This window comes from Sphaerisporangium siamense, from assembly GCF_014205275.1.
In the GTDB taxonomy this organism is placed as follows: domain Bacteria; phylum Actinomycetota; class Actinomycetes; order Streptosporangiales; family Streptosporangiaceae; genus Sphaerisporangium; species Sphaerisporangium siamense.
In genome coordinates, this window is sequence record NZ_JACHND010000001.1 from 8,220,951 (window position 1) to 8,278,621 (window position 57,671).

Below are 57,671 nucleotides of genomic sequence, written 5' to 3' on the forward strand. Positions count from 1 at the left end.
ACCGGCGACGACCTGCCGGACGGCAACCAGGCCGGGTTGTGGGGCTCCCTGCTGCCCTCGGTGTGGAGTTACATGCTGGCCGCGCGGGCGCGCGGGCTCGGCACCACGTGGACGACCGTCCACCTGCGGCACGAGCGGGCGATCGCCGACCTGCTCGGCATCCCGCCGGGTGTCCACCAGGCGGCTCTGATCCCGACCGCCTACCACCTCGGCGAGACCTTCCGCCCCGCGCTCCGCCCGCCCCTCCTCCCGACCGTCCACCACGACCGTTGGTGACCGTGGCCGCGTGACTTTACGCAAAGAGCACAGGCGCTATCGCTGCCCGTGGACCTGATCGGGTGACGATCTCGGGAGAGGAGACACCAAAAGGGACAGTCACCGTGGGGAGGGGGCCGGATGTCGTCACCCCCTCCCGTCGACCCGTCCGCGCGCGAGACGACCGCCCCGCCACGGCCCGGCACGGACGGCCACGCCCGAAGAGGGGCCGGCGGCCGCGCGGAGGGCGGGCGGCTCCTGCGCACGATGCGTTTCCTGCTGCCGGGAACGCCGTCGAAGGACTACTGGTCGCTGCACCGCTTCGACGGCCGCGAGGCCGAGGAGTTCTACCGGGAACGCTGGCGTCACGACAGGGTCGTCCGCTCGACGCACGGCGTGAACTGCACGGGCTCGTGCTCATGGAAGGTGTACGTCAAGGACGGCATCATCACCTGGGAGATCCAGCAGACCGACTACCCCTCGCTGGGCCCGGACTCCCCCGACCACGAGCCGCGCGGCTGCCCGCGCGGCGCGTCGTTCTCCTGGTACACCTACTCGCCGTCCCGCGTGCGGTACCCGTACGTGCGGGGCGTGCTGCTGGAGATGTGGCGGGAGGCCAGGGAGCGGCTCGGCGACCCGGTGGCCGCGTGGGCGGAGATCACCGGCGATCCTGAGCGCGCGGCCCGGTACAAGACCGCGCGCGGGATGGGCGGGTTCGTCCGCGCGCCGTGGCCCGAGGTGAGCGAGATGATCGCCGCCGCCCACGTGCACACCATCAAGGAGTACGGCCCGGACCGGGTGGCGGGCTTCTCCCCCATCCCGGCGATGTCGCTGGTCTCGTACGCGGCGGGCGCGCGGTTCCTGTCGATGATCGGCGGCACGATCCTGTCGTTCTACGACTGGTACGCCGACCTGCCGATCGCGTCCCCGCAGGTGTTCGGGGACCAGACGGACGTGCCGGAGTCGGCGGACTGGTGGAACGCGACGTACCTGATGATCTGGGGCACCAACCTGCCGATCACGCGGACACCGGACGCGCACTTCATGACCGAGGCCCGCTACCGGGGCCAGAAGGTCGTGGTGGTCTCCCCGGACTTCTCCGACCACACCAAGTTCGCCGACGACTGGCTGCCGATCGTCCCCGGCACGGACGGCGCCCTGGGCATGGCGATGGGCCACGTGATCCTCACGGAGTTCTTCCGCGACCGGCAGGTGCCGTACTTCGTCGACTACGTCAAGACCTACACCGACCTGCCGCTGCTGGTCACGCTGGAGGAACGCGACGGGGCCCGCGTCCCGGGCCGGTTCCTGACCGCCGCCGACCTCGGCGACGCGGGCGAGGGGGCCGCGCACAAGATGGTGCTGCTCGACGCGGACGGCGGCCGTCCCGTGGTGCCGAACGGGTCGCTCGGCTTCCGGTTCTCCGAGTCGGGCAAGGGCCGCTGGAACCTGGACCTGGGCGGCGTGGACCCGGTGCTGACGCTGTACGGCCGGCACGCCGAGGCCGTGGAGGTGGACCTGCCCCGGTTCGACACCGGCCCGACCGAGGGGGGCACGTCGGTCCGCAGGGGCGTCCCGGCGGTCCGGGTGGCAGGGCGCCTGGTGACCACGGTGTTCGACCTGCTGATGGCCCAGTACGCGGTGCGCCGCGACGGCCTGCCGGGCACGTGGCCGTCCGGCTACGAGGACCCGGCGCCGTACACCCCGGCCTGGCAGCAGCCGCTCACCACGGTGCCCGCCCAGGCCGCGATACGGATCGCCCGCGAGTTCGCCCGCAACGCCGAGGTGTCGCGCGGCCGGTCGATGATCTGCATGGGCGGCGGCACCAACCAGTGGACGCACTCCGACCAGGCGTACCGGACGTTCCTCACGCTGACCATGCTGTGCGGCACGCAGGGGGTGAACGGCGGCGGCTGGGCGCACTACGTCGGCCAGGAGAAGATCAGGCCGCTGACCGGCTGGGCGCAGACGTCGTTCGCGCTGGACTGGCAGCGTCCGGCCCGGCAGATGACCGGCACCACGTTCTGGTACCTGCACACCGACCAGTGGCGCTACGACGCGTTCGGCGCGGGCGAGCTGGCCAGCCCGCTCGGCCGGGGCCTGTTCCGGGGCCGGTCGTTCGCCGACTGCGTGGTCCAGGCGTCGCGCATGGGCTGGACGCCGTCGTACCCGACGTTCGACCGCAACCCGCTGGACCTGGCGGACGAGGCGGCGCGGGCGGGGCGCCCGGTCGCCGACCACGTCGTCGGCGAACTGCGCGCGGGCCGGCTGCGCTTCGCCGCCGAGGACCCGGACGATCCGCGCAACTTCCCCCGGGTGCTGACGGTGTGGCGGGCGAACCTGCTCGGCTCCTCGGGCAAGGGCATGGAGTACTTCATGCGCCACCTGCTCGGCGCGGGCGACGCGGTGCGGGCGGCGGAGACGCCGCCGGATCTGCGTCCGGCCGAGGTGACCTGGCGTGAGGAGGCGCCGCGCGGCAAGCTGGACCTTCTCGTCACCATGGACTTCCGGATGACGGGCACGTGCACGCACTCCGACGTCGTGCTCCCCGCCGCGACCTGGTACGAGAAGCACGATCTGTCCACGACGGACATGCACCCGTTCATCCACTCCTTCAACCCGGCGATCGCCCCGCCGTGGGAGTCGCGCACCGACTTCGACGCGTTCATGACGATCGCCGAGGACCTCTCGCGGCTCGCCGCCGTCCACCTCGGCACCCGCACCGACGTGATCCCGGCGCCGCTCGTGCACGACTCGCCGGACGAGCTGGCGCAGCCGGGCGGCCGTGCCCTGGACTGGAAGGCCGGCGAGTGCCCGCCGGTCCCCGGCGTGACGATGCCGAAGCTGGTCACGATCGAACGGGACTACACGGCCGTCGCGGCGAAGATGGGCGCGCTCGGCCCGCTGGTGGAGGGCCTCGGCATCGGGTCCAAGGGGCTGCACTGGGTGCCGGCGGGCGCGGTCGAAGGTCTGCTGCGCGCCAACGGCCCGGTGCGCGGCGGCCCGGGCGACGGGCGTCCCTCGCTGGCCAGGGACGTGCACCTGGCGGAGGCGATCCTCACGCTGTCGGGCACGACCAACGGGGCGATGGCGGCGCAGGCGTGGGAGAAGCTGCAGGAACGCACCGGGAGGAGCTTCGCCGACCTGGCCGGCGAGGTGCGCGGCGAGCGGATCACCTTCTACGACACCCAGGTGCAGCCGCGCGTCACGCTCAGCTCGCCGGAGTGGTCCGGGGTGCACGACCTGGCGCGCCGCTACGCGCCGTTCACGCTCAACGTGGAGCGCCGCGTGCCGTGGCGCACGCTCAGCGGGCGCATGCACTTCTTCCTCGACCACGACTGGATGGCCGAGTACGGCGAGACGCTGCCGAACTACCGGCCACCCCTGAACTACGCCCGGCTGTACGGCCCTCCGGCGTCGCCGGGCGAGGAGGTCCCCGAGGTGACCGTGCGGTACCTCACCCCGCATTCCAAGTGGTCCATCCACTCGGAGTTCCAGGACAACCTGCACATGCTGCGGCTGTTCCGGGGCGGGCCGGTGCTGTGGATGAGCGCGAAGGACACGGCGAAGATCGGCGTGGCCGACAACGAGTGGATCGAGGCGTACAACAGGAACGGCGTCGTGACGTGCCGGGTCGTGGTCTCCCACCGCATGCCCGAGGGCACGGCGTACATGTACCACGCCAAGGACCGCCAGATCATGACCCCGTACTCGGAGATCTCCGGCTGGCACGGCGGCTCGGACAACTCGCTCACCCGGCTGATCGTCAAGCCCACGCACCTCATCGGCGGGTACGGCCAGCTCTCGTTCGCGTTCAACTATTACGGCCCGGCGGGGTTCCAGCGCGACGAGCTCGCCGTGGTCCGCCGCCGGTCGCAGGAGGTGCGGTTCTAGATGCGCGTCATGGCCCAGGTCGCGATGGTGATGAACCTCGACAAGTGCATCGGCTGCCACACCTGCTCGGTGACCTGCAAGCAGACCTGGACCAACCGGCCCGGCGTCGAATACGTGTACTTCAACAACGTCGAGACCAAGCCGGGCGCGGGCTACCCCCGGCGGTACGAGGACCAGGAGGAGTGGAAGGGCGGCTGGACGCTGGACCGCAAGGGCAGGCTGGAGCTCAAGGCGGGCGGCCGGGTGCGGCGGCTGCTGTCGATGTACTACAACCCCCATCTGCCGCCGATCGACGACTACGGCGAGCCGTGGACCTACGACTACGAGACCGTCATCGCCGCCCCGCCGGGCACCCAGAACCCGAGCGCGCAGGCGATCTCCGCGCTGACCGGCCGCGGCATGTCGATCGAGTGGGGCAGCAACTTCGACGACGACCTCGCCGGGGCGCCCGACCACGCCGCCGCCGACCCGAACCTCGCCGGGCTGGAGGAACGGGTGCGCATGGAGTTCGAGCAGGTCTTCATGTTCTACCTGCCGCGGATCTGCGAGCACTGCCTCAACCCGTCCTGCGTCGCCTCCTGCCCCTCCGGCGCGCTCTACAAGCGCGAGGAGGACGGCATCGTGCTGGTCGACCAGAACCGCTGCCGGGGCTGGCGGTTCTGCGTGTCGGGCTGCCCGTACAAGAAGGTGTACTTCAACCACCGCACCGGCAAGGCGGAGAAGTGCACGTTCTGCTTCCCCCGGATCGAGGCGGGCGAGCCGACGATCTGCTCGGAAAGCTGCGTCGGCCGGCTGCGCTACCTCGGGGTGCTGCTGTACGACGCCGACGCGGTCCCGGCCGCCGCCGCGACCCCGGACCCGCGCGACCTGTACGAGGCCCAGCTCTCGGTGTTCCTCGACCCCGAGGACCCGCGCGTGCGCGCCGCGGCGGAACGCCAGGGCGTCCACGCCGACTGGGTGGACGCGGCCCGCCGCTCCCCCGTGCACGCGCTCGCCGTACGGCACCGGGTGGCGCTGCCCCTGCACCCGGAGTACCGGACGATGCCGATGGTCTGGTACATCCCGCCCCTGTCGCCGGTCGCCGACCTGGTACAGGCGACGGGGTACGACCACGCCGACCGGGTCTTCGCCACGATCGAGTCCCTGCGCGTCCCGATCGAGTACCTGGCGAACCTGTTCACCGCCGGGGACACCGAGGTCGTCCGGGGGGTGCTGCGCAAGCTGGCCGCCGTCCGCGCCTTCATGCGGGCCGTCCAGCTCGGGCAGGACCCGGGCGAGGACCTGCCCGGGTCCGTGGGGATGACGGCCGCCGACATCGACGACCTGTACCGGCTGCTGGCCATCGCCAAGTACGACGAGCGCTACGTCATCCCGCGGACGCACGCCGAGGACGCCGGGGAGCACACCGCCCAGCACATGCGGCTCGCGTGCAGCCTGGAGGGCGACGGCGGGCCGGGGATGGGCGGACACGGCCCGGAGGGGCGCCTGGCGGGCAGCACTCCCGGTCACGGCGCGGCGACGTTCCGGGGCGCCGACGGACGGCTGCACGCCAACCTGCTGGGCTGGGACGGCGCCGGGGAACCGCCGCCCCACCTGTTCCCCGGCGAGGACACCCCGTGACCGGCCCCGCGGCGGCCGGGCGGGACGGACGCACGGAGGCCGCCTCCGACGGGTACGCGGACGGCGCGAACGCCAGGGTCTTCCGCCTGGCCTCGGTCCTGCTGCCGTACCCGGAGCGGGAGCTGTTCGACGGGCTCGCCGAGCTGGAGGACGCCGTGCGCGACGTACCGAGGGGCGCGCGGACGCGGCTCGGCCGGTTCCTGGCCTGGCTGCGCGCCACCCCACCGCTGGACGCCGCCCGGCACTACGTAGAGACCTTCGACCTGGAGCGCCGCCGCTCCCTCTACCTCAGCTACTACCGGCACGGCGACACGCGCCGGCGGGGCGCGGCCCTGATCTCCTACAAGGCCGCCTACCGCGCGGCGGGCTTCTCGCCGCCGGACGACGAGCTGCCCGACTACCTGCCGATGCTGCTGGAGTTCGCCGCGGTGAGCCCCCGGGGCGAGGCCCTGCTGCGCCGCCGCCGGACCGACCTGGAGCCGCTGCGCCGCGCGCTCGACGAGGCCGGCACGCCGTACGCGGACGTGGTGGAGGCGGTCTGCGCGCGGCTGCCCCGGCTGCGCCGCCGGGAGGCGGAGGCGGCCCGCGCCATGGCCGACGGCCCGCCGTTCGAGGAGGTCGGCCTGGAGCCGTTCGCGCCGCCCGAGTACCTGGACCCGTACCCGCGCGGGGAGGGAGGCCCGTGACCGACGTGAGCACGCTCGACCTGTTCTGGTGGGTCGTCCTCCCTTATGTGGCGATGACGGTGTTCGTGGTCGGGCACGTCTGGCGGTGGCGGTACGACCGGTTCGGCTGGGACTGCTACTCGACCAACCTCCTGGAGCACCGGCTGCTCAAGTGGGGTGCCCCGCTGTTCCACTACGGCGCGTTCGCCGCGATCATCGGGCACGTCATGGGCCTGCTGGTCCCGATCTCGGTCACCCGCGCGATCGGCGTCCCCGAGGTGGTCTACCGCTGGTTCTCGGCGGTCGGCGGCGCGCTGGCGGCGATCGTCGTCATCGTCGGCATCGCCATCCTCGCGACCCGCCGCACGCTGGAACCCCGGGTGCGCGCCACGACCGCGGCCATCGACTGGGTCGCGCTGGTCCTGCTCCTGGCCATCGTGCTGACCGGCGTGATCCCGACGATCTTCTGGAACCTTCTCGGCCCCGGCTACAACTACCGTCTCACCGTCGCCCCGTGGTTCCGCGGCCTGTTCACCGGGACCCCGGAGGTTAGGGCGATGACCACCGCCCCGTACATCTACCAGTTGCACGCCACGGCGGCCTGGGCGATCTGGGCGGTATGGCCGTTCAGCAGGCTGGTGCACGCCTGGAGCTTCCCGCTGTGGTACCTCTGGCGGCCGTACCAGGTCTACCGCAGCCGGGGCGACATCCTTCCCCCCGAGCCCGGCACCACCGGCCGGAGGTGGCGCAAGATCGGCGCCCCCGAGTGAGCCGCGCCGCCGTCCGTGCCCTCTCCCCGTCCTACTTCGCGCTCGTCATGGCCACGGGCATCATCTCGATCGACCTGTTCGACGCGCGGCTGTCGTGGGCGTCCCTGACCCTGCTGTGGATCGCGGGCGTCGCCTACGCCGTGCTCATCGTCCTGAACGCCTGGCGGATGGCGGCGTACCGGCCGGAGATGTGGCGCGACCTGCGCGACCCCGGCCGCGCCTTCGGGTTCTTCACCTTCACCGCGGGCACGAACGTGCTCGGCACCCGGCTCGCGATCGACGGTTTCCTGCTCCCGGCGACGGCGCTGCTCGTGGTGGGCGTCGTGAGCTGGACGGTCCTCGGCTACCTGATCCCGTGGGCGGCGGTGCTGAGCCGCACCGGGGAGCGGACCGTCGCGGACGCCAACGGCACCTGGTTCATCTGGATCGTCGCCGGCCAGTCCGTCGCGGTGCTCGCCGCGACGCTGCAGCGCACGGCGGGCGCCGGCCGCGACGAACTGGCGCTCATCGCGGTGATCACCTGGGCGCAGGCCCTGTGCCTGTACGGAATCGTGGCGATCTACGTGGCGTACCGCCTGATGCTGTACGAGATCCGGCCGGACGACCTCACGCCGCCGTACTGGGTGGCGATGGGCGCCGCCTCGATCACCACCGTCGCCGGCACCCAGGTCGCCCGCATGTCCGGCGCCCCCGCAGCGGCGTTCGCCCACGACTTCGCCCCGCACGTCTCGCTGATCTTCTGGAGCCTGGCCACCTGGATCTTCCCCGCCCTGCTCCTCGTCGGCTGGTGGCGCCACGTCCTGCACCGCGTCCCCCTGCGCTACGGCCCGGGCTGGTGGAGCATGGTCTTCCCCCTCGGCATGTACGCCGCCGCCTCCCACGGCCTCGGCACCGCCGGCCGCGTCCCCCTGATCACCACGATCGGCGACTACGAGGTATGGATCGCCTACGCGGCCTGGCTGCTGGCGTTCGCCGCTCTGGTCACCCGCCTGCTGTTGTCCGGCCCTCGCACCCCCTCCATCCCCGCCTGACACACCCGGGCGGCGGCCACGCGGGGCCGTGCGGCGTGGCCAGGAACGGGGTGAAGGCCGCGTAAGTGCTGGGTAGGTTGGGTGTATCGGTCTGAGACGGGGGTGGTCGCATGCCGGAGCCGGCCAAGCGGGTGGACCTGTTCTTCGACGCGTGCAACGCTCACGACCTGGAGGCGGTGGCGCGCCACTACGCGCCCGGCGTGATCCTCGTGGCGCCCGGCGGGCCGGCCGAGGGCCTCGACGAGGTGCTCTCCTACCACGAGGTGGTCTGGACGGCCTTCCCCGACGAGCGTTTCACCGTCCTGCAGACCATCGCGCAGGGCGAGGAGGTCGCGACGACGGTGCTGCTCAGCGGCACGCACACCGGCCCGTTCCTGGTGGCCGGCGGCGAGGTCGTCGAGCCCACCGGCCGCCACGTCAGCGTCCGCTCCTGCTGGACCTTCACCCTCCAGGACACCTTGATCGCCGACCACCAACTCTTCCTGGACCAGTTGGAGCTCTACACCCGCCTCGGCGTCCCCCTCCCCGGCCCCCTCACCCCGGTCGCGACCGACGAACCCCTCCGGGCTCCCCGAAGTTCGTCATAGTGACGGTATTTCTTGCGCGGGCTATCTTGACGCCATGGAGCTGATCGAGGAACGCGAGTGGGATGCCACCGTGCACGGCGCCAAGAGTCCAGCTCGGCGACGTGAGTGCACATGGGCGGCACCATGCCCCGATCAAGCGACTCGGAGTGTGCTGGTCCGAGATGCGCAAGCCGAGAAGTGGTGGGCCGTTTGCGATCGCCACTATGCGGATTCGCCCGTTCTCGGACAGGCTTAGGAGGTTTCTCGGCCTGTAGCCGGGTCTGATTCGGCCTGTCTGCGACCTGCGAGACGATCTGCGGCGGGTGTTGTGGTCATCTCCTCGTCGGGCAGGCCCGTAACGCGATAGATGACCGCCGTTCCGGCCCGCTGCGACAGCTCACGGAACGGGGACGGAACAGCTCTCCTCTTAAGATCGTCGCGTAATGATGCGAACCCGGCCCGGCTGGTGCTTGTGGGCCGGGTTTTCGCTGTTCGGGGGGCTACTTCAGGAGCTGGCGGGCCATGACCATGCGCTGGATCTGGTTGGTGCCCTCGTAGATTTGGGTGATTTTGGCGTCGCGCATCATGCGTTCTACGGGGTAGTCGCGGGTGTAGCCGTAGCCGCCGAGGAGTTGGACGGCGTCGGTGGTGATTTCCATGGCGGCGTCGGAGGCGGCGGTCTTGGCGGCGCTGGAGAAGAAGGTGAGGTCGGGGACTCTTTCGCCGTGCATGGCCAGTTCGGACTTGGCGGCGGCGGCGTAGGTGAGCTGGCGGGCGGCCTCCAGCTTCATGGCCATGTCGGCGATCATGAACTGCAGGCCCTGGAACTCGGCGATGGGCCTGCCGAACTGCTTGCGCTCCTTGACGTACCCGATGGCGTAGTCGAGGGCGCCCTGGGCGATGCCGAGGGCCTGGGCGGCGATCGTCACGCGGGTGTGGTCGAGGGTGGCGAGGGCGGTCTTGAAGCCCGTGCCCTCCTCGCCGATGATCCGGTCGGCCGGAATGCGCACGTCCTCGAAAATCACCTGGCGGGTGGGCGAGCCCTTGATGCCGAGCTTGCGCTCCTTGGCGCCGAAGCTCACGCCCTCGTCGCCCTTCTCGACGACGAAGGCGGAGATGCCGCGGGCGCCGGCGGAGGGGTCGGTCACGGCCATGACCGTGTAGAACTCCGACACGCCCGCGTTGGTGATCCACATCTTGGTGCCGTTCAGCACGTAGTGGTCGCCGTCCCTGACGGCGCGGGTCTTCATCGCGGCGGCGTCGGAGCCGGCCTCCGGCTCGGACAGCGCGTAGGAGAACATGCCTTCGCCACGCGCCACGGCGGGGAGGTAGCGCTGTTTGAGGTCCTCCGAGGCGGAGAGCAGGAGGGGCACGGTGCCCAGCTTGTTGACGGCCGGGATGAGGGAGGACGACGCGCAGGCGCGCGCGACCTCCTCGATGACGATCACGGCGGCGAGCGCGTCGGCCCCCGCCCCGCCATACTGCTCGGGAACGTGGACGGCGTGCAGTTCGGCGGCCACGAGCGCCTTGTACGCCTCCCACGGGAACTCCGCGTTCTCGTCGACGGCGGCGGCGTACGGGGCGATCTTGTCGTCGGCGAGGGACCGTACGGTCTCACGCAGCATCTGGTGCTCTTCTGCGGGCGCGTACAGAGGGAAGCTCATAGACAAATAGTAGGACGTCCAACAATACGGGAGCTGAACCAGGGGTATATGGACAGCACGCTCTGGCGAAATGTCCGGTTTGTACTGTTGCGGTGGCCAGGGGGGCCGGTAACATGCCTCGGCAACGTAACGGTAAAGATGGGGTCGACACTGGAACATGGAAGGAGCACGCACGTGTCCTATCGCCTGACGGTCCTCGGGACCGGATACCTGGGTGCCACACACGCGGCGTGCATGGCCGCCCTGGGCTACGAGGTCCTCGCCCTGGACGTGGATCCCGGCAAGATAGCCCGCCTCTCCGCCGGAGAGCTCCCGATACACGAGCCCGGCCTGGAGGAACTGCTCCGGCAGGGCCTCGCGTCCGGGCGGCTCCGTTTCACCACCTCCTACCAGGAGGCCGCCGAGTTCGGCGACGTCCACTTCATCTGCGTCGGCACGCCGCAGAAGAAGGGCGAGTACGCGGCGGACGTCTCCTACCTGGACGCGGTCGCCGAGTCCCTGGCGCCGCACCTCACCCGCGAGTGCGTGGTCGTCGGCAAGTCGACCGTCCCCGTCGGCACGGCCCAGCGCCTGGCCGACAAGTTCGTCCGGCTCGCGCCCGCCGGGGAGCTGGTCGAGCTGGTCTGGAACCCCGAGTTCCTGCGCGAAGGATTCGCCGTGCAGGACACCATGCGCCCCGACCGCATCGTGCTCGGCGTCGTGTCCGACAAGGCGGAGAAGGTCATGCGGGACGTGTACGAGCCGATGCTGAGCGAGGGCACCCCGCTCGTCATCACCGACTTCCCCACCTCCGAGCTGGTCAAGGTCGCGGCGAACGCCTTCCTCGCCACCAAGATCTCCTTCATCAACGCCATGGCGGAGGTCTGCGAGGCCGCGCACGCCGACGTCAAGGACCTGTCGCTGGCGCTGTCCTTCGACGAGCGCATCGGCGGCCGGTTCCTCAACCCGGGGCTCGGGTTCGGCGGCGGCTGCCTGCCCAAGGACATCCGGGCGTTCATGGCTCGCGCGGGCGAGCTCGGCGCCGACCAGGCGCTGACGTTCCTGCGCGAGGTGGACGCCATCAACATGCGCCGCAGGGCCCGCATGGTGGACCTGGCCAGGGAGCTGGCCGGGGGGTCGTTCCGGGGCTGCTCGGTCGCGGTGCTCGGCGCGGCGTTCAAACCGAACTCCGACGACATCCGCGACTCGCCGGCGCTGGACGTCGCCGTCAAGATCCGCGAGCAGGGCGGGCAGGTCACGGTGTACGACCCGGTGGCCCTGGAGAACGCGCGCAGGGCCCATCCCGCCCTCGGGTTCGGTTCCTCGGCGCCGGACGCGGCGCGCGGCGCGCACGTCGTGCTGCTGCTGACCGAGTGGCAGGAGTTCATCGACCTCGACCCCGAGGAGCTCGGCGGGGTGGTGGCCGCGCGCAAGATCGTGGACGGCCGCAACGCCCTGGACGCCGAGACCTGGCGGGCCGCCGGCTGGCACTACCGCGCGCTCGGCCGCCCGTAGCCACGGGCATGGTGACGCCGTAGGGCCGCTCCGTTACGGAGTGGCCCTTTTCAACGTCATGCCGGAAATATCGCTACGCGCCCAGGTTCGACGCCTCGGCGCGCAGCCGCTCGCCCTTGGCGTACGCCTGCGCCTTGAGCGCGTCCTGGAACTCCGCCATCTTGCTCCGGAGCCCCTCGTCGGAGGCGGCCAGGACGCGCACGGCGAGCAGGCCCGCGTTGCGCGCGCCGCCGACCGCGACCGTGGCCACCGGCACCCCGGCCGGCATCTGGACGATCGACAGCAGGGAGTCCATTCCGTCCAGGTACTTCAGGGGCACGGGGACGCCGATCACCGGCAGCGGGGTGACCGAGGCGAGCATGCCCGGCAGGTGGGCGGCTCCCCCGGCCCCGGCGATGATCACCCGGAGCCCCCTCCCGGCGGCCCGCTCGCCGTAGTCGATCATCTCGCGCGGCATGCGGTGCGCCGAGACGACGTCCGCCTCGAAGGGCACGCCGAACTCGGCCAGGGCCTCGGCGGCGAGCCGCATGACCGGCCAGTCGGAATCACTGCCCATCACGATGCCGACCAGGGGGCCGGCCACAGGCGCGGCGCTCACACGTACTCCCCGGTGGCGAGGTGGACGGCGGCGTGCCGCGCCCGGGCGCGCACCTCGTCCAGGTCGGTGCCGAGCGCGGTGACGTGCCCGATCTTTCGGCCCGGACGGACCTCCTTGCCGTAGAAGTGGATCTTCACGCCGGGGTCGTGCGCCATGACGTGCTCGTAGCGGCGGAAGACGTCGGGGTCGGCGCCGCCGAGCAGGTTGGCCATGACCACGACGGGCGCGGCGGGCGCGGGCGAGCCGAGCGGGAGGTCGAGGACGGCGCGCAGGTGCTGCTCGAACTGCGAGGTGCGGGCGCCCTCGATCGTCCAGTGGCCGCTGTTGTGCGGGCGCATGGCCAGCTCGTTCACCACGAACCCGCCGCCGGGGAGCTGGAACATCTCGACGGCCAGCAGGCCGGTCACCCCCAGCTCGTTGGCGATCTTGAGGGCGACGTGCTGGGCGTGGGCCGCGTGCTCGGGGTCCAGGCCGGGGGCGGGGGCGATGACCTCGACGCAGATGCCGTCCCGCTGGACGGTCTCGACGACGGGGTAGCTGACGCCCTGGCCGTGCGGCGAGCGGGCGACCAGCACGGCGACCTCGCGCTCGAACGGCACGAACGCCTCGGCGATCAGTTCGGTGCCGGAGGCGAGCACCTCCGCGGCGTCGGCGGCCGACTCGCAGACCCACACGCCCCGGCCGTCGTACCCGCCGCGCGCGGCCTTGAGCACGACCGGCCAGCCGTGCTCCGCGCCGAAGCCCTCGACGTCCGCGGCGGAGGCCACGCGGGCCCAGGCCGGGCAGGGCGCGCCGATCGCGGTCAGGCGCTCGCGCATGACCGCCTTGTCCTGGGCGTGCACCAGGGCGGCCGCGCCCGGCCGTACGGCGACGCCGCCGGCGGCGAGCGCCTCGATGTGGCCGGTCGGCACGTGCTCGTGATCGAAGGTGATCACGTCGCAGCCCTCGGCGAAGGCGCGCAGCGCGCCGAGGTCGCGGTAGTCGCCGAGCCTGGTGTCCGCGATCACCCGCGCGGCGCTCTCGTCGAAGGAGTTGGCGAGCACGCGCAGGTCGACGCCGAGCGCGATGGCGGCCTGCTGCGTCATGCGGGCGAGCTGGCCCGCTCCCACCATGCCGACGACGGGCCCGGTGGGAGGTACCACCCTCCTGGTCACATCACTGGTCACAAGCCCAAACCCTACCGAGAGCTTTCAGGTGGCCGTGATGTCGGCCAGCGACCTGCGCATGCCGACGGTCCGCATCGTCCCGTCGCCGTCGGCCTCGGTGGCCAGGACGATCAGCTCGGTGGCGGTGAGGGTCTTCGCGTGGGCCTTTCCGGTGAAGTCGCGTACGGCGGCGGCGCCGAAGAGGGGGTGGTCCACCTCGCCGCCGCGGCCCCGCTGCCGGTAGGTGATCGTGAGGGCGTGGAAGACCAGCGCCCCGCCGCCCTCCAGGGCCAGGGCCCGGGTCTCGCCGGGCACGAGCCGGACGTCCACGTCCAGCCGGTCGGGCCGCACGCGCGCGGGTTTCTCCGCCAGCTCGTCGCGCAGCCGGGTGACCGCGTCCTTCGCGGCGAACCGGACGCCGCTCAGCCCGGCCGGGTCGGCCAGGTAGGCCAGGTGCTTCTGCGGCACGAGCCGGGCGCGCAGGCCGTCCTCCGGGTCGTCGGCGGGCACGGCGCGGACGGTCTCGGCGGCGTCCAGCCGGGGCGCGTCCCGGGTGAGGGGGATCGGGCCGTACGCCAGCCGCCAGGCGTCCTGCTCCTGGGCGAACAGGAAGTAGGCGGGGTCGGGCTCGTGGGCGAGGGCGGCGGCCCAGGGCGGGTCGCCGGGCCGGTCGGGGACGTAGTAGTCGGCGTCCTCGTAGGCGAAGGAGGCGGGAGCCGGACGGCCGTTCCGGGTCGCCCGGCAGGCACGGCCGGCCAGCTCGCTCTCCGCCGCGGCCGTCAGGGCGGCGACCTCGGCGCAGTCCCGCGAGGCCCAGGCGTCACGGAGCCGCGTGAGCAGGCCGAACGCCGCGGCCGCTTCGTCGACGCCGATCGTGGGCGGCGCCGGGCGGGCGAGGGTCGGCGCGCCGGTGGGCGGTCCGTCCCCCTGGGCGCCACAGCCGGTGAGGAGGAGGACGACGCCGATCGCCGGAGCGGCCATGCGACGCAGCACGCTGGGAGCCACCTTCCCGGGCACTCCATTGCCGTTCGCGGCGCAGCCTAGCGCATCACCCCGGTTACAGGCCGTTAAATCGGCATATTTCAGTAAATAGTCGCTATGGGGAGGTCTTGGGACCTCGCCCCCACCACGCCCCCGCACCGGTAACCTGAAGGGGTTTTCGACCCCAGAGAGGACCGTTGTGCAGCTCATCCGTCGCCTGTATGACAGGTTCTCCTCGCTGGTCCACGAGCTCGCCAAGTTCGGCGTGGTCGGCGCCGTCGCCTTCGTGATCGACCTCGGCGGCACCAACCTCATGCGGTACGGCGCCGAGCAGGGACCACTGGCCTCCAAGACCATCGCCACCGTCGTGGCGGCCACGTTCGCCTACCTCGCCAACCGGTTCTGGACCTGGCGGCACCGCGAGAAGTCCGGCCTGGCGCGCGAGTACTTCCTGTTCTTCGTGCTCAACGGCATCGGCCTGCTGATCTCGCTGCTGATCATCGGCTTCGTCGAGTACACGCTGAACTGGCGCGACCCGCTGAGCTACAACATCTCGCTCGTCATCGGCACGGCGCTCGGCACGCTGTTCCGCTTCTGGTCCTACAAGAAGTGGGTGTTCCTGCCGCCGGAGCTGCCCCCCGTGGACCCGCACACCGGCCTTCCCCAGGCCGGCGACGGCCCGCAGACCCCGTCCGCCCCCCGCCCCTCCAGGGTCAGCGCCCCGTTCCCGACCACGACGCTGCCGCCGCAGAGCCGCAACGGCTCGACACCCCACGGCACCACCCCGCGCAACAACCCCGGCGGAGCCGCGTTCTCGCCGACGTCCGCCCGCGACTGACGGCTCAGGCGGGCCCGCTCACCACGCGGTGGCGCGCCGGGTCGCCGGCGGGCCGCAGGAACAGCGCGAACACCGCGGGACGCGACCGGACCAGCTCCAGGCGCCCGCCGTCGGAGGCGGTCAGCGCCCGCGCCAGCGTCAGCCCTAGCCCCGTCCCCCCGGCCCCGCTCACGTTGCGGTCGAACACCCGGGCGCGCAGGCGCTCGGGAATGCCCTCCCCCTGGTCGGCGACCTCGATCACGATGGACCTTTCCGAGCTGCCCGTCGTGATCGTCACCGTCCCCGCGCCGTGCTCCAGGGAGTTCTCCAGCAGGGTCGAGACGACCTGGCTCAGGCCGCCCTTGCTGACCATGGCGCACAGGCCGCGGTCGCCGTCGAGGTGGAGCGCGCGCCTGGACCTGCGGAAGGCCGGCTCCCACTCGGTGATCTGCTGGCACAGCACCTCGTCGAGCGAGATCGCCTCCGCCTGGGCATGGCGCTGCCGGCGAGCGGCGGCCAGCAGCTCGTCGATCACGGCCGTGAGCCGCTCCGCCTGGACGATGGCCGCCTCCCCCTCCTCGCGGACGATCACCGGCTGGTCCGCCGCGGCCACGATCTCTTCGAGCCGCATGGTCAGGCCGGTCAGCGGCGTGCGGAGCTGATGGGACGCGTCCGTGGCGAACTCGCGTTCGCGGCTCAGCAGCTCGGCGAGCCGCGTGGCGCTGCGGTCCAGCACCTCGGCGACCCTGTCGAGCTCGGGGATGCCGTACCGGTGCCGGCTCGGCCTGGCCTCGCCGGACCCCAGCCGCTCCGCGATCCTCCCCAGGTCCAGGAGCGGCAGGGTGAGACGGCGCGACTGGACGACGGCCAGCGACACCGCGACCGCGAGGGCCAGCCCGGCCAGGGCCACGATGAGCATGAGCCATCCCCGGATGTTCCGCTCCACGTGCGCGCGGTCTCGGGATATCCGGACATAGACCCCGCTCTCCGAGTGGGCCTCCTCGGTCATCTGCCGGTCGGGCGGCGGCTCCGTTCCGACGACGACGGTCGGGCTGTTGCGGATGAAGATCTGGACGTACCTGTTCGGGTACTGCCGCTGCAGTTCCTCGGGATCGATCGGCCGATCCTCGATTCTGGCGTATTCCACCTGGCTGAGCAGCAGCGTCGCCTGTGCTCTGAGCTGCTGGACCGCCTCGTCGTCGATGAGGCGGGTGACCACCAGCCCGAGTGGGACGCCCAGGAGCAGGACCGCGATGGCCGCGACCATCAAGGTCGACGACAGCAACCTACGGCGCATCTAGCTGTGTGCTATTCGCGCTCGAATCGGAAGCCGACTCCTCGAACGGTGGTGATGTAGCGCGGCTTGGCGGCGTCGTCCCCCAGCTTGCGCCGCAGCCACGAGATGTGCATGTCGAGCGTCTTGGTCGAACCCCACCAGTTGGTGTCCCACACCTCGCGCATGATCTGCTCGCGGGTGACGACCTTGCCGGCGTCACGCACGAGCACACGCAGGAGGTCGAACTCCTTGGTGGTCAGGTGCAGCTCCTTGTCTCCCATCCAGGCGCGCCGCGAGTCGGCGTCGATGCGCACGCCCTGGACCACCGGGGTCTCGGACGTGCCGCGCCGCAGCAGCGCTCGCACGCGGGCGAGCAGCTCGGCGAGCCGGAAGGGCTTGGTGACATAATCATCGGCTCCCGCGTCGAGGCCGACAACGGTGTCGACCTCGTCGACGCGAGCCGTCAGGATGAGCACGGGCGTGCCGTGCCCTTCGGCGCGAATACGGCGGGCGACCTCAAGGCCGTCCATCTCCGGAAGTCCCAGATCGAGCACGATGAGATCGACGCCCCCGGACAGAGCCCTCTCCAGGGCCTGCGGGCCATCGGGGCTCACCTCCACCTGGTAGCCCTCTCGGCGCAAGGCACGCGCCAGGGGCTCGGAGATCGAGGTGTCATCCTCGGCGAGAAGTACGCAGGTCATAAAGCGATCGTAGGACCTTAGGCGATCGTTTCCCGGGTACAGCGCGCGGTTTGACTCGTCGTTGACCCACCAATTGACCTGGGCAAAGACGGCGAAACCTGGATGAGCCCGCCCGCAGCGACCTGACGTCCCCGCAGTCTCTTCAGTACCCTCCGCAACGGGTTCGACACGCCGGGGATTCACCCCGGCGGCCGACCGGGGGAGGACTAGTCGCTGGAGCTCGGCGGCTCGGCGAAGCGCTGGAGGTACAAACCTTCGCCCAGCGTGGCGAGCAGCTCCAGCTCGGTCTCCAGGTAGTCGATGTGGTGCTCCTCGTCCTCCAGGATCTTCTCGAAGATGCGGGCGGAGGTCGTGTCGCCCCGCTCGCGCATGAGCTGGATCCCCGGACGCAGGCGCGCGACCACGCCCAGCTCCAGCTGGAGGTCGGCTTCGAGCTGCTCCTTGACGGTCTGCCCGATGTGCAGCGTGCCGAGCTTCTGGTAGTTGGGCAGGCCTTCCAGGAAGAGGATGCGATCGGTCAGCACCTCGGCGTGGCGCATCTCGTCGATCGATTCCGAGCGCGTGAACGACGCCAGCTTCGTGTAGCCCCAGTTCTCCTGCATCTTGGCGTGCAGGAAGTACTGGTTGATGGCGGTGAGCTCGGAGGTGAGCTGCTCGTTCAGCAGGCCGATGATGTCCTTGTCCCCCTGCATGGGCGAATCCTCATTTCACGCGGTTACGGCGAGCTCCGTAGGACGGTTCAGGATCGCACAAATCTTACGGACGCACGTCGCGCAATCCTTGCCGGCGCCCGTGATGTCGCGGACCTGGCGAGCCGTCTTCGCACCTGCGGCTATGCAGGCGTGAACCTCGTTCTCCGTCACAGCCTGACAGATGCACACGTACATGAGCGAAACGCCTCTCGGGACGCAGGGGGAAGTAGGTAAGGCTCACCTTAACTCAGCAAGGTTAGGCTTGCCTATGTGACGTATCCCCTATTCGGGTCCCGTAAGGAGGGTCAGTGACCTCGGGCGATCCATTCCTCCAGGTCGGGCGCCTCGGCCCCGATGGTGGTCGTGTCGCCGTGCCCGGTGCGCACCACCGTCTCCGGCGGCAGGACCAGCAGCCGGTCCCGGATCGAGTCGATGATCGTCCCGAACGAGGAGTACGACCGCCCGGTCGCCCCCGGGCCGCCGGAGAACAGCGTGTCGCCGGTGAAGACCGTGCCGAGGCCGGGGGCGTACAGGCTGACCGCCCCCGGCGCGTGGCCCGGCGTGTGCAGGACGCGCAGCTCCACGCCCGCGACCTCGATCACCTGGCCGTCGTGCAACGGCTCGAACCTCCGCTCAGGGCCGTACACCATGCGCCACAGGACCTCGTCGCCCGGGTGCAGGAGGATCGGCGCGCCCGTGGCGTCGGACAGCTCCCCGGCGGCGTTGACGTGGTCGTTGTGCCCGTGCGTACAGACGATCGCCGTCAGGCGACGGTCCCCCACGGCCGCGGCGATGGCCCGCGCGTCGTGCGCCGCGTCGATCACGACCACCTCGCGCCCGTCGCCGACCAGCCACACGTTGTTGTCGACGTCCCAGCTCCCGCCGTCCAGCGTGAACGTCCCCGAGGTGACCAGGCGCTCGACCGTCACCGGGCCGTCGCTCACAGGACCACCACCGAGCGCAGCACCTCGCCGCGGTGCATCTTGCCGAAGGCCTCCTCGACCTGGTCCAGCTCGATGGTCTCGGAGACGAACCCGTCGAGGTTCAGCCGTCCCTGCAGGTAGAGGTCGATCAGCATCGGGAAGTCGCGGCTCGGCAGGCAGTCGCCGTACCAGGACGACTTGAGCGACCCGCCGCGGCCGAAGACGTCCAGCAGCGGGAGCTCCAGGGTCATGTCCGGGGTCGGCACGCCGACCAGCACGACCGTCCCGGCCAGGTCGCGCGCGTAGAACGCCTGCTTGTAGGTCTCCGGCCGGCCGACCGCGTCGATCACGACGTCGGCGCCGTGGCCGCCGGTCAGCTCGCGGATCGCCTCCACCGGGTCGGTGGTCTTGGAGTTGATCGTGTGCGTGGCGCCGAACTGGCCGGCCTGGCCGAGCTTGCGGTCGTCGATGTCCACCGCGATGACCTTCGAGGCGCCCGCCAGCGACGCGCCGAGGATCGCGGCGTCGCCCACGCCGCCGCAGCCGATCACCGCCACCGAGTCGCCGCGGGTCACGCCGCCGGTGTTGAGCGCGGCGCCGAGACCGGCCATCACGCCGCACCCGAGCAGCCCCGCCACCGCGGGGCGGGCGTCCGGATCCACCTTGGTGCACTGCCCGGCGGCCACCAGCGTCTTGGACGCGAACGCGCCGATGCCGAGCGCGGGGCTGAGCGGCGTGCCGTCCTCCAGGGTCATCTTCTGCGTGGCGTTGTGCGTGGCGAAGCAGTACCACGGACGGCCGCGCAGGCAGGCGCGGCAGTTTCCGCAGACGGCGCGCCAGTTGAGGATCACGTAGTCGCCCGGCGCGACCTGCGTGACACCTGGCCCCACCGCCGACACGACGCCCGCCGCCTCGTGCCCGAGCAGGAAGGGGAAGTCGTCGTTGATGCCGCCCTCGCGGTAGTGCAGGTCGGTGTGGCACACCCCGCACGCCTGCACGTCCACCACCGCCTCACCCGGCCCGGGGTCGGGGACGATCACCGTGCGCAGCGACACCGGCTCACCCTTGGCGGCGGCGACCACACCCTGGACTTCGTACGGCATTCCTGCTCCCTCTCTCGCACACTGCACCCACCCGCCGGTGGCGGACACGCCCTCACGGACCCGTGCGGGCACGCCGGTCTGACACGTTACGCCACCCCGGCGCCGCTCACTTCCCGTCGATCTCCCCGTCGGAGGCGTCCTCGACTAGCCGGAACAGCTCCGCGCGCACCGTCTGGATCCTCGGGATGTCCCTGAGCACGATCTCGCCCTTGTCGGAGGCCGACTCCACCACGAGCGTGCCGCAGCGGAGCAGCCGCTCGACGAACGTCTGGTCGGAGCTCACGCTGTTGACCTTGGCCAGCGGGATGTCGTCGGTGGACTTGTTCAGAATGCCGGTGCTGATGTTGAAGCGATGGGTGCTGAGCGTGTACGAGGTCGTCTTCCAGCGCAGGTACGGGATGAACGACCAGAGGATCAGCGCCACCACGGACACGACGGCGACCGCCAGCCACGCGAAACGGACGTACTCGTAGTCGGTCGGGATATAGAGGAACGCCAGGCTGGAGGCCGCCACGACGAGAAGCAGCGCGAGGAACGGGACGACGAGCCGCTTCCAGTGCGGGTGGAACGAGTGGATGACCCGCTCGCCGGTCGTCAGGTGGTGTTCAGGGAGACCCATGGGGCAAATCGTGGCACGACGATCAGCCCCGCGTCTGCCCCATGCCGGCACCCCGCCGATCTTGGCGTTCCTCTTGGCCGCGCCTTGACGCGCGGCCCGCGAAAGGTCAGGTGCGGCGCACGTGGACGACGTCGCCCGCGCTCAGCGCGCGCTCCTCACCGTCCGCCTCGACGAGCAGGTGGCCGAGGGCGTCCACGCCCGTGGCCCGGCCCGTGAGGACGCGCTCGCCGGGCAGCTCCACCCGGACGTCCTGACCCACGGTCGCGCTCATGCCGAGGTAGGCGGCGCGCAGCCCGCAGGCGTCCGCGTCACCCCCGGCCGCCGCCCACTCGCGGTAGTGGGTCTCGACCTCGCGCAGCACCGCGCGGATCAGCGGGTCGCGGTCGGCGCACTCGGCGTCCTCCAGCACCAGGGAGGTCGCGGTGGGAACGGGCAGTTCGTCCTCCCGCACCGAGACGTTCAGCCCCATGCCGATCACCACGGCGCCCTCGACCCGCTCGGCGAGCACCCCGGCCAGCTTGCGCTCGCCGGCGAGCAGGTCGTTCGGCCATTTCAACCGGACGTCCACGCCCGCCACCCGGCGGACCGCCGACGCCGCCGCCATCCCCACCAGCAGCGGCAGCCAGCCCTGGCGGGCCGGGGGCGGCGAGGGCCGCAGCAGCAGCGAGAACGTCAGGCCCGAGCGCGCCGGCGCCGTCCACACCCGGCCGAGACGCCCGCGCCCCGCGAGCTGGACCTCGGCGATCAGCACGGCGCCCTCGCGCGCGCCGTCGCGGGCCGCCTGCGCCAGGTCGGCGTTGGTCGAGCCGGTGCGGTCCACGACGGTCAGCCGGGACCACAGGCCGTCCGGCCGGACGAGCGCGCGGGTCAGCGCCGCCTGCGACAACGGCGGCCGGTCGAGATCGGTGTACGGCGAGTCAAGCACGCGTCCATCCTCCCCCCTCCCGCGGAGTGGCGCGTCCCGCCTGCCGTCCGCGGTGCCGGAGACTACCGAACGACTACGGAGAGAGGACCGAACGACTACGGTACGGGGCCGCGACTTTGACTGTGGCTGACCAACCCGCCTCCGCGAGTGTCCCGGTTGCCGTGCCGCGCCCCCCCGGATCGTCAAAAGGGGACAAGGAGTGATGCTATGGGTAGACCGCACGAGTGAGGTCGGCGGACGGCCGGACGGCCGGGAGAACGGCTAGGAAACGGTGAGCCCTCGGTGAGCAAGCGACTGGACCCCCGGAACTGGGCGAGCTGGAAGCCCTTCGGCATCGGCGAGCGCAAGCCCAACAACTACCTCGAACTGTGGAAGGCGTTCCGCTCGGTCAAGGGCAACCGCCGCTACGCGTGGCGCATCCTGAACCAGGGCACGTGCGACGGCTGCGCGCTCGGCACCAAGGGCATGCGCGACTGGACCATGCCCGAGATCCACCTGTGCAACATCCGCCTGCGGCTGCTGAAGCTCAACACCATGCCCGCGCTCGACACCGGCGCGCTGGCCGACGTCGCCCCGCTGGCCGGCAAGAGCAGCGCGGCGCTGCGCGACCTCGGCCGCCTGCCGCACCCCATGCTGCGGCGCCGCGGCGAGCCCGGGTTCACCCGCGTGAGCTGGGACGAGGCCCTGGACCTCGCCGCCGGGCAGGTGCGCGACCGCCGGCTCGGGGTGTACCTGACCAGCCGGGGCATGCCCAACGAGAACTACTTCGCCGCGCAGAAGGCCGTGCGGGCGCTCGGCACCAACTCGATCGACAACGCCGCGCGCATCTGCCACTCGCCCTCGACGGTCGCGCTCAAGGAGACCATCGGCGCCGCCGCCACCACCTGCTCCTACACGGACTGGATCGGCTCCGACCTGATCGTCTTCGTCGGCTCCAACCCGTCCAACAACCAGCCGGTCGCGATGAAGTACCTGTACCACGCCAAGAAGGCGGGCACCCGTATCGCGATGGTCAACGCCTACCGCGAGCCGGGCATGGAGCGGTACTGGGTGCCGTCCAACGCCGAGTCCGCCCTGTTCGGCACCAAGATCACCGACCATTTCTTCGGCGTCAACGTCGGCGGCGACATCGGTTTCCTCAACGGCGTGCTCAAGCACCTGATTGAGAACGACTGGCTGGACAAGGCGTTCGTCGACGAGCACACCGCCGGCTTCGAGCAGGCGCGCGCCGCGGTGGCCGCGCAGTCCTGGGAGGAGCTGGAGGCGCTGAGCGGCGCCACCCGCGCCCAGATGTACGAGCTGGCCACGCTGCTGAGCGAGGCGAAGTCGGCCGTCCTGGTCTGGTCGATGGGCATCACCCAGCACACCTACGGCGAGGACAACGTCCGCGCCATCGTCAACCTCGCGCTGGCGCGCGGCTTCGTCGGGCGCGACAACTGCGGGCTCATGCCGATCCGCGGGCACAGCGGGGTGCAGGGCGGCGCCGAGATGGGCGCGTACGCGACCGGGCTGCCCGGCGGCCTGCCCGTCACGCCGGAGAACGCCGAGGCGTTCAGCCGGAAGTGGGGCTTCGAGGTGCCCACCACCCCCGGGCTGACCGCCACCGACATGATCGACGCCGCGCACGCGCGCGAGCTGGACGCGCTGATCTCCTCGGGCGGCAACTTCCTGGAGGTCCTCCCCGACCCGGAGTACTGCCGCGAGGCGCTGTCCCGGCTGTCGCTGCGCGTCCACATCGACATCGTCCTGTCCAGCCAGATGCTGGTGGAGTCCGAGGGCGACGTGCTGCTGCTCCCCGCGCAGACCCGGTACGAGATGGCGGGCGGGGTCACCGAGACCTCCACCGAGCGCCGCGTGATCTTCTCCCCGGAGATCGAGGGGCCGCGCGTCGGCGAGGCGTGGCCCGAGTGGAAGATCTTCACCGAGCTGGCCGCCCGCGCCCGGCCCGAGCTCGCCGACCGGGTGCGCTACCCCGGCGGCACGCCCGAGATCCGGCGCGACATCGAGGCCGCGGTGCCGTCCTACGCGGGCATCGCCGGGCTCGCCGAGTTCGGGGACAACGTGCAGTACGGCGGGCGGCACCTGTGCCCCGGCGGGCGCTTCCCCACCCCGGACGGCCTCGGCCGCTTCTCCGCCGTGGCGATCCCGGCGCTGGAACGGCCGGACGGCTCGTTCATGGTGGCCACGCGGCGCGGCAAGCAGTTCAACAGCATGGTCCACGAGCGGCGCGACGGCTTCAACGGCGCGACCCGCGAGGCCGTCCTGATCAGCCCCTACGACGCCGACCGGCTCGGACTGCCCGACGGCGAGCGGGTGGAGCTGACCGGGGCCGCGGGACGCTTCACCGGGCGCGTGCTGCGGGCCCCGCTGACCCCCGGCAACCTGCAGATCCACTGGCCCGAGGGCAACGTCCTGCTGGACGCCTCGCGCCGCTCCCCCGACGCCCGCATCCCCGACTACAACGCCGTGGTGACCCTCCGCAAGGCCGGCGCATGACCACCGGAGAACGCGCTCCCCACGCTCACCGGCCACCCCCGGAGGGCGCACGGGGAGCCGGCGCCCCCGGCCACCAGCGGACGGCCGCGCTCCCGCCCGCTTCGGAGGATGACGCCGAGACTCCGCTGCGATCGGCGGGCGGCGTACGTCCCGGGCCCACGACCCGGGTGCGGGTGCGCGAGGTGTCGGGGACGTCCGCGCGGGACCGGCGCGACGACCTCGCCACGGAGGAGCCGCTGGAGATCAGGATCACCGCGGGCGGCCGGACCCGCACCCTGGCCGTCACCATGCGCACTCCCGGCGCCGACTTCGAACTCGCCGCCGGCTTCCTCGCCGCCGAGGGCATCGTCCACCCCGATCCGCGGAACACCGTCACCTCGGCGGCCATCGCCTCGATCGCCTACTGCACGGACGAGGACCTCCCGCCGGAGGCGCGCTACAACACCGTGACGGTTCGCCTGGACAGCCCGGTGTTGCCTGAACTGCCCAACATGCACCGGCATTTCATGACGTCAAGCGCTTGCGGGGTCTGTGGCACGGCCAGCCTGGACGCCCTGCGCGCCCGCCAGGCCACCCTTCCCCGCACGACGCCCGCCTCTTTCCCGCCCGTCCCGGCCGAGACCCTGTACGAGCTGCCCCGGCGCCTGCGGAAGGCCCAGGGGATCTTCGGCAAGACCGGCGGCCTGCACGCCGCCGGCCTGTTCACCCCGGACGGCTCCCTGCTCGCCCTCCGCGAGGACGTCGGCCGCCACAACGCCGTGGACAAGCTGATCGGCTGGGCCCTCCTCTCGGGCCGCCTCCCGCTCACCTCCTCCATCCTCATGGTGAGCGGCCGCACCAGCTACGAGATCATGCAAAAGGCCCTCTCCGCCGGCCTCCCCATGGTCTGCGGCGTCTCGGCCCCCTCGTCCCTGGCCGTAGCCCTGGCCCACGACTTCGCCCTGACCCTCATCGGCTTCCTCAGAGAGGAACGCTTCAACATCTACACCGGCCAGGAACGGGTCATCACCCCATGAGCCGCCGCGCTCACGATTTCACGGCGTAGTTGGTGAGATCTCTCACCTGTTTGTACACGTCCGCGTCCAGCCAGTGACACCAGATGTTGGCCCCTGAGATCGCGAGACGCCTGGTGTGCGTGCGGTCACCGCTCCACGCCGCGACCTCTGGACGGGGCCCTCCCGTTCCACGCATGGAATCGACGATCTCCAGGGCGGGCTTGAGGTCTGTGTCCGTGGACATCAGAATGCCGACGTCATAACGGCCTTCCATCGCGAGCCTGACGAAATCAATGGCCAGCGCCACATCAATGCCCTTTTCCTGCGGTTTGTCCCCAGGTTGACAGCGATCAGGCCATCCGCGCGGATAGCGCAGACTCCGGGTGATGGGTTCGACCCGGGAGTCCGTCGCCCAGCTCCGGAGTTGACGCATACATGCGCCATACCCTTTGGGGTCGCGGTTCGCCGCGGGTCTGCCCCGGTAGACCCGGACCTCGACCAGTTCCCGCTGGTAGGGGCTGTTCTCGACCAACGCGCGACCGAGTCGGATGGGATGCACCTGCCCATACGTATGCGATGCCGCCACGCCAGGATGAAAGCAGGATCGGGCTCCTTTATAGACATTTTGGTAATCAAGGAACAGGATCACTCGATCGGCCACGATGCCCCAAAAAAAAATAATCCCCGCCAGTTCAGGCATGGCCCGAACGGCGGGGAGCAGTACCTTCTTTATAGAAGATTACTGGAGGCGAGGTCAACTCGCAGGCTGTTTCGCGACTCTCTGTTGGCCGATGGTTGACCAATCGTCACGAGGCACCGACCAGGTCAGCCGGTGTTCTGGAGGCCGGCGGCCACGCCGTTGACGGTGAGGAGGAGGAGGGTTTCCAGACGTTCGCGTTCGTCGTCGGGGAGGTCGTCGGGGGAGCGGAGGGAGGAGAGGGCGCGGAGTTGGAGGTGGGAGAGGGCGTCGACGTAGGGGTCGCGGAGTTGGACGGCCCGGGAGAGGACGCGCCTGCTCTCCAGCAGACGGGAGTGGCCGGTGACGGCCAGGACCAGCTCGCGGGTCAGGTCGTACTCGGCGAGGACCTGGTCGGCGAAGTCCTGGCGGCCGCCGAGGGCGAGGTAGCGGGCGGCGATCTGGCGGTCGGTCTTGGCCAGGGACATCTCGGCGTTGTCCAGGAGCGAGGCGAACAGCGGCCATTCGCGGTAGGCGCGCCGCAGTTCCTCGATGCCCGGCCCGATCTCGGGCCGCTCGTCCGGCCCGGCCTGGGGCCGCTCGGCGGTCCCCGAGTCGTCGGCGGTTCTCGTGGCGGCGAGGAGGCCGCTGCCGAGGCCGTACCAGCCGGGGAGGTTGACGCGCGTCTGGGCCCAGGCGAAGACCCAGGGGATGGCCCGCAGGTCGTCCAGGGACTTGGGAGCGCCGAGGCCGCGCCGGGCCGGGCGGGAGCCGAGGCGCAGGGAGCCGATCTCCTCCAGCGGGCTGACCAGGCCGAACCACTCGGGGAACCCGGGCGCCTCGGTCAGGGAGCGGTAGGCGCGCTCGGAGGCGGAGGCCACGCGTTCGGCCAGCAGGCGGTAGCGGGCCGCGGCGTCGCCTGTGCGGGCCTCGACCGAGGGGGTGGAGGCGAGCAGGACGGCGTTGGTGACCTGCTCGATGTGGCGCAGCGCGATGGCCGGGTGGCCGTACCGGGCGAAGATGACCTCGCCCTGCTCGGTGACCTTGAAGCGGCCCGCGACCGACCCGGGGGCCTGGGCGAGCACGGCGCGGTTGGCGGGGCCGCCGCCCCGGCCGAGCGCGCCGCCGCGGCCGTGGAAGAGCGTGAGACGGACGTCGTTGGCGAGCGCCCACGCGGCCAGCTCGGCCTGGGCGTCGTAGAGCTTGAGGGTGGCGGCGGCGGGGCCGAGCTCCTTGGCGGAGTCGGAGTAGCCGAGCATGACCTCCAGGCGCCGCCCGCCCTCGGCCAGGCGCCGCTGGACGGCGGGCAGGGCGAGCATGCCGGTGAGCACGTCCGCGGAGTTGGCCAGGTCCTCCCCGGACTCGAACAGGGGGACGACGTCGAGGACGGGCGCGCGGGCGCCGAGGGCGTGTTCGGCCAGCTCGTAGACGGCGGCGATGTCCTCGGAGGACCGGGTGAAGGACACGACGTAGCGGTGGCAGGCGCGGGGCCCGAAGCGCTCCTGGATCCAGGCGATCATACGGATCGTCGCCAGGACCTCCTCGGTGCGCTCGGAGGTCTTCCCCGCCCGGACCTCCTCAAGGGCGGTGGCGTGGACCTGGGAGTGCTGGCGGACCTCCAGCTCGGCGAGGTGGAACCCGAACGTCTCGACCTGCCAGATCAGGTGCTGCAGCTCGCCGTACGCCTGGCGCGCGGCACCGCCGGCGACCAGGGACGCCTGGCAGGCCCGCAGGTCGCGCAGGAGCTCCTCGGGCGAGCGGTAGGCGAGGTCGAGGTCGCGGCGGCGGGTCGCGGCGATGCGCGCGGCGACGAACAGCAGCCACTGGCGGTGCGGCTCGCCGGGCGCGCGGGTGGCCAGCTCGGAGGCCAGCTCGGGGTGGTCGTCGGCGGCCTGGGCGAGCAGGCCGGCGAGGTCCTGGCCCGGAGGGCCGTAGGTGGCGGCGACGGTGAGGGCGCGCCCGATGCGGGTGGCGGCGTTCTCCAGGGCGGTGAGCACGTGGTCGGCCTGGATGAGCACGGCCTCGCGGGTGACGCGGGCGGTGACGTTGGGGTTGCCGTCCCGGTCGCCGCCGATCCAGCTTCCGTAGCGGATGAACGCCCTGGCGCGGGGCTCGCGGGTGCCTGAGCCGCCGGCGAGCGCGGTGTCCAGGGCCCGGTAGACACGCGGGACCGTGCGGAACAGCGTCTCGTCGAAGGCGGACATGGCGGTGCGGACCTCGTCCAGCGGGTCCAGCTTGGTGTGCCGGAGCTGGGCCGTGCGCCACAGCAGGTCGATCTCTTCCAGCAGGCGGCGGCGGGCCTCCTGCCGTTCCTGGGCTCCGCGGTCGGGGGCGTTGTACTCGGCGAGCTGGGCGCTGACGCGCTGGATGGCCGTGGCGACCGCGCGGCGGCGGGCCTCGGTGGGGTGGGCGGTGAGCACGGGGCGGTATTCGAGGTCGGCGATGAGGCGGCTCAGCTCCTCGTCGCCGAGGTCGTGCTTCAGCTCGGCGACGGCCTGGGCCAGGGAGTCGGGCACGGTGGAGTCGCCGGTGTCCCTGGACCTCAGGATGCGGATCCTGTAGTGCTCCTCGGCGAGGTTGACGAGGTGGAAGTAGCAGGTGAAGGCCCGGGCGATCTGCACGCTGCGCTCGATCGGCCAGGCGGCGACCATGGCGGCCACCTCGTCCACGGAGACCTCTCGCCTGCGCGCGGCGATCACGGCTTTGCGGAGGCGTTCGACATCGGACAACAGATCGGGCCCGCCGTCCTCGGCGATCACCCGGCCCAACGACTCACCGAGCATGCGCACGTCGGCGCGCAGCTCGTCGGGCATCTCGGAGACGGCGCTGTTCCGTTCGGCGGAGGAACGGTCTGCCTGCTGGGATGCGGTGGCGGCCATAGCACGAAGGGTATCCATTCGCCGCCCGAGACCGGACACCGTCTCACCTATTGGACTAGACCAATGTGCCGATGCCTCAGGCGGGGCGGGAGACCGCGTTCAAGATCTCCGGCAGGCGGTCGTACCCGATCGAGGCGGCGAGCACGCGCCCGCCGAACGCGATCCCGAGGCCGTAGGCGACGCCGAGGGCGGCGACCCAGCCCACACCGGCGATGACCGGCAGCAGGACCGGAAAGGCCAGCACGCCGGTGGCGGTCATGGCGCCGAACGAGCCGGCCATCGCCAGCGGGCCCTGGCCCGGCGCCGCGCCGGAGAAGGCGTTCACCCGCTCGGGGAAGGTGTACGGCAGCAGCACGCTGACCAGCGCGCCCACGCCCAGGCCGATCAGGAGCAGGCCGGTGCCGGCGAGCAGGGCGGGCAGCAGCGCGGGTAGGTCACCCGCGACCAGCGCGGCGGCGAGGGACAGCACGGCCAGCAGCGGGACGCCGACGAGCGCGACGGCGAACTGCCGCCCGGCGAGGTCGGTGCGCAGCTCGCGGGCGGTGGAGAAGGCGAGCGCGTGCATCCACAGGGCGCCGCCGTCGACGCCGAAGAGGTTGGCGGACTGGAGCCCGATCATCAGCGCCGCCACGCACACGGGGCCGACGACGCTCCAGGTGGGCATCGCCTCCGCGGCCCCGCCGCTGGTGGTGAAGATGATCACCGCGGAGACGCCGACCGCCGCCAGCCAGCCCATGCGGCCCCGGGGCTCGCGGCGCAGGTACTTGAGCTGCTTGGCCACGACGGCGCCGAGCGGCCCGCCGGGCAGCAGCCCTTCCAGGCGGTCGCCGCGCACCGCGCCCGCCTGTGTGGAGGCGTCCGCGGTGACCATGGCGTTCCGGAGGACCCGGATCCACACCCAGGCCAAGGCGAGCACGACCACGGCGACCGCGGCGAGCTCCGCCAGGCCGGCCGGCCCGCCGTCCGCGATGGCGTGCGCGGCCATGCCGGGCGGCCCCCAGCGGACCACGCCCGCGAGCCCGGCCAGCATCGCGCGGGCGTCCTCGCCGTACCCGCGGCTGAGCAGCAGGTTCGGGAGCTGGCTCAGCAGGATGACGGCGACCACGCCGAGGGCGAGCAGGTCGCGGCCCCGCCTGCTGCGCAGCAGGCGCGACAGCGCCGTGGTGACCGCCCGCGAGGCGACCAGGCACAGCGCCCCTTGCAGGACGACGGCGACCAGGCCGAGCAGCAGGCCCGTGACCCCGCGGGCCAGTCCCGCCACGACCCCCAGCAGGACGAGCAGCGAGGCGAGCGGCCAGGGGCCGGCGGCCGAGGCGGCGAACATGCCGGCGGCCATCTGCCGGGGCGTCAGCGGGAACAGCGCCAGCCGCGCGGGGTCGAGGGTCTCGTCCACGCCGAAGGCCATCAGCGGGGCGACGATCCAGACGATCGTGAGCCCGGTGAACGTCACGACGCCGACGTCGAGCGCGACGTCCGGGGGCGCCAGGCGCAGCAGGCTCATCAGCAGGAGCCCGCCGCAGCCGACGATCAGAGCGCCGGCCAGCGTGACCATGAAGCCCACCTGGCGCATGAGGTCGCCGCGCAGGTTGCCCGCGATCAGGCGCAGCTTCAGCCGGATGAAGAGCCGAGCCACGACAGGCCCTCCTCGCCGTTGCCGCGCGCGCCGACCAGGTCGAGGATCGCCGCGTTGAGCGTGCCGCCGCCGCGGACCTCGGCGAGGGGCCCCTGGGCGACGATGCGCCCGAGGTTCATCACCGACACCCAGTCGCACAGCCGCTCGACCAGCTCCATGACGTGGCTGGAGAACACGATCGTCGAGCCGGAGGCGGTGTAGCGCCGGAGCACCTCGACCAGCGTGTTGGCGCTGACCGGGTCGACGCCCTCGAAGGGCTCGTCGAGGAAGAGCACCTTCGGGTTGTGCAGCAGGGCGGCGGCCAGGCCGATCTTCTTGCGCATGCCGGTCGAGTAGTCGACCACGAGCTTGTCGGCCGCCCCGGTCAGGTCCATGACCTTGAGCAGTTCCTCCGCGCGCCGGGCGACCTCGTCCTTGGGGATGCCGCGGATCTGGCCGTTGTAGGACAGCAGCTCGCGCCCGGACAGCCGCTCGAACAGGCGCAGCCCCTCGGGGAGCACCCCGACCTGGGACTTCACCGCGACCGGGTCCCGCCAGACGTCCACGCCCGCGACCTCGGCGGTGCCGCCGTCCGGCCGCAGCAGGCCCGTGATCATGCTGAGGGTGGTGGTCTTCCCCGCGCCGTTCGGCCCGACGAGGCCGGCGAAGCCGCCGCGCGGCACCACCAGGTCGACTCCGGCGACCGCGACCTGCGCGCCGAACCGCTTGAACAGGCCGCGCGTGCGGACGGCCGGGGGCGACCCGCCGGGCTCCACGGGACCGGGCGCGCCGGCGAGGTCGGTCATGTCCGTCACTCTAGCCGCGCGCCGCGTACGGCGACTCCGTGCGACGGCGGCGCCCGCCGGAGGACTAACCTACGGGCATGAGCGCTGAGCCCGTGCCCCACATCGAAGGCGTCGACCTGCACACCACCGCGGGCAAGATCGCCGACCTGGAGCGCCGCCTCGACGAGGCCGCCCACGCCGGTTCCGCGCGCGCGGTGGAGAAGCAGCACGCCAAGGGCAAGATGACCGCGCGCGAGCGGGTGATCGAGTTTCTGGACGAGGGCTCGTTCGTGGAGTTCGACGAGCTGGCCCGGCACAGGTCGTCCAACTTCGGCCTGGACCGCGAGCGGCCGTACGGCGACGGCGTGGTCACCGGCCACGGCACGGTGGCGGGCCGCCCGGTCGCGGTCTTCGCGCAGGACTTCACGGTGTTCGGCGGCTCGCTCGGCGAGGTCTTCGGCGAGAAGATCGTGAAGGTCATGGACCACGCCCTGAAGACGGGCTGCCCGGTGGTGGGCATCAACGACTCCGGAGGCGCCCGCATCCAGGAGGGCGTGGTCTCGCTGGGGCTCTACGCCGAGATCTTCAAGCGCAACGTGCACGCCTCGGGCGTGATCCCGCAGATCTCCCTGATCATGGGGCCGTGCGCGGGCGGCGCGGTGTACTCCCCCGCGCTCACCGACTTCGTGCTCATGGTGCGCGAGAAGTCGCACATGTTCATCACGGGCCCCGACGTGATCAAGACCGTGACCGGCGAGGAGGTCACGTTCGAGGAGCTCGGCGGGGCGCACACCCACAACTCCCGGTCGGGCGTCGCGCACTACGAGGCCGCGGACGAGGCCGACTGCCTGGAGTTCGCCCGCGCCCTGCTGTCGTACCTGCCGTCCAACAACCTGGACGAGGTGCCGGTCTTCGACGCCCCGGCGGACCTGACCGTCACCGACCTGGACCACGAGCTGGACACCCTGATCCCGGACTCGGCCAACCAGCCGTACGACATGCACACGGTGATCGAGCACGTCCTGGACGACGGCGAGTTCCTGGAGATCCACGCCGGGTTCGCGCCGAACATCGTGGTCGGGTTCGGCCGGGTCGAGGGACACTCGGTCGGCGTGGTCGCCAACCAGCCGATGAGCTTCGCGGGCACGCTGGACATCGCGGCCTCCGAGAAGGCCGCCCGGTTCGTCCGCACCTGCGATGCCTTCAACATCCCGGTGCTGACCTTCGTGGACGTGCCCGGCTTCCTGCCCGGCACCGACCAGGAATGGAACGGCATCATCCGGCGTGGGGCCAAGCTGCTGTACGCCTACGCCGAGGCGACGGTGCCGCTGGTCACCGTGATCACCCGCAAGGCGTACGGCGGCGCCTACGACGTCATGGGCTCCAAGCACCTCGGCGCGGACGTCAACCTGGCCTGGCCGACGGCGCAGATCGCGGTGATGGGCGCGCAGGGCGCGGTGAACATCCTGTACCGCCGCGAGCTGGCCACGGCCGACGACCCGGAGGGGGAGCGTGCCCGGCTGATCGCCGACTACGAGGACACGCTGGCGAACCCCTACCTGGCGGCCGAGCGGGGGTACGTGGACGCGGTGATCCGCCCCTCGCACACCCGCGTCCAGATCGTCCGGGCGCTGCGGGCGCTGCGCAACAAGCGCGCCGCGCTGCCGCCGAAGAAGCACGGCAACATCCCGCTGTAGGAGAGCCGCATGGACCATCCCTACCTCACGATCGTGCACGGCGCGGCCACGCCGGAAGAGGTGGCCGCGCTCGTCATCGCAGTCTCCGCAAGAGCCGCCACTTCCCCCCAACCCCCGCAAAAGCCAGGATTGTGGCGTAAGCCCGCTTACCAGATGAGAACAGCGCTGACCTCGGGCTCAGGGGCGTGGCGGGCGAGCTCACGGCCCCATTAGATCTTTGGAAGTGGGTGTCAAGCGAGCCAAGAGTTGGGACTATCTAGAAATGGGGGAATATAGTCAGCCGATCATCGCCTGAGACGAGGCCCTGGAGGAGAAGCATGGCAATCCCGGACCTCACACCGCATCCCGTAGCGGCGAAATACGCCGTCCTCGTGGACGTCGGGTACCTCTACGCGGCGGCGGGCGAGGTCCTGTTGGGCGCCAAGGAGCGCAAGGAATACCGCGTCGCCGCCGACGAGCTCATCCAAGCACTCAAGAAGCACGCCATGGAGCGGATTCCGGGAGAGCTCCTGCGCGTCTACTGGTACGACGCCGCCCGTGACCGCGTGCCGACCGTCGACCAGCGGGTCATCGCCCAGCTCCCCTGGGTGAAGGTACGGCTCGGCAACCTCAACGCCCGCGGGCAGCAGAAGGGCGTCGACGCGCAGATCCGCAGCGACCTTGAGGCACTGGCCCGCCACCACGCGGTGAGCGACACCGTCCTGATCGCCGGCGACGAGGACATGGTCCCCGCCGTGGAGGCCGCGCAGACCTTCGGAGTGCGCATCCACCTGTGGGGCGTCGAGCCGCCCTACGGGACCAACCAGGCGGAACGCCTCGTCTGGGAGTCCGACACCGTCGAGGAGCTCGGCGCCGACTTCCTGCGCCCCTACTTCAGCCGCGCCACCCAGGTCGTCCCCGCCGCCCCGCCCTCGCCGCCCTCGCCCGCCCAGGTCTTCGCCGGGCGGACCCCGATCAGCCCCAAGGCGCCGGTCAAGCAGCCCGGCCAGGTCACCAAGCTCGGCCCGAGCCGCCCGAGGGTCGAGGAGGTCGGCGAGCACGTCGCCCAGAAGTGGATCCTCACCCGCGGGCGCGACAACATCCGCGACCTGCTCCCCGGCCCGCTGCTGCCCACCGTCATCGACACCGAGCTGCTCATCGAGGCCGAGAAGGAGCTCGGGCACTCGCTGCGCCCCTACCCCGAGGCCCGGGTCTGGCTGCGCGACGGCTTCTGGGCGCGCGTCTACCGCGAGTTCGACCTGGGGGTCGGCATCTCCACCAAGTGACGGCGACGTGATCCACGGCGAGGTCCGATTTCCGCCAGCGACCGCCGTGGAGCAGCGCATATCGTCATGTTCGTGACCCCACATCAGATGCTGGACTTCGACTCCTGCTACAGGGCGGTCAGCGCGCGGGACACGCGGTTCGACGGCCGCTTCTTCACGGCCGTGACCTCGACCGGGATCTACTGCCGCCCCATCTGCCCCGCGCGGACCCCGGCGCGGCAGAACGTCCGGTTCTACCGGCACGCCGCCTCGGCCGAGGCGGCCGGCTTCCGGCCGTGCCGCCGGTGCCGTCCCGAGCTCAGCCCGGGCGACCCGGGGTGGGACGTGGCCGCCGACCTGGTCGGACGGGCCCTACGACTGATCGACGACGGGGTGGCCGACGAGTGGGGCGTGGCCGGGCTCGCCGACCGCCTCCACGTGACCGAGCGCCACCTGCTCCGCCTGTTCACCGCCCGTCTCGGCGCCGGGCCGCTGGCCGTGGCGCGCACCCGGCGGCTGCTGCTGGCCAAGCAACTGCTGACCGAGACCTCCCTGCCGATCACCGACGTGGCGTTCGCCGCCGGGTTCGGCAGCGTGCGGCAGTTCAACGCGACCATGAAGGAGGCGTACGGGTTCGCGCCCGGCGAGCTGCGCGCCGCCTCCGGCCCCCTGTCCAGAGCGCCCAGGCCCCCCGTGCAGGGCACGCCCGCCACGCTCACGCTGCGGCTCGCCCACCGCGACCCCTACGACGCCGGGGCCCTCCTGGCGTTCCTCGCCGCGCGGGCCGTCCCCGGCGTGGAGTACGCGACCGGCACGCTGTACCGCCGGGCGGTCCCCGGGGGGATCATCACGCTGACCCCCGCGGCCGGCCACGTCAAGCTCTCGGTGACGCTGGACGACACCCGCCACCTGGCGAGGATCGTCGCGCGCTGCCGCCGCCTGCTCGACCTGGACGCCGACCCGGGCGCGATCGCCGACGCGCTGCGCACGACCGCGCTGCGCCCGCTGGTCGAACGGCGGCCGGGGCTGCGCGTGCCGGGCGCGTTCGACGGGTTCGAGCTCGCGGTGCGCGCGGTGGTGGGCCAGCAGGTGTCCGTGGCCGGGGCGAGGACGCTGCTCGGCCGCATCGCCGCCCGCGCCGGCTCCCCCGCCAAACCCTGCGACATCACCCCCATGGACGGCCCTCCGGACGGCCCGGCGGACAGACACACGAACGGCCCTTCGGACGAACCCGCGGCCGGCCTCTCGGACAAGCCCATGGCCGGCCCCTCGGACGGGCTCGCGGACGGCCCCTCGGACAGGCACGCGCACGGGCTCGGGCGTGGAGAGGCGGCCGAGGGTGTGCAGGTCGCCGCCGACCGGCCGCACCTGCTGTTCCCGAGCGCGGCCCGGCTGGCCGAGGCCGACCTGACCGGGCTCGGGCTGACCGGGCGGCGGATCGAGACCCTCAAGATCCTCGCCGAGAAGACGGCCGCCGGAGAGATCCACCTGGACGGCGGCGCCGACCCGGCCGAGACCGCCGCGCGGCTGATGGCCGTCCCCGGCATCGGCCCGTGGACAACCGGCTACATCGCGATGCGCGCCCTGCGCGACCCCGACGCCTGGCCCGCGGGCGACCTCGGACTGCGCAAGGCGATGAAGGCCCTCGGCATCACCGAAGACGACATCGAACGGTGGCGCCCCTGGCGGGCGTACGCCGCCACCCACCTTTGGAGCTCGCCATGACGATCGACGCCCAGGTCCTGCCCACCCCGGTCGGCCCGCTGTCGCTGCTGGTCCGCGGGGACGTGCTGGTCGCCGCCGGCTTCACCGCCGACCCCGGCGAGATGTTCGCCCGGCTCTCCCCCGCGCTCAAGGTGCTGCCCCTGCGGGTCGTGGACGACCTCGGCAAGCCCGCCGAGGCCGTGCGGAACTATTTCGACGGCGACCTGTTCGCGCTGGACGCCGTTCTGGCCGAGCAGCCCGGCACGCCCACCCGGCAGCGGCTGCTCACGGCCCTGCGCGCCGTCCCCGCCGGGACGACCGTCAGCTACGCCCAGCTCGCCGAGCGGGCCGGGCTGCCGAGGACGGGCGCACGCGCGGCCGGATCGGCGTGCGCCCAGAACCTGATCGCTCCCTTCGTCCCCTGCCACCGCGTCCTGCCCCAGGTGGGCGGCTTCGGCGGCTACTACTACGGCCCGCACGTCAAGGAATGGCTGCTGAAGCACGAGCGCGCGCTCTGATCGAGATCGTCCTGCCCGGCACCGCGAAGCGCCGCGGAGCCGCCCGCGCGGCCGGCCGGAGGACCGGGGCTCCTGGCCCCGGTCCTCCGGCGCGGGTGCTCAGAACCTGAGTTCCAGGACGGGAGTGGCGGGGGCGGGTTCCACGGCGCGCGGGTTCGGCGTGGTGGCCGGGCCGTTCCAGGTTCCGGGGAAGAGCTGGATCCTGGACCCGCCCGGGCTGTCCAGGCGGCGGCGAAGCTGGAGCGGCGCCCCGTCGGAGCCGCGCTCGCCCTGGCCCGCCGCCCCTCCACCGCCGGACCGGCCCCCGGGCGCCCCGGGCTGACCCGCCTGCCCGGCGCCCGGCTGAGCGCCGCCACCGGGCGACGCCGCGCTCGCCGGACCCGCCGGCGCCGCGTCGTCGTCCTCGTGGCGCTGCGCCCCGGGCGCGACGCCCGCCGCCGCCGCGGGCGCCGCCGCGCCGGCCGCCGCCTGCCCCGGCGTGGGGAAGAACCGCGTCATGAGCTCGTCCAGGAACGCGGCCCGCCCGGGCGCGGTCGGGTTGCGCGGCTCGAACCTCTCCAGGTACCGGTAGAAGGACCGCCACTGCTCCAGCATCTCCCGCGTGACCCCGAGTTCCTGGAGCCGTCCTTGCGGGAACGCCCGGGCCAGGGCGCGGGACTCCTCCCGGCTGAGCTGGCTGCCCCAGCCGAACGCCTTCCCGAACTCGTTGAGGTTCTTGAACTGCTGCGGCCACGGCGGCACGGACGGCTTCGGCGGGATCTCCCCCGCCGCCGCGCGGGTGGCGACGCCGCGCGCGCCCGACCCGCCGGTCCCTCCCGCGGCGCGCCCCGCCGCCGCCTCGCCGCCCGCGGCCGCCCCGCCCGCCGCCGCGCCGGACGCCGCCGGAGCGCGGAGCGCGCGTATCCCGGCGCCCGCGCCCTTGATCACACCGAACGTGACCAGGCCGATGGCCGCGTCCACCACCACGGCCCCCACCGTCTGCCGCTCCCCGTTGATCGCCCGGGTCACGATGCCGCCGGCCGCCGCGCCCACCGCGACCCCCGCCGCCTGCACGCCGAGGCTCGCGCCGCCGGTCAGCCCGGCGATGGCCCCGGTGACGGCGCCTCCGGCCGCCGCCGCCCCGACCCGTCCCCAGTCGCTGATCCTGCCCTCGGTGACGAGTTGCCGGATCGCCTCGACCCCGCCGCCGACCACGGCGCCGATCGCCGCCCCGACCACGGCCTGCACGATGAAGTTGAGGAACGCCCCGTCCGGGTCGTTGGCGATGATCGGACGCCCTTGGACGTACTCGTACCGGTTCAGCCCGGCGGTGAGGCCCGCCGGGTCGCAGCTCACCCACCGGCCGAGCCACGGGGCGTAGTAGCGCGCCCCGTAGTAGTACAGGCCGGTCTCGGGATCACGTTCCTTGCCGGTGTACCGGTACCGCTTGGGCGCCTCGACGCCGGACGCCGCGGCGAACAGCGCCGTGGTGCCGTACGGGTGGTACTCCTCGGCCGACAGCACGCGCGCCTCGGCGTCCAGCTCCAGCCGCGCGGAGCCGAGCTGGTCGTCCATCTGGTACCTGACCAGCCGCGCCGGCCCGCGGTCGCGCCCGGCCGCGCGGGTCTCGACCAGCGCGACCCGCCGCTCGCCGTCCAGCACGTGGACGGTGTCGCGCCGCACCTCCTCGTCACCGCCGGGGGTGAACGCCCGGCCGATCTCGTACCCGCCCAGGTAGACGCGCTCACTCACCGGGCGCGGCGGCCCGGAGGACGACGTGCGGGTGGTGACCGCCCGGACCCGCCGCCCGCCCGCGTCGTAGACGTAGTACGTGGCCTGCGTGCCGCCGTCGGCCGCCCGCGAGACCCGGGTGATCTGGTCCTCGGGCGTCCACGTCAGGTCCCCCACACCGGGCAGGTGGACGGTGTTGCCGTGCTCGTCGTAGGAGAACCGGTGCCCGCCGTGGGTCGATGGGTGACCGCCGGGCGACCCGCCTTCGCGGACGGCGCCGAGCCGGTTGGCCGTGCGCTCGGGCTCCAGGCGGCTGGGCTGGTCGTAGACGTACTCGCGGGTCCAGCCGGCGGCGGAGTCGGCCGCGTTGCGGTGCGTGACGTGCAACAGGTTTCCGACGGGGTCGTACCGGAAGCGCTGGGTGTACCGGGCGAGGGCCGCGCCGTCGGCGGGGTGCGGGACGGGGTTCAGCCCCGCGCGGGCGGGCGGGCCGCCGACCTGGCCGAGGTGCTCGCGTCCTGTCGCCTCGACGAGCCGGTAGAGCGCGTCGTAGCGGTAGGAGGCGTGCGGCTCGACGTGCCGGTTGCGGAAGAAGACGTCCTGCCGCGCGTGGTCCTCGGCGCGGACGATGTTGCCCGCCGGGTCGTGGAAGAACCTCAGGTCCTGCAGAACGGCGCGACCGCGCGCCCGCGCCCCTCCGGCCGCGACCGCGCTGGTGTGCTGCCGGACCAGCCGGAACGTGCGCGGGTCGTAGGTGTACCGCGTCCTCACCCCGTTGCCGTGCCGGATCTCCACCCGCTGCCCGCGCGCGTTGTACTCCACCCCCGCGACGAACACCTCGTCCGACCTGCCTCCGCCGTCCGGGGCGCCGCCGTCCGGGATGTCGCCGTCCGGGATGTCGCCGTCCGGGATGCCGTCGTCCGGGGCACCACCGCCCGGGGCGCCGCCGTCGGGGGCGTCGGATGCGGGGCCGGCCGGAGCCGGGGTGTCCGGGAGGGTGGCGTCCAGGCGTTCCAGGAGGTTGGCGGCGTTGTAGGTGAGGCGTTGGACGGTGCCGTCCGGGAGGGTGAGCTCGACGGGGCGGTTGAGCGCGTCGTGCCGGGTGCGCGACACGTACACGCGCTCCTCCAGTTCGACGTCGGCTGACCAGTCGGGCAGGTCCTGGAAGCCGGTGGCCAGCCGCCGCGTGGTCCTGGACAGGTTGCCCTGCGCGTCGTAGGCGTCGAAGGTGGCGACGCCCGCGCCGTCGCGGCGTTCGGCGACCCGGGTGCGCAGGTTGCGCCGCTCCCCGCCGGGCACGCTCTCGCCGTACACGACCAGCTCGCGCAGGATCTCGCCGGTCAGGGAGCCGCCGGACACCAGCGAGCGCACCGGGCGGCGCAGCGCGTCGAGCTCCGCCCGGGTGCGGTGGCCGCGCGCGTCCCAGGTGATCACCGGCACCCCGGTCACGTCCAGGAGCTGCCGGCGCTCGCCCGCGTCCATGTCCCCGACGAGGCCGCCCCGGGCGAGCAGATCGACGTCGTTGCGCGCGACCGTCCGGCCGAGCGGGTCCACGACCACGCGGACCGTCCCCTCCGCGTCGAGCAGGTTCCGCGTCGCGTACCACACGTCGACGGCACCCGCCCGGCCGGTGGAGCCGGCGCCGGTGAACCCCGTACCGGCCAAGTCCCCGCCGGGGAAATCCTCGCCGATGAAACTCATGCCGGCGGAGTCTGCGCCGGCTGAACCGGACGACCGCGAGCCGGCCGGGCCTTGCGGGTCCGGGTCGACGCGGTTGTGGGCGACCACGCGGCAGGCGCGGGCCAGCGCGTCGAAGTCGGTGGTGACCGGGGTCGCGGCGTGCCCGGCCGCGAGCAGGGCGGCGCGCCGCTCCTGCGGCCCCAGCTCGCCGGAGGCGCGCGGCGGGTACCAGCGGCGCCAGCCCGCGCGTTCCTCGGCCCGCACCAGCGGGGCCAGCAGGCCGCCGACGTCCGGGTCCCGCGCCGGGTCGAGCAGCACGGTGTCGTTGACGTCCCACGCGACCTGCCGCCACGGGGTCAGGACCTGCTTGGACCAGGTGCCGTCCGGGTGCAGCAGCGCGACGACGCGTTCGAGGGCGTCGTAGCAGCGCACCGAGCTCACACCGTGCCGCCGGTCCGGTTCGTACAGGTGTGTCGGCGAGAAGAACGGCTCGTAGGTGCGCAGGGGCTTGCCCTTGGTGGTGAACACGGTCCACCCGCTGCCCGCCCATCGGGCCTGGTCGGGCCGGTCGGGAGCCGGTTCCGCGGGACTCTTGGTCTGGATCTCGCGTCCGAACCCGTCGGAGTAGGTGAAGGTCTGCTGGATCGGGGAGTCCCCGCCGAGGTCGCCCGCGTGCCGCTCGCGGGCCAGCGCGGCGGCGGCCGGAGGGTGCGGGCGGGCGGCGTCGCGACTGCGGGCGAAGGCGAACGGATCGGTCAGCAGGCGGCCGGTCGCCCGGCCCAGCAGCGGCCCGGCCAGGCCGCCCGGGTCGGCGAAGTAGCGGAGCACGGCCACCTCGTCGGGGTCGGGGTCGAAGCCGTCGAGCGAGTCCCCCGTCGGATCGTCGGCGCGGCCGAGGATCGCGGTTCCGGCGACCAGGCCGAGTGCGTCGAATGCGACGGCGACGCGGTTGCCGTTCGGGTCGCTGACCAGACGCGGCTGGAGCATCCGGTAGTCCAGGCCGCCGCCGCGCACCCGGCCGTCGGGGTCGCGCTCGCCCGCGCTCGCCACGTTGCCGAGCGCGTCGCGGGTGGACAGCGGAAGCAGGTCGTAGCGGTCGTAGTCCACCGTGGTCACCGTGTCGAACGGGTCCAGGAAGACCCTCGGCACGAAGAAGTGCGCCACGGCGGCGGCGAGCTCGTCCTCGCCGGGCGGGGCGTAGCGGGCGCGGCCGGACGGCGTCCACCAGCCGTGCTCGTCGGCGGCGTACCCGGCCGCGGCGAGCGCGGCGTCGTCCACCCGGCCGCCGTACAGGGCGCGGACCACGTCCGGGGTCAGCGCCAGCCGGTACGCCTGCTCGGGCAGGCCGCGCGATTCCTGGACGCCGAGCGGGAGCCGTCCGCCGAGGTCGTCTGCGCGGTAGTAGACGCGGGCCCGCCCGACCTCGCGCCGGGCAGGGCGGGCAGCCGGACGTGTGCCGGCATCGCACTCAGCGGACGGAACCTCCTCCAGGCGCGCGCCGGTGTCCCATTCGGTGAAAGGCACCTTCTCCAGGCGCGCCGGGTCGCCGAGCGCGGTGGCTAGCGCCTCTATCGTGAACAGCGGGCCTGCGGGGCGGAGGCCGAGGATCTCGGCCTCGCGCCGCTGCGCCGGCTGCGGCGTCCGGTAGGCGTCGGGTCCGTCCACCGCGTTGGTGTACTCCGTCCGCTGCTCCATGAGGTGCGTGCGCTGCTGCCGGGCCACGTCCTCGGACGACAGCTCGGGGCCGGTGCGCCGCTCTCGGTGAGGGCGACGACCGTAGGCGGCGGTGAGCGTGTGGGTGGCCTGGCCGAAGTCGTCCACGGCGAGCACCAGTTCGTGGCCGATCCTGGGGTCGTCGCCCCGCTCCCGATGTACCGTCACGGTCTCGCGGGGGTGGCGGGCGAGCACGGCGTACGGCTGCCCGGCCGTCCTCGGCTGGAGCAGTTCGACGGTGTAGGCGGAATGGACGCTCTCGTACGGCACTTCCTGCGCCGCCGCCCCGTCCAGTCCGTACGTCTCGCGGCGCAGGGCCACGCCGCGCAGCGCGCGCCAGGCCTGCCGGTCGTCCTCTCTGCCCACCGGCCAGGGCGCGTCGTGCCCGCCGGGCAGGCGCACCGCGGACGGGATCGCGTCGCCGGGGACGGGCGGGTCGCCGGGGAACGGGGCCGGCAGGGCCAGGTGGGGGTCACCGGTGTGGAACCAGGTACGGGTCAGCACCGGCGGAACACTGACATGGTCGGACATATCCGGCGATACCTGCTCGGACGTGACCTCACCAAGCAGCGAACGCTCCGTACCCGGCAGCCCCCCGCCGGTACCCGCATGGCCCGTGCCCGGCACGTCCCAACCGGTACGCGCGTCACCCTGACCCGCCACGCCCTCGCCGGTACGCGCATGGTCGGTACCCGGCGCGTCCCAACCGCTGCGCGGGTGCTCCGGCGGCCGGAGTCCACCGGCGATGGCGGACGGCCCCGGGAACGTCTCGTCGTCGTACTGTTCGACCATGCCGAAGCCGGTGAACTCGCGTTCCTCGCCGTCGTAGCGGCCGTCGTGGTACACGTACCGGCTGACCCGGCGCGTCCGGGTGATCAGGTCGCGTACCTCCACTCTTTCCACCACGTGAACCGGGAACGGCAGGCGCGTGCGCCACGGACGTCCGGCGGCGCGGTCGGCCAGGCCGAAGCGGGTCGAGGATGCGTACGTCAGCAGCGTCTCGGCGCCGAGGTTGTTGCGGACCCGGGTGAGCAGGTGGGGCTTCACGCCGCCGGTGAGGTCCAGGTAGCGCAGCCGCCGCCCGGTTTCCACCGGCGCGGGGCTCCACCAGACCAGGCAGGCGGTCCCCCGGCCGAGCAGGTCCAGGACGGCGACGTCGGCCAGGGAGTCGGCGCGCGGGAAACCCGGCCCGAGAACGCGGCGCTCGGTGAAGGCGTTGCCCGCGGCGTTGGGGTAGATGTGGACGCCGTCGGCGTGCAGGTAGAGCAGGTCGGTGGTGCCCGAGCCGTCCACGTCGGCCAGGCGCACGCGGCGCTGGTCGAACGCGCCGGGCCCGTCCAGCCACGGGGAGTGGTCCATCACCACCGCCGGGCCGAACCGGCCGTACCCCAGGTTCGGGTGGTAGCGCACCTCCCCCGGGCGCACCCGCACCAGGTCGTTCAGCCCGTCGCCCGACATGTCCGCCAGGTACACCGCCTCGGTCGGGTCGGTGCGCAGCAGCAACGGCTCCCGCACGCCCGTCAGCGGGTCGTCGCCGGCGAAGAAGGCGCGCCGCGCCGGGTCGAAGCCCGCGAGCCCGCGCCCCGGATACCAGGTGACGCCGTCGTCCTGCGTGACGAGCAGGTCGGCGAGGCCGTCCCCGGTCAGGTCGGCCAGTTGCGTGTACGGGGCGGTGACGTCCGCCGTGGGACGGCGCTCGAAGGGGACGAACGCGGACCAGCCGCCCTTGTCGTCCCGTTCGACGTACCCCGGCGCGGGGCCGGACAGCCGGACGAACTCCAGGCGGCCGTCCCCGTCCAGGTCGGCGACCGTGGCCGAGGTGGCGGCCCGGCGCGCGGCCGACCGCAGGGCCGGGCCGGCCGGCCATCCGAGCAGCGCGGCCCCGGACGGCAGCGTGGCCACCTGGCGGGGCGCGGCGAACCTGCCCTCGCCGAGGTTGGCCGCGTAGAACCACGTGCCGCCCTGGTCGGCGAGGATGCCGGGCAGGCCGTCGCCGTCGAGGTCCGCCCACCGGGCCGGGACCGTGCCGGGCGGGACGGACTCGGCGCCGGGCAGGGTGGCGAGGGGGCCGGGGTCGGCGATGTGCGGGCCGGTGTCGGCGCCGGGCGTCTCGTAGCCGAACTCGACCGGGGGCATGCCGCGCCGCACGTAGCCGCCGTCATCGCGGCGGCGGTACCCCCACGGGCGGACGGCCTCCAGGACGGTCAGCACCCGCTCGCCCCGGGCCGGATCGCCCCGGTAGGCCAGCTCGGTCGCCCGGACCAGGCAGTTCTCCCCCACCCCCGGCTCGTCGGGGAAGTGGTGGAACATGAGCACCCGCCGGCACAGCCGGTAGGCCCGCACCTCGAACCCCGCCCGGTAGGTGGAGAACGGATCGGCCCGGCGGCCCCACTCCCGGACCTCGCGCGGCGTCGGCGCGTCCCCGTCGTGCTCCCCGTAGTCGAGCACCACCTCGAACAGCCACCCGCCCGCATCGCCGCGAGCCTCATCTCCGGCGCTCCCGGCCGGCCCGCCGCCGTCCCCGACGGGGGCGAGACCTGACGAGACATCACCCCTGGGAGCGGACCCGTGCGGCCCGTGAACCGGGACGGCACCTGACACGGGGCCGTCCGGCGGGGTGGACTCGTGCGGATCAGGGACAGGGGCGGGGGTGTAAGGGGTGCGGTTGCCGTAGCGGACGCGTTTCAGGTAGCGGTTGGCGGTGCGGGCGGCCGGGGCGCGGCGGCGCTCGTGCGGGAGGTCGGCGTCCACGCCGGCGTCGTCCTCGGGCTTGTACTCGTAGACGACCAGGTTCCCCGCGGTGTCGTGGCTGCGGCTCAGCAGCCAGGTGAAGACGCGCCCCGGGGCGGCGGGGTCGGCGATCCTGCTGTGCGCGGTGAGCCCGAAGTGGTGGGTGACGCCGTCCGCGGTGATCGTGCGCCAGTGCTGCTCACCGCTCTCGACCGCGGTCCAGCGCTCGACGCGTGCGTACTGCCCCTCGACCCTCGGCCGGTACCGCTCCACCCGATAGCGGCGGCCCCCCTCCATGCGGTGCACGGGGCGGCGACGCCACCGGCCACCGTCATGGGAGAGGACGGGAACGAGATCCTCCGCGCCGGACAGCACGAACACGTCCTCACCGTCGTCACAGAGACCTTCCGAGCCCGGTGGCACGTCCTGCCGGTGGTCTCCTACGGCGGCGCCTTCCGACACGAAGGCGTCCTGGCAGCCGTCTCCGCCAGCGGTCCGTCCCTCCGCGGGCGCGTCCTGGTAGCGGGGCAGGCCCTTGTCGGTCTTGCGGGTGATCATGGGCAGGCCGAGGTTCCAGCCGAGGCCGAAGGGGCCGTTGCCGGCCACCGAGTCGTAGTGGAGGGCCAGTCGCGGGCCGAAGCCGGAGCGGCCGGGGGTGGTGGGGATCGGCACGGTGAGCGTGCCGGTGCCGGTGGCCGGGTTGGCGCTGAACTTCTCGCCGAGCCCGCGGATCGCGCCGCCGCCCTTGGGGACGGACAGGGCGGGCGGCGCGGCGGGGCCCTGCGGCCAGGACGGACCCGCGCTGTCCGGCTGGACGGGCGCCGCCGGGCCCTCCGTCCCGGAGGCCGCCGCGGTTCCCGGGGCACCGGTCCCGGAGGTGGTTCCAGAGGTGCTTCCGGAGGTCGTCCGGAAGGCGTCGGTCCCGGAGGCGGAGGCCGCGGGGCCGGAGGCCGGGACGCCCGGCGGGGGCAGAGGCTGCACGGCGGCCCCCTCAGTGCCCGCAGGGGCGGCCGTCGCCGGGGCAGGCGCAGCGTCCCGGCGCGCACCCCGTCGAGACGTACCCGCACAGCAGCCACACCCGGCACACCCGCCCGAACGCGTCCGGCACCTCGACCGTGCCCAGCGAGGACTCGTGGTCGGTGAGAACTCCTCGCCCGACCCGGGTCAGCACGCCGTGGAACAGCCCCGGCCAGTCGGCGGAGGCCACGCACGAGACCTCCTCGAACTCGTCGGCCTCCTCACGACGGCCCTGCCGGTGACGCTCGTCTCCCCCGTGCCCGCCGTGGTCGCGGGGCGGGCGGTAGCGGATGGTGTGGTGGTGGCTCGGGTCGGCGTGCGGGGCCTCGATGAAGAACTCGACCGCCTCGACCCGCAGCCCCTCGCCGTCCGGCCGGAACGGGAACATCGCGCGGGACAGCGAGAGCGGCAGCGTGCGCGGCCGGTCGCGGCGCTGCAACGCGTACCAGGCGTCGGGCAGGTCGTGCTCGACGTCGAAGACGCGCAGGCCGTCGCCGGGCAGCCGGTCGCGGGACGCCCGGGTCGCCGCCTCGCGCAGCGCCTCGCCGCCCTCGCGGGCCGTGTAGTTGAGGTGCAGGATCACGTCGCTGACCGTCGCGAGGTCGAACCGGTTGTTCTCCTGCGGGAGTTCGAGCAGCCACCGGCTCACCGCGCCGTGGTACTCGAACGGCAGATAGCGCTCGTCGCGGAAGTTGACCTCGAACACGCCCGGGTCTGCCTGCCCGGTGGAGGTCGCGACGGCCTCGCGGGCGGCGTACTCGCGCACCGCGCGCGGGTCGCCGGGCAGAAGCGTGTAGCCGTCCCCGGGCGGCTCGGCGGCCGTACGGCACCCGCACCTCGTACGGCACCCGCAGCCGGCGCCGTGGCCGCACGGCGGGCAGTCCGGGCGGTGGCCGCGGTCGTGCTCCGGCGGGCAGCACTCCCCCGGCGGCCGGATCAGTTCGGGCCGGACGCGGGTCGTGCTGGACAGCAGCGTGAGCCGGGCGTGCACGCCGGTGTACGGCCCCACCACGCACGGGATGGACAGCGAGACGTTGCGGACGCGGCGCATGTAGTGCCCCGGGTAGTCCTGGTCGAACAGCCACTCCGGCAGGTCGATCTCGCACGCCCCCGTCGTCTGCAGCCGCAGGAACTCCAGGGGACGGTCCAGCCGCAGCGAGATGTGCTTGACCAGCTCGTACTCGCGGACGTTGAGGTCGAGGTAGGTCTGCTCCATCCGGCGGACGGCCAGTTCGAGGCGCTCCCCGGCGAGCAGGCCCTCGTGCAGGCCGTCCCACAGCGGGGTGTCGAGGAACTCGGCGCCGGTGTGGCCGCGCTCGAAGTTGAACGCCCGCTGGGCCTGCCGGGCGCCGCGCAGCGCCAGCTCGTACGCGCGCCAGTACAGCGCGGCGGTCTCCCGCTGGAGCCACAGGTACAGGGCGTGCCCGGTGAGCCGGTCACGGAGCACCTGTTCGACGTCGAGTGCCTGCTCCAGGCGCAGCCGCTGGTCGTTGAGCTCGTGCAGGGCGGCGTCCCTGCGGCGCTCGGCGCCGAGGATCTGCCGCTCGATCTGCTCGATCTCCAGGTCCAGCACCTCGACCTGGTGGCGCCATTCCTCCTCGCGGCGCTCCCAGCCCGCCTGGGTGAGCCGTTCGCCCGCGGTGATCGAGGCGATCGTGCCGACGGTGCCCGCGATGCGGGCGGCGGTGGCGAACACCCCGGCCAGTTTGGTGCCGAGGGGGAGCTGGTTGGCGTTGAGCGGGCCGAGCCCGGCCACGCCGAGCCAGATGTCGGGGATGAACCCGAGCGCCTGGCCGGTCGCCTCCAGCGGGATGCCGGTGCCGTGGCTGGCCACCGACTGCTCGGTGAGCGCCTGGTAATCGTTCTCGCCGCGGTTCAGGCCGGCCTCGACCAGCGCGGCGTAGTAGCGGCGGTTGGTCTGCGCGATCTGCTTGGTCTTGGCCAGCGCCTGGACCTGCCAGTCGGCGTCGCGCCACTGGGCCTGGCGCAGCGCGATCGCCGAGGCCTGGAGCTGACGCTCGTGGTCGGCGCGCAGGGACTGCAGGTACTCGGCGTCGCCGCGTTCGTACGCCTGCTGGAGCGCGGCGCCCAGCGTGCGGACGTAGGCGGCCAGCTCGCGGGCGCGGGAGATCTGGAAGGCGAAGCGGTACGGGCTCGCGGGCAGGCACACGTCGTCGTCCGGGCAGGCGCCGGCGGTGCCCGCGGGCTCGACCCAGCCGTCCACCAGGCCGGTGGCGCCCAGGTAGGGCATGTGCCGGGCGGGGAGCCGCTCGGCGGTCAGGCAGGCGCGGATCAGCGCGAGCCGGTCGGCCACCAGGTCGTACAGCGACAACAGGCGGGGGTTGGGCGGGGCGGGGTGCGGCCGGAAGTCGTCCACGCGGCCGGGCGCGGACCCGTCCGGTTCGACGACGTGGCGTGGCCGCTCGCCGAGCAGCCGGGCCGCGGCGGCGAAGAGCACGCGGGCCTGCGCGAACGACTCGGGGGACGGGCGGTGGCGCAGCCAGGCGTCTCCCCATTCGAGCAGGGTCTCCAGGTAGTGGAGGGTGATGGACCTGCGGCGGACGCGCTCCTCGGATGCGGCGGTGCTGTCGGCGCAGCACCGTCCGAGCCGCGCCCGCACCCCGTCCCGGTGGGCGCGGAGCTCGGCCTCCTGCGCCGCCTTGCCGCGCCGCCTGCGCCCGCCGGCGGGCGCGTCCTGCGGATCGTCGTCGTGTGGGGTGTCCCGGCCGCAGTTCAGCCAGGACGCGTCGCCGCGCAGGGGGTCGAACGCCAGCTCGTACCAGCGCAGCGCCGCCTCCGGCCTGCAGTGCGCGCGCAGGGCCGCGGCCACGGCCAGGGCGGGCCCGTACGGGTCGCGGGGCGTGAGCGGGGCGCCGGGCGCGTGGTAGGCGAAGTACGGGTAGGCGGGCAGGCCGCCGGGGTGGACGGGGCCCGTGGGCGGGAGCGGCGGCGGAGGCGGCGGCACCTGCGGGAGCGCGATCGCGTCGTCGGAGGCCAGGTCGTAGCGGAATCCCGGCGGCGGGTCGGCCGGGTGGCCGGTGGGGGTCTGGCCGTTCTGGACGGTGAAGGTCAGCGAGTCGTCGGCGCGGCCGGTGAACAGCAGCGCGGCCGGGCCGGTGACCCGTACGCCCTCGGCGCTGAAGCGGGGCGTGCCGAACTCGCCGTGGTGGACGCGGCACCAGGCCAGGCGCACCTGGTCGCGTCCGCGCCAGGCGAGCAGGGTGGGCAGTTGCTCGGGGTCGTGCCAGGGCCACAGGGAGTCCTGCTGGGGGGCGGCGAACCAGCGGGCGTCGGCGAGCCAGAAGTAGTACTCGTCCACCAGGGGCCCGTGCTCGCGGCCGCACTCGGCGCAGCACGAGGACGGGGCCGTGTCCGGGAAGAGCAGGACGCCCGGGACGCCGTCGGCCGGCGGCTCGCCCGCCGCGGCCACCCGCAGGAACCGCGTCCCGAGCCGCACCGCCGCCTCGACCCACCACACCAGCCCCGCCCCGGACCCCCGCTCACTCCCCTCGCCGTCGCCGTTCCCGTCACCGTCCCGGTCGCCGTTCCCGTCCTCGGCGCGGACGGCATCGGCGTGGACGGCGTCGGCGCGCGGGCCGGGCCCATGGTCGCCGGCGGGGAGAGGGTGAGGGGTGTGCCCGGGGGGGCTACCCGCACCCTGATCCGGGACATCGCCGGGCGGCTGTCCGGGACCACCCTCGGGAGCATGACCGGGGACGCCACCGGGCGGCTGTCCGGGACCGCCGTCTGAAGCGTGACCGGGAACGCCGCCCGGCGGCTGTCCGGGACCACCCTCAGGACCATGACCGGGGACGCCGCCCGGCGGGTGGCCGGGTTCTCCGTCGGTGTCGCCGGGTGAGCTGCGGGCGGTTCCCAGGGCGGCGAGCCAGGACGGGCGGGCGTGGCGGTCGGGGGTGCCGAGGAGTTCGAATCCGTGGCCGCGCGGATCGACCCTGCGCAGGGTCGAAGGGTCGCGGACCTGGAGGGCCTGGACGCCGGGGTGCTCGGGCGCCGGGGGCGCGGCCCAGTACTCCAGGCCGCCCGGCTCGGGCCTGGTCAGCGTGACCCGGCGCAGCCGGTCCTCCAGGAAGGCGAACGCCTCGCTGCGCCGCGCCTCGGCCAGCTCGTCGACGTCCACCCAGTTCTCGCGGTACGCGCGGCGGCGCTCGCACGCCTCCCAGACGTGGTGGCGGGCGTACCGGGCGTCCCACAGCGCCAGGAAGCCCGGCGCGGGGGTGAACCCCGGTTCCAGGCCGAGCCGGGCGCGGTTCACGAAGGTCTGGACGGCGCCGATCGCCTCCTCGACACGGGTGGCCCGCTCACGGGGGCCCGCCTCGACGTCGATGAGCAGCAGGCCGGCGAGCTCCTCGGGACGGCGCGCCGCCTCGCCGGTGGGCAGGGTGACGCGGTCCAGGCGGGTCAGGTGGGCGAGGAGGGCGGCGCGGCCCCGGGCGCGCAGGCCGTCGGAGAGGGCGGCCAGGTCGGCGTACCTGCGGGGACGGCCGTTCTCGATCAGGCCGTCGGCCACGAAGCGGGTGAGGTTGGCGTTGCCGGAGGTCTGGTCCGGCGGGGCGCCCGGGTCGGCGTCGGCCCACAGGTCGGGCCGGGCGGCGCGGATGTCGGCGACCAGGAAGCGGCGGAGGATCTTCCGCAGGAGAAGGTCGGCGTGCCAGACGCGGACGGGCCACCGCTCGTCCACCAGGTCGTCGGAGGTGATCTCGATGCCGCCGCCGTCGGTCCGGTAGCGCAGGACCAGCGGGGTGCGGGCCGGGGAGACGCCGAGGTACCGCAGCAGGTCGCCCTCCAGGTCGGGGTGTTCCTCGGCGGACTCGTGGAACAGCAGCCAGAGCGGGCGCTCGGGCGAGGTGCGCGCCGCCGCGCGGACGACCGTGTAGTCGAACAGCCGCTCCCACCAGTCGGTCAGCGCCTGCCGCCGGGGCACGCTCGGGGCGGCGCGCTGGTCGAGGGCCGGGCCGGGCGTGAGGTACGGGTCGGCGACCGGCAGGAGGCCGGGGTCGAATCCGGCGAGGTGGACGGCGAAGCCGCCGCCGTCGCGGTGGTAGGCGGCGCCGGAGAAACGGTCCGGGCGGGCGAGCAGGTGGTCCAGTTCGGAGCCGCCGTCGTCGGAGACGGGGTCGGCGCTCAGGCCGAGCCGGTGGGCGAGCAGCAGGGCCTTGAACGCGCGCTGGTAGGTGCGGCGGATGTCGCGCAGCGAGCCGGTGTACCGGCCGGCCAGCCCGGCGCGCTCGTTGCCGGTCAGGATCTCGATGCCCGCGTCGAGCGTCAGGGGTTCCTGGGTGCGCCGGTAGAGGCGGGCGCGCGGGACGGCGACCGGTTCGCCGCCGGAATCGGGCCCGGCGTAGGAGAGCTGGAAGCCGGTGGTGGCGGCCACGATGTCGTCGGGGTCGTCGAAGTCCGGGCGGGTGCGCGCGAACTCGATCTCCAGGTCGTAGGCGCCGCGGCGCAGGTCGAGGTCCACGTGGAAGCGCGGGGCGTCGGAGCGGCCGGGCCAGTCCTTGGCGAGCAGGACCCAGGTGCGCTGGCCGCGGCGCAGGACCACCCGCCAGCGCCGTCCCTCGGTGCCGTCCCGGGGCGGGATCTCGCCGTCGGGGACGGGCGCGCCGGCCCAGAAGGCGTACCTGCCCCCTTCCTCGACGAGGAGGGAGCCGGTCCAGCGGACGGTGTACCCCTGCGCGCCGCCGAGGGCGTCGGCGGCGGCGTCGCTCATCGCGAACCCGTTGCGTATCACGATGAACCGGCCCTGGACGTCACTGGCGGCGACGTCCAGCGCGGGGATCACGCCGGGCACGGGCGCGTTGGTCGTGTCCCGGACGTCGCCGGGCACGCCGAACGCGCGCAGCGGGCCGCGCAGCTCGCGCCAGACCACACCGGCCCCGCCCGCGGGGCTGAACTCGCCGAGCAGGCCGGTGCCGGTCAGCGCGAGCAGGGCGGCGAAGGCGCCTCCGGTGGGACGGGGCCAGGTCACGTCCGGGGTGTGGCCGTCGGCGGACTCCCAGGGGCCGGTGGCGCGGTTCTCGTCGCCGTGCAGGTGGGCGAGCAGGCGGAACGCCGCCGCGGCGGTGCCCTGGCGCGTGCGGCCGGTGACGGCGTGGACGTGCGCGGCCAGGTGGCCGGCGACGGCGTGACAGCGGGCCATGGTGCGGGCCACCGCGTGCTGGAAGTGCGCGAACCGGCGCCGCTCGTCGGCCTCCTCGGCCAGGTATCGCAGGGACTCCTCGAAGTCCTCGAAGAGGAAGCCGAACGGGGCCAGGACGGCGCGGGGCCCGGCGACGAGCTCGCGCACGGCCGTGCGCTCGGCCGGGGTGAGGCGGCGGACGCGCGCGAGCTTGGCGATCACGTCGGCCGTGCGCAGGGGCACCCCGGCGGTGAGCGCGCCGCCCACGTAACGGAACGGGCCGTCGGCGGGGGTGTTCCACATCGCGGGCGGGGACCCGGGGAGCTCCACCCGCCAGCGGCGGTCGGCCTGCGGCACGGGGACGCCCTCGGACTCCAGCACCGAGGGGAAGAAGCGCGCGCCGAGGACGTACAGCGGGTCGTCGCCGACGGGGGCGTAGCCGAGGCGGGCGCGCAGGGTGGCGTCGATGCGGGTCCAGGTCCACGCGGCGGCCACGTCCCGCCCGCCGGACGCCTCGCCGGGGCCGGTTCCGTCACGGTCCGCTCGAACGGAGTTCGTCCCTTCCGCCGCGTCGGCCCCTTGTGCCCCTTCTGCTGCTTCCGCCGCCTCTGCCGAGCCGTCGTCCGCCTCGTGGTGGGCGCGCCGGTCGGGCCCGGTCTCGCCTTGGCCGTCCTTCTCGTGGTCGGCGTCGCCGGTTACCGCGAGCAGGGCGGCGCGCAGGGACCACAGCGAGCCGGGGCCGTCGTCGTCGGGCAGGGCGAGGGGGTCGTCGAGCGCCTCGTTGGGGGGCTGGAGGGGGAACGGGTCGTCGCCTTGCAGGTGGTCGTCGGTGGTGGTGAGGAACAGCAGCTCGCCCACGCCGAGGTCGCTCGCGTACAGCTTGGCGAGCACCTCGGCGAACCGCAGCGTGTGGGCCGGCCGCGCGTGCCAGGTGTCGGCCGGGGTGTCCGGGTCGAACCCGGCCAGGCGGGACAGCGGGCCGAGGTTGGCGGCGAGGACCTCCAGGAACTCGGCCGGGCGCGGACGGCAGCGGTACCGGCGGACGGCGGCCCGGCGGACGGCGTCCAGCAGGGCCCCGACGGCCCAGTCCCAGTGCGGGTCGTCCGGGCCGGTCCACAGGGCGAGCAGCGGAGTGCGGGCGGTCCCGGTCGCGCCGTGGCGCGGCGGGCGGCCGCGCAGGGGCACGCCGAACTCGTCGCGCAGGAGCTGGAAGGCGGCGAGCTGCCGGACGAACGCCGGGTCCACCGAGCCGCCGGAGTCGAACAGGCCGAGCACCTTGACCACGTCCGCCAGCTCGCCGGCCGTCAGGGGAAGCCGCGCGCCGCGCAAGGTGCGCCACAGGCGGATGACGACCGCGATGCGCCGCAGGCCGCCCTCCGGGTCGCGTCCGAAGTCCAGGGCGTAGCGGTCCAGGTGGCAGGGCTCGCACTCGGGGAACGGGTCCTCGCCCTCGCCGCCGTCGCCGTGACCCTCGCCGTGCGGGGTCAGCCGCCCGAACGGCACGATGCGCGCCCGCCACAGGTCGATGAGGTCGCACCACGTGATGCCGGTGCGCTCCAGGAACTCGGGGATCCGGACGACGACCTGTGTCCAGGGAACGCGGCCCACGCGCGGGCCGGGGAAACCGTACACGCGCCAGACCCGCACACCGCCCTCGTCGCCCCCGGACGACAGGTCGCGGGCGTAGAAGATCTCGTACTCCTCGCGGGACAGGCACAGGTACTCCAGGGCCAGGTCCAGCCGGAGGGGGAGGCGCCACAGGTTCGCGCGGAAGCCCTCGGGTTCGAGGGCGGGGTCGAGCGCGAGCTCGGTGATGTCCCGGCGGAAGGCGCGCGTCACCTCGTACCGGCAGGTGCCGAGGGCCTCCAGGTGGGAGCGGTTGACGTCCAGGCCCTGGACGTAGGGCAGCAGGGGGTGCGCGGCGTCCTGGCGCAGGGCCTCGTAGGCGGCGGGGACGGCGACCGGGACCGCCGGCGTGGAATGCTCGGGCAGCGCGGCGAACAGAGTGGCGGGGTCGTGGCCGTCCTCTCCCCCGAGCCGGTGGCCGGCCAGGTCGCCGGTGGCGGTGTCGTGGACGGCGCCGCGCGCGGAACCGGGGTCGGCGGCGAGCGCTTCGAGGCACTCGTTGGCGAGGTCCACGACGGGCAGCGGCGTCGTGGCGTTGGCGGAGGTCACGGCGAGGTCGCCGAGAGGGCCGCGCCGGGCCGAGACCAGGCCGCCCAGCGTCCCGGCCTCGGCGGACCCGGGGTCGTCACAGGTGGCGTCCACGGGCAGGGACAGCAGCGCGTGCAGGTAGGCGACCGGGCCGAACGGCGACAGGTGCTCGGGGGGCACGCAGTCGACCAGGCAGCCGTCCGGGTTCACCGGAGTGAACGGCTCGTCCTCCGAGGACGACTCGCCGGCGGGGCCGCCGGCCGCGTCCATGAGGGCGTCGGCCAGGTCGAAGGCGACCGTGCCGGTCAGGGCGTCCCGGAACGCGCGCCCGGTGAGCGCGGCGATCTGGTCGCGGGTGGTGAACCCCCGGGCGTACAGGGCCTCCATGACCGAGAAGCGGACCGGCTCGGGGACCGCCGCGGCGAGCCGCGTCAGCTCGTCGATCGCGCGCAGGGCCGCGTCGAGGCGGCGCCGGGCGCGCGCGTCGCCGGGGAACAGTGCCTGCGCGACGTCGGCCACGGCGGCGTCACGGTGGCCGGCGTCCCAGGAGCCGCCGAACACGAAGGCGGACCCGGCCCGCGCGGCGTAGGCGGCGGTGAAGCGGTTGACCGGGTCGCCGGAGGGGACGCGGATCAGCGGCGGGGCGCCGGGGGCGTCGGAGGTGACCGGGCTGACGGTGGCGGCGAGCGTGAAGAACTTGCGGACCTCGGCCACGAAGGCGGTGAGGCGTTCCTCGTCGGAGCCGGGGCGGGTGAAGTCGGGGAGGTTGGCCGGCCAGGCGGGGTCGTTACGGAAGGCGGCCCGCCAGGCGGGTTCCTGGACGGCCGCCGCGGCGGTGGCGCTGCCGATGCCGAGCGCGGCGCGGAGCTTGGTGCGCAGGGGGACGTTGCCGACGGGCACGATGTAGCCGCGCGTGAGCGCGCACATCACGAGTTCGAGGTGCCCGGAGGGCTGGGTGCCGACGATGCCGTCCCAGAAGGCGGCGTCGATGTCGGCGGCGCCGACGGCCCGCCAGGCGTTCAGCAGGGCCTGGACGTCGCCGGTGACGGGCAGGGAGGCGGGGCTGCCGCCGGTGTCGCCGAGGGCGCGCAGCCGGCGCACGGCCGCCGCGATGCCGACCGGCGGGGCGTCGGCGACGGGCGGCTGCCCGGCGGGCAGGCCGGGCGGGGACGAGGGCGGGGTCTCGGCGATGATGTGGGCGTCGCGGGCGGCGACGAGCATGGTGCGCAGGCGTTCGTCGTCGGCGAGGATGGCGGCGCGGTACCGCTGGTCGGCGTCGTAGGTGGCGGGCAGGCCGGCGCCGAGGGCGTAGAAGTAGCGGGCCGGGACGGTGAGGCGGGACGCGGCGGGGATCGCGGTGAGCTTGACGCGCACCCGCTGGTGGCGCTCGCCCGTGGCGGTCTGGCCGGGCAGCACGGGGAAGGTGAGGCCGGCCTCGGTGGCGGCGGTGCTGCGCGCCTCGCACTCCACCGCGGTGGCCAGCGCGACGACGTAGGTGGTGAGCCGCTCGGCGTCGGCGTCGCCGGTGGCGTAGTAGGCGGTGAGCGTGGCCTCGAACCGCCCGCGCTCGGCGTTCTCGCCGTCGTCGGTCGGGTTCGTGTAGAGGTCGCCGAGCCGGCCGCCGGTGGGGCCAGGAAGTGGCCGGAACTTCTGGTTCCAGACGATCTCGCGGGCGACGTGGCGGGCCTGGTTCACCGTCAGCGGCGCCAGGGCGAGCGTGCCGCCGGGGTCGTCGCCGAGCACCCGGGCCACGGCGTTGAGCACCTGGTCGTACGGGGGTGCGGAGCCGTCGGCGGGCAGCTCGACGTAGGCGTCGGCCGGGTCGATCGCCCGGCCGGGCCCGGGCAGGCCGAGGTACAGGCCGGTGGGTTCGAGGCCGGGGAACAGGGCCCGGTTGGCGGGGATCGTCCCCGTGGCCTCGGGCACGTTCATGTAGACGCGGCGGTCGACGATCGTGCCGTTCCTGGTGATCTCCAGGCGGATGTCGCGCGTGGCGTGCTCGGGGCGCGAGGCGGGCGGGTTCGGCGGGGCCACGGCGATCACGGCGGTGGCCGCCGCCTGGTAGGAGAAGCCGGTGAGGATGTCGAAGCTCGTGTGCTGGACGATCGTGGTGGACGGGTGCGGGATCTCGGGGTGGGCGGGGTCCTGCGGGGCGGTGTAGGCGGCGGGGACGCCGATCTGCGCCTCGGGGGCGGACACGTTCAGGTCGACGGCCCGGATGGTCAGGCCGGTGAGGAAGGCGGCGAAGTCGGCGCCGGACATGGCCTCGCCGCCGGCGGGGAACAGGCGCACAACGATCAGTGCCATGGGGGGACCTCTTCACTCCGGCGTGACGCCGCGTGCCGCGGCGGGGGTGGGCGGGATGTCACCACGAGGGCGCGGCTCGGCCTGACGTCCGTGATCGTCGATGGAGGGTCGCCGTCCGTGCCGGCGATTCGGCGAATGATCCTTTGCAGCGGATTTCATGCTCACGGTGGGTTCCTGTCGCCACGCCCCCGAACCCGTCGGATACCTCCCGTACATTATGGGAAAAGCTTGATGGCGTGAACACCCGGAATAGAGGATCGACCGCATTGTTACATCGATCATCCCAACCGCCCATGCATTCGCACGCGCATCGGGAATATGATCGGTTAAGCGGGGATTTAATGGCATTACGCGACCCTAGCCCCCGGTACTACGCCCGCCTCCCCTCTCCCCCGCTCTCCTGATCCCCCTGCTCCACCCCGGATTCCTGCGCCGCTCCTGCCTGTCCTCCCGTGATCGCGTCGGTGTACCACCGGACATATCTGGAGATGTCAGAGTAGGCCCGTGTGACCTTCAGGGAACCTCGCGGATAAGCGACCCAGAAACGCGGGGACATTTGGCGCTATAAGCGGATTTGCCCCGGTTGACGGCAGGCCGCCCCGCGGGCATCACGAATAACCCCCAAGCCTCCAGGAAGATTCGCGAGAAAACGCTCTTTCAGACCCGGCGGACCCGCGATGGCCGTCGACCGCGCGCCGTCGCGGACCGGCCGCCGGTCACGACCGGTCGCCGCCCCGGACGATGCTCTGCACCTCGCCGACCGGGACGTCCCGCGAGGCGGTGACACGCACCGGGGCGAAGGCGAAGCCGACGCCCTGGCCCGTCACCGTCCACTCGGTGGTGACCGTGAGCGTGTACGCCCCGCGCGGCTGGTCGACCGACGCGTGCAGGTACCGGACGCCGCAGGTGAACGTGCCGCCCGAGACGTACGGGCGCCCGGTGGGGCCGCAGTCCTCCTTCACCTCGGCGCGGCTCCCGGACGTCCCGGGGGCGATCTCCAGGCGGGTGAGCCGGGCGGTGACGGTGGCGGACATCACGCCGGGCAGCTCCGCCGTCACCGAGCGGGCCGGGGCGCCGATCCCGGTGAGCCAGACCCAGGTGGGCAGGTTGACGTAGCTCTTGACGTCCGGGCTGAGGTTGATCTTCGGCTCCGGGACGGTCAGCGCGGCGCGGGCGAGCTGGTACAGCTCCGCCAGGGTGATCCCGCCCGGAGGCGTGCCGCCCTCGGGCACCCACACCGCGCCCTGGAGCCCGGACCAGCAGGCCAGGCCGTTCGGGTCGGCGGCGTTGTAGGCCGGGGTCCACCAGCGGCCGTTCTCGCCCACCTTGTCCTTGTACTGCTTGAGGAACTCGTCGAAGTCCCGCTCGGTGCCGGTCGGGTTGAGGTGGAACCAGTACTCCCGGACGTCCTCCTGCTTCTCCAGCATCTTGTCGGCGCTGTCGCCGGGCTCGTACCAGCAGGGACGCGGCACGCGGTAGCCGTCCGCCCTGCCTCCGAGGCCGTCGCCGCTGACGACGATCTTGGAGTTGCGCAGGATCACGCCGCTGGTCGGACCGTCCTGGAAACCCTCCCCGCGCGGGCCGCCGGGGTCGTCGAACCCCGCGGCCGGCGTTGACATGCCCAGCACGGCGAGCGCGGTGAGCATGGTGAGCACGGCGGCCAACGCCGGCGGTGTTCTCATCGGCGGCACTCCTTCGCGCGCTGATGGGGGTAGGCGGCGTGCATGTACGTCCTGACGCGCCAGGCGCCGTCGTCACCCTTGCGCACGCCCGCCGCCTGGAGGTAGACCGCGGCCGGCGGCCGGGTCCAGGGGGGCTGGGACGTGAGGGGACGCCCGCTGCCCGCGTCGGTGACCTGGATGCCGGACTCGTCCACGCA

General features: G+C 73.2%; 36 protein-coding genes (2 of these 36 cut by a window edge). 16 read left to right on the forward strand and 20 right to left on the reverse strand.

The window, feature by feature from the left end; all coding sequences use genetic code 11:
* The 7 genes from BJ982_RS37055 to BJ982_RS37085 all read left to right on the forward strand — a co-directional run.
* Nucleotides 1-276, forward strand: the end of a protein-coding gene (locus tag BJ982_RS37055; protein WP_184887923.1) for a nitroreductase family protein. It extends 540 nt beyond the left edge of the window; only the last 276 of its 816 coding nucleotides appear in the window; its start codon lies beyond the left edge, outside the window; it ends in the stop codon at nucleotides 274-276.
* Nucleotides 277-522: 246 nt separating this feature from the next.
* Nucleotides 523-4,149: a nitrate reductase subunit alpha gene (locus BJ982_RS37060; RefSeq protein WP_203958874.1), complete on the forward strand. Its 3,627-nt coding sequence runs from the start codon at nucleotides 523-525 to the stop codon at nucleotides 4,147-4,149.
* The gene (narH, locus tag BJ982_RS37065; RefSeq protein ID WP_184887927.1) at nucleotides 4,150-5,769 is read left to right on the forward strand and encodes a nitrate reductase subunit beta; all 1,620 of its coding nucleotides are present in this window, start codon (nucleotides 4,150-4,152) and stop codon (nucleotides 5,767-5,769) included. It begins immediately after the preceding gene.
* The gene (narJ, locus tag BJ982_RS37070) at nucleotides 5,766-6,455 is read left to right on the forward strand and encodes a nitrate reductase molybdenum cofactor assembly chaperone (protein WP_184887929.1); all 690 of its coding nucleotides are present in this window, start codon (nucleotides 5,766-5,768) and stop codon (nucleotides 6,453-6,455) included. The genes narH and narJ overlap by 4 nt, the downstream gene beginning before the upstream one ends.
* The gene (gene narI / locus BJ982_RS37075) at nucleotides 6,452-7,204 is read left to right on the forward strand and encodes a respiratory nitrate reductase subunit gamma (RefSeq protein ID WP_239122686.1); all 753 of its coding nucleotides are present in this window, start codon (nucleotides 6,452-6,454) and stop codon (nucleotides 7,202-7,204) included. Before narJ ends, narI begins: the two co-directional genes overlap by 4 nt.
* Nucleotides 7,201-8,235, forward strand: a complete 1,035-nt coding sequence (locus tag BJ982_RS37080) for a tellurite resistance/C4-dicarboxylate transporter family protein (RefSeq protein WP_203958848.1) — start codon at nucleotides 7,201-7,203, stop codon at nucleotides 8,233-8,235. The genes narI and BJ982_RS37080 overlap by 4 nt, the downstream gene beginning before the upstream one ends.
* A gap of 110 nt (nucleotides 8,236-8,345) precedes the next feature.
* On the forward strand, nucleotides 8,346-8,822 hold the full coding sequence (locus BJ982_RS37085; protein WP_184887931.1) for an ester cyclase: 477 nt from the start codon (nucleotides 8,346-8,348) through the stop codon (nucleotides 8,820-8,822).
* Between the two features lie 479 nt (nucleotides 8,823-9,301).
* Here the strand turns inward: BJ982_RS37085 and BJ982_RS37090 are convergent, their stop codons facing one another.
* Nucleotides 9,302-10,465 carry an acyl-CoA dehydrogenase family protein gene (locus BJ982_RS37090; protein WP_184887933.1) on the reverse strand — a complete coding sequence of 388 codons (1,164 nt, stop codon included), beginning with the start codon at nucleotides 10,463-10,465 and terminating at the stop codon, nucleotides 9,302-9,304.
* A 174-nt stretch (nucleotides 10,466-10,639) separates the two neighbouring features.
* Here BJ982_RS37090 and BJ982_RS37095 point away from each other — a divergent pair, with 174 nt between their 5' ends.
* Nucleotides 10,640-11,959 carry a UDP-glucose dehydrogenase family protein gene (locus BJ982_RS37095; RefSeq protein ID WP_184887935.1) on the forward strand — a complete coding sequence of 440 codons (1,320 nt, stop codon included), beginning with the start codon at nucleotides 10,640-10,642 and terminating at the stop codon, nucleotides 11,957-11,959.
* A gap of 73 nt (nucleotides 11,960-12,032) precedes the next feature.
* Here the strand turns inward: BJ982_RS37095 and purE are convergent, their stop codons facing one another.
* The 3 genes from purE to BJ982_RS37110 are packed head-to-tail and all read right to left on the reverse strand — an operon-like array spanning nucleotide 12,033 to nucleotide 14,695.
* Nucleotides 12,033-12,515 carry a 5-(carboxyamino)imidazole ribonucleotide mutase gene (purE, locus tag BJ982_RS37100; RefSeq protein WP_184889917.1) on the reverse strand — a complete coding sequence of 161 codons (483 nt, stop codon included), beginning with the start codon at nucleotides 12,513-12,515 and terminating at the stop codon, nucleotides 12,033-12,035.
* Nucleotides 12,516-12,553: 38 nt separating this feature from the next.
* Nucleotides 12,554-13,723, reverse strand: coding sequence for a 5-(carboxyamino)imidazole ribonucleotide synthase (locus tag BJ982_RS37105; RefSeq protein ID WP_275411658.1), 1,170 nt, complete (start codon nucleotides 13,721-13,723; stop codon nucleotides 12,554-12,556).
* Nucleotides 13,724-13,747: 24 nt separating this feature from the next.
* Nucleotides 13,748-14,695, reverse strand: a complete 948-nt coding sequence (locus tag BJ982_RS37110) for a DUF8094 domain-containing protein (RefSeq protein WP_184887937.1) — start codon at nucleotides 14,693-14,695, stop codon at nucleotides 13,748-13,750.
* A gap of 187 nt (nucleotides 14,696-14,882) precedes the next feature.
* On the opposite strand from BJ982_RS37110, the gene BJ982_RS37115 reads away from it, so the two are divergent.
* Nucleotides 14,883-15,521: a GtrA family protein gene (locus tag BJ982_RS37115; protein WP_184887939.1), complete on the forward strand. Its 639-nt coding sequence runs from the start codon at nucleotides 14,883-14,885 to the stop codon at nucleotides 15,519-15,521.
* Between the two features lie 4 nt (nucleotides 15,522-15,525).
* Here the strand turns inward: BJ982_RS37115 and BJ982_RS37120 are convergent, their stop codons facing one another.
* From BJ982_RS37120 to BJ982_RS37155, 8 genes are all read right to left on the reverse strand, one after another.
* Complete coding sequence (locus tag BJ982_RS37120; RefSeq protein WP_184887941.1) at nucleotides 15,526-16,797, reverse strand: sensor histidine kinase; 1,272 nt, start codon at nucleotides 16,795-16,797, stop codon at nucleotides 15,526-15,528.
* Between the two features lie 11 nt (nucleotides 16,798-16,808).
* Nucleotides 16,809-17,477, reverse strand: coding sequence for a response regulator transcription factor (locus BJ982_RS37125; protein WP_030451323.1), 669 nt, complete (start codon nucleotides 17,475-17,477; stop codon nucleotides 16,809-16,811).
* Between the two features lie 206 nt (nucleotides 17,478-17,683).
* The gene (gene bfr, locus BJ982_RS37130; RefSeq protein ID WP_184608047.1) at nucleotides 17,684-18,169 is read right to left on the reverse strand and encodes a bacterioferritin; all 486 of its coding nucleotides are present in this window, start codon (nucleotides 18,167-18,169) and stop codon (nucleotides 17,684-17,686) included.
* Nucleotides 18,170-18,184: 15 nt separating this feature from the next.
* Nucleotides 18,185-18,364, reverse strand: coding sequence for a (2Fe-2S)-binding protein (locus tag BJ982_RS37135; protein ID WP_184608048.1), 180 nt, complete (start codon nucleotides 18,362-18,364; stop codon nucleotides 18,185-18,187).
* A 110-nt stretch (nucleotides 18,365-18,474) separates the two neighbouring features.
* Nucleotides 18,475-19,113, reverse strand: coding sequence for an MBL fold metallo-hydrolase (locus tag BJ982_RS37140; RefSeq protein ID WP_239122685.1), 639 nt, complete (start codon nucleotides 19,111-19,113; stop codon nucleotides 18,475-18,477).
* Nucleotides 19,110-20,195, reverse strand: coding sequence for an S-(hydroxymethyl)mycothiol dehydrogenase (locus tag BJ982_RS37145; protein WP_184887943.1), 1,086 nt, complete (start codon nucleotides 20,193-20,195; stop codon nucleotides 19,110-19,112). Before BJ982_RS37145 ends, BJ982_RS37140 begins: the two co-directional genes overlap by 4 nt.
* A gap of 106 nt (nucleotides 20,196-20,301) precedes the next feature.
* Complete coding sequence (locus BJ982_RS37150) at nucleotides 20,302-20,814, reverse strand: PH domain-containing protein (protein ID WP_184887945.1); 513 nt, start codon at nucleotides 20,812-20,814, stop codon at nucleotides 20,302-20,304.
* Nucleotides 20,815-20,920: 106 nt separating this feature from the next.
* Nucleotides 20,921-21,739: a biotin--[acetyl-CoA-carboxylase] ligase gene (locus tag BJ982_RS37155; RefSeq protein ID WP_184887947.1), complete on the reverse strand. Its 819-nt coding sequence runs from the start codon at nucleotides 21,737-21,739 to the stop codon at nucleotides 20,921-20,923.
* 282 nt (nucleotides 21,740-22,021) lie between these two features.
* On the opposite strand from BJ982_RS37155, the gene BJ982_RS37160 reads away from it, so the two are divergent.
* Both BJ982_RS37160 and fdhD read left to right on the forward strand, forming a co-directional pair.
* Nucleotides 22,022-24,235 (forward strand): FdhF/YdeP family oxidoreductase, encoded by a 2,214-nt coding sequence (locus BJ982_RS37160; protein ID WP_184887949.1) that lies wholly within the window; start codon nucleotides 22,022-22,024, stop codon nucleotides 24,233-24,235.
* Nucleotides 24,232-25,251 carry a formate dehydrogenase accessory sulfurtransferase FdhD gene (gene fdhD, locus BJ982_RS37165; RefSeq protein ID WP_184887951.1) on the forward strand — a complete coding sequence of 340 codons (1,020 nt, stop codon included), beginning with the start codon at nucleotides 24,232-24,234 and terminating at the stop codon, nucleotides 25,249-25,251. The genes BJ982_RS37160 and fdhD overlap by 4 nt, the downstream gene beginning before the upstream one ends.
* 10 nt (nucleotides 25,252-25,261) lie before the next feature.
* On the opposite strand, the gene BJ982_RS37170 is transcribed toward fdhD, so the two are convergent.
* From BJ982_RS37170 to BJ982_RS37185, 4 genes are all read right to left on the reverse strand, one after another.
* Nucleotides 25,262-25,930, reverse strand: a complete 669-nt coding sequence (locus tag BJ982_RS37170; protein WP_184887953.1) for an NYN domain-containing protein — start codon at nucleotides 25,928-25,930, stop codon at nucleotides 25,262-25,264.
* A gap of 125 nt (nucleotides 25,931-26,055) precedes the next feature.
* Nucleotides 26,056-28,785: a phosphoenolpyruvate carboxylase gene (locus BJ982_RS37175; RefSeq protein WP_184887955.1), complete on the reverse strand. Its 2,730-nt coding sequence runs from the start codon at nucleotides 28,783-28,785 to the stop codon at nucleotides 26,056-26,058.
* 76 nt (nucleotides 28,786-28,861) lie between these two features.
* Nucleotides 28,862-30,418 carry a hypothetical protein gene (locus BJ982_RS37180; protein ID WP_184887957.1) on the reverse strand — a complete coding sequence of 519 codons (1,557 nt, stop codon included), beginning with the start codon at nucleotides 30,416-30,418 and terminating at the stop codon, nucleotides 28,862-28,864.
* Nucleotides 30,394-31,203 carry an ABC transporter ATP-binding protein gene (locus BJ982_RS37185; RefSeq protein WP_184887959.1) on the reverse strand — a complete coding sequence of 270 codons (810 nt, stop codon included), beginning with the start codon at nucleotides 31,201-31,203 and terminating at the stop codon, nucleotides 30,394-30,396. The genes BJ982_RS37180 and BJ982_RS37185 overlap by 25 nt, the downstream gene beginning before the upstream one ends.
* Nucleotides 31,204-31,280: 77 nt before the next feature.
* Here BJ982_RS37185 and BJ982_RS37190 point away from each other — a divergent pair, with 77 nt between their 5' ends.
* The 5 genes from BJ982_RS37190 (at nucleotide 31,281) to BJ982_RS37210 (ending at nucleotide 36,345) form a co-directional block, all read left to right on the forward strand.
* On the forward strand, nucleotides 31,281-32,879 hold the full coding sequence (locus BJ982_RS37190; protein WP_184887961.1) for an acyl-CoA carboxylase subunit beta: 1,599 nt from the start codon (nucleotides 31,281-31,283) through the stop codon (nucleotides 32,877-32,879).
* Between the two features lie 9 nt (nucleotides 32,880-32,888).
* Complete coding sequence (locus tag BJ982_RS41065; RefSeq protein WP_184887963.1) at nucleotides 32,889-33,092, forward strand: acyl-CoA carboxylase subunit epsilon; 204 nt, start codon at nucleotides 32,889-32,891, stop codon at nucleotides 33,090-33,092.
* Nucleotides 33,093-33,196: 104 nt separating this feature from the next.
* Nucleotides 33,197-34,144 (forward strand): NYN domain-containing protein, encoded by a 948-nt coding sequence (locus tag BJ982_RS37200; protein WP_184887964.1) that lies wholly within the window; start codon nucleotides 33,197-33,199, stop codon nucleotides 34,142-34,144.
* 72 nt (nucleotides 34,145-34,216) lie between these two features.
* A complete protein-coding gene (locus BJ982_RS37205; protein ID WP_376697705.1) occupies nucleotides 34,217-35,848 on the forward strand; it encodes a DNA-3-methyladenine glycosylase 2 family protein in 1,632 nt (543 codons plus the stop codon).
* Nucleotides 35,845-36,345, forward strand: coding sequence for a methylated-DNA--[protein]-cysteine S-methyltransferase (locus BJ982_RS37210; RefSeq protein WP_184887966.1), 501 nt, complete (start codon nucleotides 35,845-35,847; stop codon nucleotides 36,343-36,345). The genes BJ982_RS37205 and BJ982_RS37210 overlap by 4 nt, the downstream gene beginning before the upstream one ends.
* Before the next feature lie 99 nt (nucleotides 36,346-36,444).
* Here BJ982_RS37210 and BJ982_RS37215 read toward each other — a convergent pair whose 3' ends face one another.
* From BJ982_RS37215 to BJ982_RS37230, 4 genes are all read right to left on the reverse strand, one after another.
* Nucleotides 36,445-45,159 carry a DUF4951 domain-containing protein gene (locus tag BJ982_RS37215; RefSeq protein WP_184887968.1) on the reverse strand — a complete coding sequence of 2,905 codons (8,715 nt, stop codon included), beginning with the start codon at nucleotides 45,157-45,159 and terminating at the stop codon, nucleotides 36,445-36,447.
* Between the two features lie 10 nt (nucleotides 45,160-45,169).
* Nucleotides 45,170-55,792 (reverse strand): Tc toxin subunit A-related protein, encoded by a 10,623-nt coding sequence (locus BJ982_RS37220; RefSeq protein ID WP_184887970.1) that lies wholly within the window; start codon nucleotides 55,790-55,792, stop codon nucleotides 45,170-45,172.
* Between the two features lie 716 nt (nucleotides 55,793-56,508).
* Complete coding sequence (locus BJ982_RS37225) at nucleotides 56,509-57,474, reverse strand: hypothetical protein (protein ID WP_184887972.1); 966 nt, start codon at nucleotides 57,472-57,474, stop codon at nucleotides 56,509-56,511.
* A protein-coding gene (locus BJ982_RS37230; protein ID WP_184887974.1) for a hypothetical protein crosses the window boundary here: on the reverse strand, nucleotides 57,471-57,671 show its end. The gene runs 474 nt beyond the window's last position; only the last 201 of its 675 coding nucleotides appear in the window; its start codon lies off the right edge, out of view; it ends in the stop codon at nucleotides 57,471-57,473. Before BJ982_RS37230 ends, BJ982_RS37225 begins: the two co-directional genes overlap by 4 nt.

Coding starts and splice junctions, on each gene's coding strand:
- BJ982_RS37060 (WP_203958874.1), top strand. CDS start 523: ATGCGTTTCCTGCTGCCGGGAACGCCGTCGAAGGACTACTGGTCGCTG.
- narH (WP_184887927.1), top strand. CDS start 4,150: ATGCGCGTCATGGCCCAGGTCGCGATGGTGATGAACCTCGACAAGTGC.
- BJ982_RS37085 (WP_184887931.1), top strand. CDS start 8,346: ATGCCGGAGCCGGCCAAGCGGGTGGACCTGTTCTTCGACGCGTGCAAC.
- BJ982_RS37090 (WP_184887933.1), bottom strand. CDS start 10,465: ATGAGCTTCCCTCTGTACGCGCCCGCAGAAGAGCACCAGATGCTGCGT.
- purE (WP_184889917.1), bottom strand. CDS start 12,515: ATGGGCAGTGATTCCGACTGGCCGGTCATGCGGCTCGCCGCCGAGGCC.
- BJ982_RS37120 (WP_184887941.1), bottom strand. CDS start 16,797: ATGCGCCGTAGGTTGCTGTCGTCGACCTTGATGGTCGCGGCCATCGCG.
- BJ982_RS37125 (WP_030451323.1), bottom strand. CDS start 17,477: ATGACCTGCGTACTTCTCGCCGAGGATGACACCTCGATCTCCGAGCCC.
- bfr (WP_184608047.1), bottom strand. CDS start 18,169: ATGCAGGGGGACAAGGACATCATCGGCCTGCTGAACGAGCAGCTCACC.
- BJ982_RS37135 (WP_184608048.1), bottom strand. CDS start 18,364: ATGTACGTGTGCATCTGTCAGGCTGTGACGGAGAACGAGGTTCACGCC.
- BJ982_RS37145 (WP_184887943.1), bottom strand. CDS start 20,195: ATGCCGTACGAAGTCCAGGGTGTGGTCGCCGCCGCCAAGGGTGAGCCG.
- BJ982_RS37150 (WP_184887945.1), bottom strand. CDS start 20,814: ATGGGTCTCCCTGAACACCACCTGACGACCGGCGAGCGGGTCATCCAC.
- fdhD (WP_184887951.1), top strand. CDS start 24,232: ATGACCACCGGAGAACGCGCTCCCCACGCTCACCGGCCACCCCCGGAG.
- BJ982_RS37170 (WP_184887953.1), bottom strand. CDS start 25,930: ATGCCTGAACTGGCGGGGATTATTTTTTTTTGGGGCATCGTGGCCGAT.
- BJ982_RS37175 (WP_184887955.1), bottom strand. CDS start 28,785: ATGGCCGCCACCGCATCCCAGCAGGCAGACCGTTCCTCCGCCGAACGG.
- BJ982_RS37185 (WP_184887959.1), bottom strand. CDS start 31,203: ATGACCGACCTCGCCGGCGCGCCCGGTCCCGTGGAGCCCGGCGGGTCG.
- BJ982_RS37190 (WP_184887961.1), top strand. CDS start 31,281: ATGAGCGCTGAGCCCGTGCCCCACATCGAAGGCGTCGACCTGCACACC.
- BJ982_RS41065 (WP_184887963.1), top strand. CDS start 32,889: ATGGACCATCCCTACCTCACGATCGTGCACGGCGCGGCCACGCCGGAA.
- BJ982_RS37200 (WP_184887964.1), top strand. CDS start 33,197: ATGGCAATCCCGGACCTCACACCGCATCCCGTAGCGGCGAAATACGCC.
- BJ982_RS37210 (WP_184887966.1), top strand. CDS start 35,845: ATGACGATCGACGCCCAGGTCCTGCCCACCCCGGTCGGCCCGCTGTCG.
- BJ982_RS37220 (WP_184887970.1), bottom strand. CDS start 55,792: ATGGCACTGATCGTTGTGCGCCTGTTCCCCGCCGGCGGCGAGGCCATG.
- BJ982_RS37225 (WP_184887972.1), bottom strand. CDS start 57,474: ATGAGAACACCGCCGGCGTTGGCCGCCGTGCTCACCATGCTCACCGCG.